The organism is Thalassospira sp. MBR-102 (assembly GCF_040549275.1).
Taxonomy (GTDB): domain Bacteria; phylum Pseudomonadota; class Alphaproteobacteria; order Rhodospirillales; family Thalassospiraceae; genus Thalassospira; species Thalassospira xiamenensis.
Genome location: NZ_JBEPTC010000018.1, coordinates 1 through 56,090, shown reverse-complemented (window position 1 = coordinate 56,090; position 56,090 = coordinate 1). Strand labels below are relative to the sequence as shown.

At 55.1% G+C, this 56,090-nt stretch carries 61 protein-coding genes and 3 pseudogenes; 49 read left to right on the top strand and 15 right to left on the bottom strand.

The window, feature by feature from the left end; all coding sequences use genetic code 11:
- Positions 1-157 precede the first annotated feature (157 nt).
- From ABIE64_RS21965 to rlxS, 6 genes are all read left to right on the top strand, one after another.
- Positions 158-496, top strand: a complete 339-nt coding sequence (locus tag ABIE64_RS21965) for a DUF736 domain-containing protein (protein WP_007092084.1) — start codon at positions 158-160, stop codon at positions 494-496.
- A 319-nt stretch (positions 497-815) separates the two neighbouring features.
- Positions 816-989, top strand: coding sequence for a hypothetical protein (locus tag ABIE64_RS21960; protein WP_354378626.1), 174 nt, complete (start codon positions 816-818; stop codon positions 987-989).
- 178 nt (positions 990-1,167) lie between these two features.
- Complete coding sequence (locus tag ABIE64_RS21955) at positions 1,168-1,407, top strand: helix-turn-helix transcriptional regulator (protein WP_354378625.1); 240 nt, start codon at positions 1,168-1,170, stop codon at positions 1,405-1,407.
- 26 nt (positions 1,408-1,433) lie between these two features.
- The gene (traF, locus tag ABIE64_RS21950; RefSeq protein ID WP_354378624.1) at positions 1,434-1,952 is read left to right on the top strand and encodes a conjugative transfer signal peptidase TraF; all 519 of its coding nucleotides are present in this window, start codon (positions 1,434-1,436) and stop codon (positions 1,950-1,952) included.
- Entirely contained in the window at positions 1,940-2,497 is a 558-nt protein-coding gene (locus tag ABIE64_RS21945; protein ID WP_354378623.1) for a lytic transglycosylase domain-containing protein, read from the top strand. Before traF ends, ABIE64_RS21945 begins: the two co-directional genes overlap by 13 nt.
- Before the next feature lie 252 nt (positions 2,498-2,749).
- Complete coding sequence (gene rlxS / locus ABIE64_RS21940; protein WP_354378622.1) at positions 2,750-4,723, top strand: relaxase/mobilization nuclease RlxS; 1,974 nt, start codon at positions 2,750-2,752, stop codon at positions 4,721-4,723.
- 108 nt (positions 4,724-4,831) lie between these two features.
- On the opposite strand, the gene ABIE64_RS21935 is transcribed toward rlxS, so the two are convergent.
- The 7 genes and pseudogenes from ABIE64_RS21935 to ABIE64_RS21905 all read right to left on the bottom strand — a co-directional run bounded on the left by ABIE64_RS21935 (position 4,832) and on the right by ABIE64_RS21905 (position 10,154).
- Entirely contained in the window at positions 4,832-5,635 is an 804-nt protein-coding gene (locus ABIE64_RS21935) for a nucleoside phosphorylase (protein WP_354378621.1), read from the bottom strand.
- Positions 5,616-6,377, bottom strand: a complete 762-nt coding sequence (locus tag ABIE64_RS21930; protein WP_354378620.1) for a class I SAM-dependent methyltransferase — start codon at positions 6,375-6,377, stop codon at positions 5,616-5,618. The genes ABIE64_RS21935 and ABIE64_RS21930 overlap by 20 nt, the downstream gene beginning before the upstream one ends.
- Positions 6,374-7,516 (bottom strand): annotated as a pseudogene (locus ABIE64_RS21925) (cysteine desulfurase family protein). The gene ABIE64_RS21930 and the pseudogene ABIE64_RS21925 overlap by 4 nt, the downstream one beginning before the upstream one ends.
- Before the next feature lie 3 nt (positions 7,517-7,519).
- The gene (locus tag ABIE64_RS21920; RefSeq protein ID WP_354378619.1) at positions 7,520-7,870 is read right to left on the bottom strand and encodes a DsrE/DsrF/TusD sulfur relay family protein; all 351 of its coding nucleotides are present in this window, start codon (positions 7,868-7,870) and stop codon (positions 7,520-7,522) included.
- Between the two features lie 31 nt (positions 7,871-7,901).
- Complete coding sequence (locus ABIE64_RS21915; RefSeq protein WP_354378618.1) at positions 7,902-8,255, bottom strand: SHOCT domain-containing protein; 354 nt, start codon at positions 8,253-8,255, stop codon at positions 7,902-7,904.
- Between the two features lie 55 nt (positions 8,256-8,310).
- Positions 8,311-9,309 carry a VTT domain-containing protein gene (locus tag ABIE64_RS21910; protein ID WP_354378617.1) on the bottom strand — a complete coding sequence of 333 codons (999 nt, stop codon included), beginning with the start codon at positions 9,307-9,309 and terminating at the stop codon, positions 8,311-8,313.
- Entirely contained in the window at positions 9,306-10,154 is an 849-nt protein-coding gene (locus ABIE64_RS21905; RefSeq protein WP_354378616.1) for a sterol desaturase family protein, read from the bottom strand. The genes ABIE64_RS21910 and ABIE64_RS21905 overlap by 4 nt, the downstream gene beginning before the upstream one ends.
- A gap of 84 nt (positions 10,155-10,238) precedes the next feature.
- On the opposite strand from ABIE64_RS21905, the gene ABIE64_RS21900 reads away from it, so the two are divergent.
- The 17 genes and pseudogenes from ABIE64_RS21900 (at position 10,239) to ABIE64_RS21820 (ending at position 21,854) form a co-directional block, all read left to right on the top strand.
- On the top strand, positions 10,239-10,898 hold the full coding sequence (locus ABIE64_RS21900) for an ArsR/SmtB family transcription factor (RefSeq protein ID WP_354378615.1): 660 nt from the start codon (positions 10,239-10,241) through the stop codon (positions 10,896-10,898).
- A 212-nt stretch (positions 10,899-11,110) separates the two neighbouring features.
- Positions 11,111-13,144, top strand: coding sequence for a conjugal transfer protein TraG (locus ABIE64_RS21895; protein ID WP_354378614.1), 2,034 nt, complete (start codon positions 11,111-11,113; stop codon positions 13,142-13,144).
- A 298-nt stretch (positions 13,145-13,442) separates the two neighbouring features.
- Positions 13,443-13,778: a hypothetical protein gene (locus tag ABIE64_RS21890; protein ID WP_354378613.1), complete on the top strand. Its 336-nt coding sequence runs from the start codon at positions 13,443-13,445 to the stop codon at positions 13,776-13,778.
- Between the two features lie 359 nt (positions 13,779-14,137).
- Complete coding sequence (locus tag ABIE64_RS21885) at positions 14,138-15,079, top strand: WD40/YVTN/BNR-like repeat-containing protein (RefSeq protein WP_354378612.1); 942 nt, start codon at positions 14,138-14,140, stop codon at positions 15,077-15,079.
- Positions 15,080-15,093: 14 nt separating this feature from the next.
- Positions 15,094-15,582, top strand: coding sequence for a DUF411 domain-containing protein (locus ABIE64_RS21880; protein ID WP_354378611.1), 489 nt, complete (start codon positions 15,094-15,096; stop codon positions 15,580-15,582).
- A gap of 28 nt (positions 15,583-15,610) precedes the next feature.
- Complete coding sequence (locus ABIE64_RS21875; protein ID WP_354378610.1) at positions 15,611-15,733, top strand: hypothetical protein; 123 nt, start codon at positions 15,611-15,613, stop codon at positions 15,731-15,733.
- Positions 15,730-16,215: a c-type cytochrome gene (locus tag ABIE64_RS21870; protein WP_354378609.1), complete on the top strand. Its 486-nt coding sequence runs from the start codon at positions 15,730-15,732 to the stop codon at positions 16,213-16,215. Before ABIE64_RS21875 ends, ABIE64_RS21870 begins: the two co-directional genes overlap by 4 nt.
- On the top strand, positions 16,212-16,817 hold the full coding sequence (locus tag ABIE64_RS21865) for a DsbE family thiol:disulfide interchange protein (protein WP_354378608.1): 606 nt from the start codon (positions 16,212-16,214) through the stop codon (positions 16,815-16,817). Before ABIE64_RS21870 ends, ABIE64_RS21865 begins: the two co-directional genes overlap by 4 nt.
- A gap of 17 nt (positions 16,818-16,834) precedes the next feature.
- The gene (locus ABIE64_RS21860; protein WP_354378607.1) at positions 16,835-17,416 is read left to right on the top strand and encodes a TlpA family protein disulfide reductase; all 582 of its coding nucleotides are present in this window, start codon (positions 16,835-16,837) and stop codon (positions 17,414-17,416) included.
- A gap of 13 nt (positions 17,417-17,429) precedes the next feature.
- Positions 17,430-17,846 (top strand): hypothetical protein, encoded by a 417-nt coding sequence (locus ABIE64_RS21855; protein ID WP_354378606.1) that lies wholly within the window; start codon positions 17,430-17,432, stop codon positions 17,844-17,846.
- Complete coding sequence (locus ABIE64_RS21850; RefSeq protein ID WP_354378605.1) at positions 17,839-18,099, top strand: hypothetical protein; 261 nt, start codon at positions 17,839-17,841, stop codon at positions 18,097-18,099. The genes ABIE64_RS21855 and ABIE64_RS21850 overlap by 8 nt, the downstream gene beginning before the upstream one ends.
- Before the next feature lie 62 nt (positions 18,100-18,161).
- Positions 18,162-18,812: an SCO family protein gene (locus ABIE64_RS21845; RefSeq protein WP_354378604.1), complete on the top strand. Its 651-nt coding sequence runs from the start codon at positions 18,162-18,164 to the stop codon at positions 18,810-18,812.
- On the top strand, positions 18,809-19,258 hold the full coding sequence (locus ABIE64_RS21840) for a copper chaperone PCu(A)C (RefSeq protein ID WP_354378603.1): 450 nt from the start codon (positions 18,809-18,811) through the stop codon (positions 19,256-19,258). Before ABIE64_RS21845 ends, ABIE64_RS21840 begins: the two co-directional genes overlap by 4 nt.
- The gene (locus ABIE64_RS21835) at positions 19,255-19,860 is read left to right on the top strand and encodes a thioredoxin domain-containing protein (protein ID WP_354378602.1); all 606 of its coding nucleotides are present in this window, start codon (positions 19,255-19,257) and stop codon (positions 19,858-19,860) included. The genes ABIE64_RS21840 and ABIE64_RS21835 overlap by 4 nt, the downstream gene beginning before the upstream one ends.
- Positions 19,861-19,906: 46 nt before the next feature.
- Positions 19,907-20,679, top strand: a pseudogene (locus ABIE64_RS21830) (IS5 family transposase).
- A 142-nt stretch (positions 20,680-20,821) separates the two neighbouring features.
- The gene (locus tag ABIE64_RS21825; RefSeq protein ID WP_354378600.1) at positions 20,822-21,562 is read left to right on the top strand and encodes a cytochrome c biogenesis CcdA family protein; all 741 of its coding nucleotides are present in this window, start codon (positions 20,822-20,824) and stop codon (positions 21,560-21,562) included.
- Positions 21,563-21,647: 85 nt separating this feature from the next.
- Positions 21,648-21,854, top strand: a complete 207-nt coding sequence (locus tag ABIE64_RS21820) for a hypothetical protein (protein WP_354378599.1) — start codon at positions 21,648-21,650, stop codon at positions 21,852-21,854.
- A 35-nt stretch (positions 21,855-21,889) separates the two neighbouring features.
- On the opposite strand, the gene ABIE64_RS21815 is transcribed toward ABIE64_RS21820, so the two are convergent.
- Complete coding sequence (locus tag ABIE64_RS21815; protein WP_503012857.1) at positions 21,890-22,294, bottom strand: MerR family transcriptional regulator; 405 nt, start codon at positions 22,292-22,294, stop codon at positions 21,890-21,892.
- A gap of 102 nt (positions 22,295-22,396) precedes the next feature.
- On the opposite strand from ABIE64_RS21815, the gene ABIE64_RS21810 reads away from it, so the two are divergent.
- The 6 genes from ABIE64_RS21810 (at position 22,397) to ABIE64_RS21785 (ending at position 27,378) form a co-directional block, all read left to right on the top strand.
- Positions 22,397-22,786 carry a mercuric transporter MerT family protein gene (locus ABIE64_RS21810; protein WP_354378597.1) on the top strand — a complete coding sequence of 130 codons (390 nt, stop codon included), beginning with the start codon at positions 22,397-22,399 and terminating at the stop codon, positions 22,784-22,786.
- An 11-nt stretch (positions 22,787-22,797) separates the two neighbouring features.
- Positions 22,798-23,127 (top strand): heavy-metal-associated domain-containing protein, encoded by a 330-nt coding sequence (locus ABIE64_RS21805; protein WP_354378596.1) that lies wholly within the window; start codon positions 22,798-22,800, stop codon positions 23,125-23,127.
- A 3-nt stretch (positions 23,128-23,130) separates the two neighbouring features.
- Positions 23,131-23,406, top strand: a complete 276-nt coding sequence (gene merF / locus ABIE64_RS21800) for a mercury resistance system transport protein MerF (protein WP_354378595.1) — start codon at positions 23,131-23,133, stop codon at positions 23,404-23,406.
- Positions 23,399-24,826 (top strand): mercury(II) reductase, encoded by a 1,428-nt coding sequence (merA, locus tag ABIE64_RS21795; RefSeq protein WP_354378594.1) that lies wholly within the window; start codon positions 23,399-23,401, stop codon positions 24,824-24,826. The genes merF and merA overlap by 8 nt, the downstream gene beginning before the upstream one ends.
- A 17-nt stretch (positions 24,827-24,843) precedes the next feature.
- Complete coding sequence (locus tag ABIE64_RS21790; RefSeq protein WP_354378593.1) at positions 24,844-25,596, top strand: urease accessory protein UreH domain-containing protein; 753 nt, start codon at positions 24,844-24,846, stop codon at positions 25,594-25,596.
- A 126-nt stretch (positions 25,597-25,722) separates the two neighbouring features.
- Positions 25,723-27,378, top strand: coding sequence for an EAL domain-containing protein (locus ABIE64_RS21785; RefSeq protein ID WP_354378592.1), 1,656 nt, complete (start codon positions 25,723-25,725; stop codon positions 27,376-27,378).
- A 214-nt stretch (positions 27,379-27,592) separates the two neighbouring features.
- Here ABIE64_RS21785 and ABIE64_RS21780 read toward each other — a convergent pair whose 3' ends face one another.
- The 3 genes from ABIE64_RS21780 to ABIE64_RS21770 form a co-directional block, all read right to left on the bottom strand.
- Positions 27,593-29,758, bottom strand: coding sequence for a methyl-accepting chemotaxis protein (locus ABIE64_RS21780; RefSeq protein ID WP_354378591.1), 2,166 nt, complete (start codon positions 29,756-29,758; stop codon positions 27,593-27,595).
- A gap of 995 nt (positions 29,759-30,753) precedes the next feature.
- The gene (locus ABIE64_RS21775; RefSeq protein ID WP_354378590.1) at positions 30,754-31,260 is read right to left on the bottom strand and encodes a cytochrome P460 family protein; all 507 of its coding nucleotides are present in this window, start codon (positions 31,258-31,260) and stop codon (positions 30,754-30,756) included.
- A 507-nt stretch (positions 31,261-31,767) separates the two neighbouring features.
- The gene (locus ABIE64_RS21770) at positions 31,768-32,166 is read right to left on the bottom strand and encodes a c-type cytochrome (protein ID WP_354378589.1); all 399 of its coding nucleotides are present in this window, start codon (positions 32,164-32,166) and stop codon (positions 31,768-31,770) included.
- A gap of 167 nt (positions 32,167-32,333) precedes the next feature.
- Between ABIE64_RS21770 and ABIE64_RS21765 the strand changes: the two are divergent.
- Positions 32,334-33,036: pseudogene (locus tag ABIE64_RS21765) on the top strand (IS5 family transposase).
- Between the two features lie 95 nt (positions 33,037-33,131).
- Here the strand turns inward: ABIE64_RS21765 and ABIE64_RS21760 are convergent.
- Positions 33,132-33,857 carry a winged helix-turn-helix domain-containing protein gene (locus tag ABIE64_RS21760; RefSeq protein WP_354378588.1) on the bottom strand — a complete coding sequence of 242 codons (726 nt, stop codon included), beginning with the start codon at positions 33,855-33,857 and terminating at the stop codon, positions 33,132-33,134.
- A 30-nt stretch (positions 33,858-33,887) separates the two neighbouring features.
- The gene (locus ABIE64_RS21755) at positions 33,888-34,484 is read right to left on the bottom strand and encodes a TlpA disulfide reductase family protein (RefSeq protein ID WP_354378587.1); all 597 of its coding nucleotides are present in this window, start codon (positions 34,482-34,484) and stop codon (positions 33,888-33,890) included.
- A gap of 45 nt (positions 34,485-34,529) precedes the next feature.
- On the opposite strand from ABIE64_RS21755, the gene ABIE64_RS21750 reads away from it, so the two are divergent.
- Complete coding sequence (locus ABIE64_RS21750; protein WP_354378586.1) at positions 34,530-34,712, top strand: hypothetical protein; 183 nt, start codon at positions 34,530-34,532, stop codon at positions 34,710-34,712.
- Between the two features lie 10 nt (positions 34,713-34,722).
- Here ABIE64_RS21750 and ABIE64_RS21745 read toward each other — a convergent pair whose 3' ends face one another.
- The gene (locus ABIE64_RS21745) at positions 34,723-35,193 is read right to left on the bottom strand and encodes a DUF6789 family protein (RefSeq protein WP_354378585.1); all 471 of its coding nucleotides are present in this window, start codon (positions 35,191-35,193) and stop codon (positions 34,723-34,725) included.
- 69 nt (positions 35,194-35,262) lie between these two features.
- Entirely contained in the window at positions 35,263-35,772 is a 510-nt protein-coding gene (locus ABIE64_RS21740) for an RNA polymerase sigma factor (protein ID WP_354378584.1), read from the bottom strand.
- Between the two features lie 331 nt (positions 35,773-36,103).
- On the opposite strand from ABIE64_RS21740, the gene ABIE64_RS21735 reads away from it, so the two are divergent.
- The 18 genes from ABIE64_RS21735 (at position 36,104) to ABIE64_RS21650 (ending at position 55,976) form a co-directional block, all read left to right on the top strand.
- Positions 36,104-36,505: a ribbon-helix-helix domain-containing protein gene (locus tag ABIE64_RS21735; RefSeq protein ID WP_097052534.1), complete on the top strand. Its 402-nt coding sequence runs from the start codon at positions 36,104-36,106 to the stop codon at positions 36,503-36,505.
- Positions 36,502-37,482 (top strand): P-type conjugative transfer ATPase TrbB, encoded by a 981-nt coding sequence (trbB, locus tag ABIE64_RS21730; protein WP_354378583.1) that lies wholly within the window; start codon positions 36,502-36,504, stop codon positions 37,480-37,482. Before ABIE64_RS21735 ends, trbB begins: the two co-directional genes overlap by 4 nt.
- Positions 37,483-37,495: 13 nt before the next feature.
- On the top strand, positions 37,496-37,831 hold the full coding sequence (locus ABIE64_RS21725) for a TrbC/VirB2 family type IV secretion system protein (protein WP_354378582.1): 336 nt from the start codon (positions 37,496-37,498) through the stop codon (positions 37,829-37,831).
- Positions 37,831-38,100, top strand: coding sequence for a VirB3 family type IV secretion system protein (locus tag ABIE64_RS21720; RefSeq protein WP_354378581.1), 270 nt, complete (start codon positions 37,831-37,833; stop codon positions 38,098-38,100). The genes ABIE64_RS21725 and ABIE64_RS21720 overlap by 1 nt, the downstream gene beginning before the upstream one ends.
- Complete coding sequence (gene trbE, locus ABIE64_RS21715; protein WP_354378580.1) at positions 38,094-40,544, top strand: conjugal transfer protein TrbE; 2,451 nt, start codon at positions 38,094-38,096, stop codon at positions 40,542-40,544. Before ABIE64_RS21720 ends, trbE begins: the two co-directional genes overlap by 7 nt.
- A complete protein-coding gene (trbJ, locus tag ABIE64_RS21710; protein WP_354378579.1) occupies positions 40,541-41,251 on the top strand; it encodes a P-type conjugative transfer protein TrbJ in 711 nt (236 codons plus the stop codon). The genes trbE and trbJ overlap by 4 nt, the downstream gene beginning before the upstream one ends.
- 17 nt (positions 41,252-41,268) lie before the next feature.
- The gene (gene trbL / locus ABIE64_RS21705) at positions 41,269-42,603 is read left to right on the top strand and encodes a P-type conjugative transfer protein TrbL (protein WP_354378578.1); all 1,335 of its coding nucleotides are present in this window, start codon (positions 41,269-41,271) and stop codon (positions 42,601-42,603) included.
- Positions 42,604-43,311, top strand: a complete 708-nt coding sequence (gene trbF / locus ABIE64_RS21700) for a conjugal transfer protein TrbF (protein ID WP_354378577.1) — start codon at positions 42,604-42,606, stop codon at positions 43,309-43,311.
- A gap of 5 nt (positions 43,312-43,316) precedes the next feature.
- Positions 43,317-44,306, top strand: coding sequence for a P-type conjugative transfer protein TrbG (gene trbG / locus ABIE64_RS21695; RefSeq protein WP_354378576.1), 990 nt, complete (start codon positions 43,317-43,319; stop codon positions 44,304-44,306).
- A complete protein-coding gene (locus tag ABIE64_RS21690; protein ID WP_354378575.1) occupies positions 44,296-45,483 on the top strand; it encodes a TraB/TrbI/VirB10 family type IV secretion system protein in 1,188 nt (395 codons plus the stop codon). Before trbG ends, ABIE64_RS21690 begins: the two co-directional genes overlap by 11 nt.
- A complete protein-coding gene (locus ABIE64_RS21685; RefSeq protein WP_354378574.1) occupies positions 45,480-45,731 on the top strand; it encodes a DUF2274 domain-containing protein in 252 nt (83 codons plus the stop codon). Before ABIE64_RS21690 ends, ABIE64_RS21685 begins: the two co-directional genes overlap by 4 nt.
- 186 nt (positions 45,732-45,917) lie before the next feature.
- Positions 45,918-46,820, top strand: a complete 903-nt coding sequence (locus ABIE64_RS21680) for a type IV toxin-antitoxin system AbiEi family antitoxin domain-containing protein (RefSeq protein ID WP_354378573.1) — start codon at positions 45,918-45,920, stop codon at positions 46,818-46,820.
- Positions 46,813-47,727 carry a nucleotidyl transferase AbiEii/AbiGii toxin family protein gene (locus ABIE64_RS21675; protein ID WP_354378572.1) on the top strand — a complete coding sequence of 305 codons (915 nt, stop codon included), beginning with the start codon at positions 46,813-46,815 and terminating at the stop codon, positions 47,725-47,727. The genes ABIE64_RS21680 and ABIE64_RS21675 overlap by 8 nt, the downstream gene beginning before the upstream one ends.
- Positions 47,728-48,083: 356 nt before the next feature.
- Entirely contained in the window at positions 48,084-50,474 is a 2,391-nt protein-coding gene (locus tag ABIE64_RS21670; RefSeq protein WP_354378571.1) for a TerB N-terminal domain-containing protein, read from the top strand.
- Entirely contained in the window at positions 50,452-51,759 is a 1,308-nt protein-coding gene (locus ABIE64_RS21665) for an ATP-binding protein (protein WP_354378570.1), read from the top strand. The genes ABIE64_RS21670 and ABIE64_RS21665 overlap by 23 nt, the downstream gene beginning before the upstream one ends.
- Before the next feature lie 7 nt (positions 51,760-51,766).
- Positions 51,767-53,941: a DEAD/DEAH box helicase gene (locus tag ABIE64_RS21660; protein WP_354378569.1), complete on the top strand. Its 2,175-nt coding sequence runs from the start codon at positions 51,767-51,769 to the stop codon at positions 53,939-53,941.
- Between the two features lie 121 nt (positions 53,942-54,062).
- Positions 54,063-54,296 (top strand): hypothetical protein, encoded by a 234-nt coding sequence (locus tag ABIE64_RS21655; RefSeq protein ID WP_354378568.1) that lies wholly within the window; start codon positions 54,063-54,065, stop codon positions 54,294-54,296.
- Positions 54,297-54,326: 30 nt separating this feature from the next.
- Positions 54,327-55,976 carry a recombinase family protein gene (locus ABIE64_RS21650; RefSeq protein WP_354378567.1) on the top strand — a complete coding sequence of 550 codons (1,650 nt, stop codon included), beginning with the start codon at positions 54,327-54,329 and terminating at the stop codon, positions 55,974-55,976.
- The last annotated feature ends 114 nt before the right edge of the window (positions 55,977-56,090 follow it).

Sequence of the window (56,090 nt, the reverse complement as noted above, 5' to 3'; positions counted from 1 at the left end):
CCGTCCTGCGTCCGGCTTCCTCGCGCACCAAATTTTACGCTCAGGCGGGTGCTTCGCTACGCTACGCTCCTTCGGATGAACGGCCCCGGCTATGCGGTCTTTTCGCTGGCGACATCGCAGGGATGATCCCGCGATAAAACAGCAAATGGAGACTATCATGGCTATCACCCTTGGCACTTTCACCAAACAGAATGACGGCAGCTTCACCGGCCTTCTCAAAACCCTGAACATCAACGCCAACCTGGTTATCGTTCCGACCGAAAAAATCGCCGAAAACGCTCCTGACTATCGCGTCTATGCCGGCAACGGAAACCGATACGAGGTCGGTGCGGGCTGGAGCCAGATCGCCAAAACCAGCGGTGAAACCTATATCAACCTCAAGATCGCCGCCCCCGAATTCGGTCCCAACTGGGTCCGGGCCCGCCTCGTCAAACTCGAAACACCGACCGAGGATGGCGTCTCGCATCTGGCCCTCTGGGAACCGCGCGAACGCTGAAAAATATCCTTCTCACTTGGCCCTGCCGGGATATCCCGGTGGGGCTTTTCTTATGCTCCTGCATCACAATCAGGGCGCTTTGTGGGGCAGGGGGAAGAGAGTTTATCGTCTCGAATGTGCCATTTTGCCACCCGGCTTTCTGCATCCGTCAAGGATCGCGGGCCCCGCCAAAATGCGCCATTCCGCTTCGCTTCATTCTGCATTTCGGTTCCTCCCACGCCCGCTTCGCGGCGGCTAAAGCCGTCCCTGACCGATGCAACGCGGATGCCTTCGGATCGCTGTTCTCAATGACAGAACGGTTCAATCGAAGGAGCACATCATGTCACATCGCATTGCATATAAAGGCCATTTTTACAGTGAAGACGAACTGCGCGAGGCCATCTGGTTGGTGCAAATTGAACTACGGAACGGCCTGCCGGAAGACGAGAAACGGGAAGCTGAACAGCAGATTACTGAACTACATGCTCTGCTGAAATCCCTGCGCAATCCATAACCGAAGGGCATGTTCCAGACTGCAAAAGACGGTTGGCAGGACCTCCATTCTTGCTGGAAATCCCGTCATCAACAGGGGGATCGTTTTTGACAGGGGGCTGTTTTCGAGCGTCCCCAGACCCGTCCTGTCGCGCCACACTCCGATCGCTTTTGACGATGTTCGACGAAAGGATCGCGTGATGACTGATTACAACACACGGGCGATGGAAGCGCGCAAGGGCAGCCCTTTCCTCTCCACCCAGCAGGCAGCTTTCTATCTTTCCCTGTCAGCCAGAACCCTCGAAAAGATGCGCTTTAACGGCAAGGGGCCACGCTATCGCAAACATGGCCGTTATGTCCGCTACCATATCGACGATCTCGATGCCTGGTCGGAAGGGCGTGAACCCGGCACGCGCTCCGATGACGGAGAGCGCTCATGAGGTGCCGTCATTTATCGCGCCATTTGATGCCCCGGAAGGATGTCCGGCACGCCCTCGGTGCCTGTCTTTGGGGTGTTCTCGGGATTGGTTTGATCGGTTTTTCTGCTGCTTATAACGACACCCCTTGGTTGATCTGGAATGCATCACCCAGCGCACCTGTCGGGCTCTATCGGATGATTTCCGGCGCGCCCAAAAAGGGTGATTTCGTTCTGGTCCGTACCCCGAAACCGATGTCGCAACTGGCAAGCTCACGCCACTACATCCCGGTTAATGTACCGCTTGTCAAACGTATTGCCGCGATTGCCGGGGACCATGTTTGTGCGGCCCGCCGCGTCATTCTGATCAACGGTCATGCGGTTGCCCGACAGCTTGGTCGCGACAGTTACGGGCGCAAACTACCACTGTGGCAGGGCTGCCGGTTGTTGCATGAGGACGAATATTTCTTGCTGATGACAGAAGCATCAACGTCTTTTGATAGCCGATATTTCGGGCCTGTGATACGTGAAAACCTAATCGGGAGGCTCGTGCCGCTATGGGTAAACTGAGCCTTCTGGTCCTCGTTTTTTGTTGGATATTCACCAGTAATATTCATGCTCAACCAATAGCAAATTGGGACCGTGAAATCGTAACCGCATCACAAAGTTTTGCCATTCCTTCAGCATGGATCCGTGCCGTCATCAAGGTGGAAAGTAGCGGTAAACAGGACGCGGTTTCATCGGTGGGCGCAATGGGGTTGATGCAATTGATGCCAGCGACCTGGGGTGAATTGCGAGAGCGTTATGGCTTTGGCAATGATCCCTTCAATCCGCGTGACAACATTCTCGCGGGTACCGCTTATCTACGCGAGATGTATGACCGGTTTGGCTATCCCGGCCTGTTCGCGGCTTATCATGCGGGTCCCGGACGGTATGAAGCTCATCTGCGTTCCGGAAAGCTCTTGCCGGTGGAAACGGAGCGCTATGTCCAAAAGCTTGAAGAGCTTTTGTCAACGCGAGAGCACGATAATACAGGTGGGACCGGAGATTTCTCCGGCTCCGCCCTGTTCTTCCCGCTTTCCAGTCACAGCAATGGTTCGGAAGTGTTCCCGTGAGTTTTTCGCAGGCTTGAAGCCTCGTGAGAACTGGTATGCGGTTGCAGGCAGAAGAGCAGGGCGGCGTAAGGCAAGATAAAACAATGGCACCATCGCGTTGCTTCGATGCCCTCAAGTCTTTGTCTGCACATCTTTTTTCAGGATCAGGGATAGTGCCAAGGCGGTGCAGGATAGTGCCTTTATCGTCGCTAGCCATTGGAAATCCTTGCTTTCATTGGTGCCAATTGTTGCGGGCGGATCGTGGAGAACGCAATGGCTGACGATGTCTTCAAACCCAAGCTTGGCAAGATCCGCTCACGTGGCGGGAAGGGCGGACGCAAGTTTCTGCATCGGGTGCTTGCAGCGACCAATCAGGCAGGGGGATATCGGCGTTTGGGCCGGTCCCGCTTTACCGGCAGCCGACTGGGGCGTGCGAGCGGGGCTGGGCAGGTGCTCGCAAATCGTGATCATTATGCTGCCTTCCGACAGCGCCGGGTGATCATCAAATCACGGATTGTCCGGCTGGCGGGAAAAGGCATGCAGGGCGCGCGGGCGCATCTGCGCTATATCCAGCGCGACGGAGTCACAAGAGAAGGGTTGCCAGGTGAGCTTTACAATGCCGATCAGGATCGGGCGGATGGTAAAGAATTCCTCGAACGGGCCGATGGTGACCGGCATCAGTTCCGCTTTATCGTCTCGGCCGAGGACGGCGCAGAATATGCCGATCTCAAACCCGTCACCCGACGGCTGATGAGGCAGATGGAAGTTGATCTTGGTACGAGCCTCGACTGGGTCGCGGTCGATCATTTCAATACCGGCCATCCTCATAGCCATATTCTTGTGCGGGGTAAGGATGAGCAGGGGCGCGATCTGGTTATTGCCCGCAACTACATGGCACGCGGCATGCGGGAACGGGCGGCAGAGATTGTCAGCCTCGATCTCGGACCGCGCACCGATCTGGAAATTGAAAACCGGTTGCGGCGTGAAATCGATCAGGATCGCTTGACCAGTATTGACCGTAACCTACTGCGTCAGATGGGCGAGGACCGGATTGTCAGTGCAGCAGACAAAGATGTCTTTCGACAGAGCCTGCGGACGGGACGTTTGCAGAAGCTCAGGCGTCTTGGACTGGCCGAGGAGATAACTCCCGGTCTATGGCGACTTGAGGAAGGTCTGGAAGCAACATTATCCCGGATGGGCGAACGCGATGACATCATCAAGACCCTGCACCGAGAAATGAAACGCCGGGAGATTACCCGTAGCCCCGCCGATTTTGTGATTGATGCCAAACATGAACTGGGCAAACAGCCCATCATCGGTCGTGTTGTCACACGCGGCCTGTCGGATGAGCTGAACGACCGCCATTACCTGATCGTCGACGGGGTGGATGGCAAGACCCGCTATGTCGAGATCGGCAAAGGGGAGGCGACCGAGTTGGTTCCGGAAGACAGCATCGTTCAGATATCTTCAAGGAATATCCAGTCCAGGAAGGTTGATCGTACGGTGGCCGAGATCGCCCGCGAGAATGAGGGGCGATACAGCATCGACGTGCATCTGGAGCATGATCCGACGGCGACGGAGGAATATGCCAGAGCCCATGTTCGGCGGCTGGAAGCCATGCGTCGGTTAACTCAAGGTGTCCAACGTGAACCGGATGGTACATGGATCATCGCACCTGATCATCTCGACCGGGCAATTGAATATGAACGGGAGGGTGGCAAATCCTCGCCGGTGATCATCCGGCAACTATCCCATCTGTCGCTTGAGCAGCAATTGGAAAGTGACGGGGCAACCTGGCTGGATCGTGAACTGGTGGCTTCAGACTCATTATCTGTTCGGGATGCCGGTTTTGGTCGGGAGGTGCGCGACGGGCAGGCCAAACGGCGACAATGGCTAATTGCCCAAGGACTGGCGCGTCAGGAACAAGACCGGATCATTTATCGTTCCGACCTGATCGATATATTGCAAAAGCGGGAGCTGGCGCGCATCGCCCGGCAGCTTTCGAGAGAACTCGGTTTGACTTATGTCGAGGCAGGCACAGGCAAGCGCGTGGAGGGAACATTACGGCACTCGGTCGAACTTGCCAGCGGGAAATATGCGCTCATCGAAAAGAGCCGGGAGTTTACGCTCGTTCCGTGGCGGGCTGTGTTGGAGCGCCATATTGGTCAGCACGTCGTCGGCATCATGCGCGGTGACGGCATTTCCTGGAACTTTGGACGGCAGAGGGGTGGGCCAAGCATTTCGTGAGATTCCTTAAGCCTGATCCTCTCGCTGACGGTATCACGATCCGATCGGAGATTGCTGCTAATCGGGGTGCTCGTGAGGCAAAGAGCAAACGATCAGGCTTACCGGCGGTCAGCCTGGCCGAAATCGGTGCGCGACACGGGACGCCACAACAAGGGCGTCAGTGGCGCCGTTCGCTGCGCCCTTCTCAAAGTCGCCGTCGACCTGGCCCATCTGGTTTGTCACATGCGCGAAGCACAGGACGTTTCGCTTGCGGACTCTTGCGAAGGCATAGAGAGCTGCTGCCTCCATTTCGACAGCAAGGATGCCGCGCTCCTTCATTGCTTCGATAGCTTGCGCGGTCTCGCGGAAGGGCGCATCCGTCGTCCATGTCGGACCCTGAATCACGGGAACGCCGCCGTCGTCGAAGGCTGTGCCCAGACGGGCGACGAGGTCAGTGGAGGCCTCGCTCCATTCCGACGGCGGCAGATAATGGTAGCTTGTCCCCTCGTCTCGGAGAGCGCGATCAATCAGGATAAAATAGGGCGGTTGTTGTGCGGGAGTGATCTGGCCTGCCGACGTAATGCTGATTAGAAGTTCGCAGCCGCAGGTAAAGAGCTCCTCAGCCACCAGAACGGCGAACGGGGCGCCCACGGCGCATCCGACCACACCCATGTTCAGGCCGTTCTCCTCGAAGACGTAGAGGTCGGTATGATAGCAAACCCAACCACCGTGCAGCTTTGCCCGCCCCGCCGCCTTCAACTGGCGAACGATATCCCCGTCCGGGTCGAGCAGACAGACCTTGGGGACAGGAAGGAGCGGCACCCCCTTTTGTCGCCGTGCCTCGCGCAGCAGGCTGTCCGGCGTAAAGACCGATGCCGAATGGAAGTGCTTGTGCGCCAGGATTGGCGGTTGGTCATTGTCTGACGTGGTCAAATCCAACTCCATTGTCCGATTGTGATGCCCGGGGCTTCGTTGCTGTGAGGGCAAGGAAAGCCGCACCCGCCGTGGTAAGGGCACCGATCTTGGGGTCGATGGGGCCGAGCAGTCGTGCGGCGAGTCCGCTCGGCGGATAGAAGACGGCGCCCTTCACCGAGAGACCGACCAAACCGGCACTGGCGGCGAGGCTTCCGAGTTCGGCGGCGCTTCGGAATCTGGCGCGACGCCAGACGGGAGAGCCGAGCCATGCCTTCATACGTCGGGCAAAAGCCCAACTGCTGTATCGACCGAGTTCGCCGACGATCAAGCGGCCGCCCGGCTTGAGGACGCGAATCATCTCGCGGAGGGCGCCGGCGGTATCCTCGACGAAGCACAGCACCGTGACGGCGATAACCATATCGAACATGTCGGTTGCAAAGGGTAATTTTTCTGCCTTTCCGAGTTCCAACGAGACTTCACGCCCGTGGCGTTCCGCCCGTCGCCGGGCGGCGGCGATCATTTCGGGAGAAGCGTCAACGCCGGTGACGTGCGCTGTGCTCCCGGCAAGCTCCACGGCGAGAACGCCATCGCCGCATCCCACATCGAGAATACGCAGGCCCGCCGGAGGGCCGATCAGATCCAGGATCAGATCCTGTTCAAGGACGTCGGTAACCTGGCCGAGTGTGCTCGCGCGCCATGCTGCATAGGCAGCGGGCAACCTCTCAAGGTCGTCGCGTTCGCTCGTGTCCTCCGCCGTCAAAATCTTGACTCGTGACCCGTTGGGGTAAGTGCCTTTTTCAATCCTGAAATGACCGCATCCACATCGTCCCTACTTGTTCCCCGTCCCAGGCTGAAGCGGATCGCACCCATGCCCACTTCCGGGGCCACGCCCATGGCTTCAAGCACCGGTGACAGCTCGATCCGGCCGGAATGGCAGGCGGAACCTGTGGACGCGGCGATCCCGGGCACCGCGGCGAGAATCTCCGCGCCGACCCGTCCGGCGAAAGAGACGCTGAACGTGTTCGGCAGCCGGTGTTCCGGATGTCCGTTGAGCACGACGCCATTCCCGAAACGCTCTTTAAGCATGGCCCAGAAGTGATCGCGCAAGGCCGTGACCTCCCGCATCGACGACAGGTCGCGCGCGAGAATGCAGGCCTGCCCGAGGGCCGCGCAGAGCAGGGCGCTCTCCGTGCCCGCGCGCCGGCCGCTTTCGTGGGCCGCCCCATGGATCAGCGGTTCGAGCTCGATGCCGTTGCGGATGTAGAGTGCGCCCACGCCCTTGGGTGCGTAGAGCTTGTGTCCGGCAATCGTCAGGAGGTCGACGCGAAGATCGTCCACGCGCGTCGGGATCTTGCCAACCGACTGCGCGGCATCGGTGAGAAACGGGATGCCATGTTCGCGGGCGATCGCTGCACATTCGTCAATGGGCTGGATCGTCCCCACCTCATTGTTCGCATGCATGATGCTGATCAGGATCGTGTCGGATGTGATTGCCCGGCGCAGGTCGTCCGGGTCGATCCGCCCTGTGCCGTCGACCGGCAGTCACGTCACCGTCGCGCCCAGGCGTTCCAGGAAACGGAGCGGCTCCACGATTGCCGGATGCTCGACGCGGGTTGTGATGAAGTGGGGGCGTGGCCGTTTGCTGCTGAAGAACATGCCCTTCAGGGCTAAGTTATTTGCCTCGCTTCCGCCGCTGGTGAACACCACCTCCTGCGGTGCGCAGCCGAGCAACTCGGCCACCTGTCGGCGGGCTTTCCCGACCATCTGTCGCGCAGGCGATCCTGCCCAGTGGCCGCTCGACGGGTTTCCATACGCGTCCTCCATAGCATCGCGCATGACGGCGGCGACTTCGGGCGCAATCGGTGTGCTGGCGTTGTGGTCGAGGTAGATTTTCCGCATGGCTCAGAACACCAGAACCTTGCCGGCGGCGAGCGTCGCATCCCCGAGTTCGTCCATGGTGCTGCGCCTCGCGCCGTCCATGACATCGTCGTCGGTCATGCCGCGCGCGTCCATGCAGGTGCCGCAGAGCAACACGGCGCCCTTTGCGAGCACGCGCTTCAGCATGCGTTCCATATTGTAGTATCCGTCCGGTGTTTTCTGGCCCTTGCGTGCGGCGACCACGGCGTCGGCCATCAGGAACACGGTAACTTCTGCGTCCGGCTCCTTCCTCAGCAGTGTGTGAGCAAGACGAAGCGCATTATAGCAGCGCTCGGTGCCGTAGGGCGGGTCGTTGAGGATGAACAGGGTCTTCATGCGTGTTGCCTCCGGATTTGGGTGTAAGGGTTCATTCGCCAAGAATGCGGCGACGTTCCTCGAACTCTTCCTTGTCGATTTCGCCGCGGGCGAAGCGTTCTTTCAGAATGTCGAGCGGCGTGCGCGCGGGCGGGTGATGCGGTGTGGCGGTTAGCGATGATCCGCCGAGCCAGCGCACGAGGAGAACCGCGACCGCGATCACCAGGGCAAGAACAAGGATCATGAAGATCGGACCGAAGATCATGCCGTACCATCCACCGCCCCATCCCATCATGTGCGGTCCCCAGCCATAGCGGTCAGGATCGGTGGTTTGCGCCAAGGCCGCGCCCGGCAGAAGAGCGATTGTGGTGCCAATTGCGGCTATCGATAGCGGAATTCTTGTCATTGTCGTGTTCCTTTTTGATCTGTGTCGAGGGGCGCGGGGGCGTCAGCCGGCAGCGTCAAACCCGGCCTGAAGTGCCGTTGCCAGCCACTGTCAAACCGTCTCGTTTCCACCGTTCCATGCCGCCGCGAAGCACACGGACATCGCTAAACCCGCCAGCGCTCAGCAATACCGCGGCAGACGCGGAGCGTTTGTCAGTCTTGCAAACAACAATAACGGGCTTGTTCTTGTGCGCCCTGATCTCGGTCAAACGATCGGGCAATTCGCTGAGCGGGATGTTCAGCGCCGTCTCAATATGACCGAGGGGATCGGTGAATTCGTCGGGCGAGCGGACGTCGATGATGGTGGCGCCGCCACTGCCAAGTCCGGTTGCCAGCTCGTCTGTTTCGATCCAACGGGGTGCTACGCTCCGGCGCAGCCGCTTGACTAGCCGCGGAAGAAAGGCGATGGCCGCGAGCAGTCCAAGCGCCAGCAGGCCATAGCGGATGGCGGAGGTATCGCCCGCCAGCGCCTCACGCCCGGCATACCCGAGCCAAGTATAGGCGATCGCCCCCGGTGCCATGCAGATGAAAGAGGTCATGACGTAGGGAACGAACCTGATCCGCGTCAGGCCGAGCGCGTAGTTGGTGAGGTTGAAGGGGAACAGCGGCACGAGGCGCACGAAGGCGATGAAACGCCAGCCCTCCGCCTCGACGCCTTCGACCAGCCGCTTTAACCTGCCGCCGGTCCGGGCCGCCACCCAGTCACCCGCGAGATAGCGGGCGATGAGAAAGGCAAGGCTGGCACCGATCGTTGCACCAACCAGATTAAGCAGCGAACCCCATACCGGTCCGAACAGGGCGCCACCGGCCAACGCGAACAGCGCCCCCGGCAGGAAGGCGATCGTTCCGACGGCATAGAGACCGAGATAGGCGAGCGGCGCCAGGAGCCCGAACCCGGAGAGCCAGGCATCGAGTGCTTCGAGGTCCAGCCGGTCGCGGTTGAGCGCCGCCCAGAGGATAGCCGCCGCGACGCCAACGAGAAGCAGAAGGCGGGGCAGAAGTTGCCGGGCGTTCACTGCTCCTTCTCCGAATTCTCGCGATTGATCGGGTAGCCGCTGGCCGGACCGCGTGCCGGCTGAATCAACATACGATCAAGCCATAGGTCGCGGCGGGTACGGAACTGCTCGATACCGATGGTCATGGCTTCGTGGCCGTCGCGCGGTTGTGGCCGGTAGGTGCCTAGCAGGCGGTCCCACCAGGGCAGGTTGAAGCCGAAATTGGAATTGGTCTCGCTCGGGTGAATCGAATGGTGAACCCGGTGCATGTCCGGGGTTACCACGAACAGCCGCAGGACCCGGTCAATTGCCGACGGAATTCGGATATTGGAATGGTTGAACATCGCTGTGGCATTGAGCAGTACCTCGAAGACGAGCACGGCGGCGACCGGCGGTCCAAGTGCGGCGACCACGGCGAGCTTGATGCCCATCGACAGCAGGATCTCGATGGGATGGAACCTGAGACCGGTGGTCACGTCGAACTCAAGATCGGCATGGTGCATGCGATGGAGACGCCAGAGCGCCGGCACCGCATGAAACATCACATGCTGGAGATAGATGGCGAGATCCAGCGCCAGTATTGAGACGACGAAGGAGACCCACGCCGGCACGTCGAAGACGTTGAACAGGCCCCAGCCGCGTTCTTGCGCCACCAGCGCCAGCCCGACCGCGACGATCGGAAAGGTCAGCCGCACCAGCAGCGTATCGATGATGACGACGCCGAGATTGTTGCTCCAGCGGAGAAGCCGCGGGATTTCCCGCCGCCGACGCGGGGCCGCCACTTCCCAGAGCGCCATGGCCAGGAGAATGCCGAGAAAGACGGCCATGCGGATCAGTGGTTCGTTTGCCAGAATAAGGTCGGTCATTCGATGTCAGAAGCCTTGCCAAGCCCGTTCGGGCGGATTATATTCAATTAATCACTTGAATGTTATAGTATCGGACATATGGAAATGTCAATCGGTCCCAAACAAGCGCTCTATGCCGAGTTCGCCTCTGTCGCCCGCGCGCTCGGGTCACCGCACCGTCTTGAGATGCTCGAACATCTGGCCCAGGGCGAGCGCGGCGTTGAGGCGCTTGCAGATCGTGTCGGCTTGTCAATTGCCAACGCCTCGCAGCACCTGCAGCAGCTCAGACGCGCTGGGCTGGTCGCGTCGCGCCGGAAGGGCAAGTTCGTGCTCTACCGGCTTGCCGACGATACCGTGCTTGGAGTGATAGCGGCGCTTTCTGGCGTTGCGGAACGTAATCTCGCCGAGGTCGACCGCATCCGGCGGGCCTACTTCGATGATCGCGACAGCATGGAGCCAGTCTCGCGCGAGGAACTCTTGCACAGAACGCGCGACAATCTGGTCACCGTGCTCGATGTACGTCCAGCGGACGAGTTTGAGGTCGGGCACATCCCTGGCGCCATCAATATTCCGTTGAGCGAACTGGAAGCGCGTCTCGCCGAACTCGATCCGGATCACAAGATCGTCGCCTATTGCCGGGGAGCATGGTGCGTACTGTCCTTTGAGGCCGTGGCTGCGCTGAGGGCACGTGGCTTCAAAGTGCGCCGTCTGGAGGACGGCCTGCCCGAGTGGCGGGCGGCAGGACTACGGGTCGAAAGCGCCTGACTATGGGATCAAAGGTCGGCAATCGGCCTCGCCGTTTCCCGACACACCTTCGAGTGAGGACGACCAGTACACTCCTCCACGCGAGCACGATGAGGATCAGCAAAAGGAGTCGCCAGCGATTGGACGTATTTCGGCGTACCTAAAGGCCATAAGCGTTTCCGCCGTTTCGGGTGATCATTGCACCGTTTACCTTACTGAACGGAGCCCTCGCCATGACCCCCACCAAACTTCTCATCGGCCAGATCGCCGTTGTGTTCGCCATCGTGGTCCTCGGCGTGTGGGCGGCGACGCAATGGTGTGCGGACATGCTGAGCTATCAAGTGCAGTTAGGCAACCCATGGTTCGTGCTGCTCGGCTGGCCGGTTTATGAGCCATGGAAGCTGTTTCAATGGTGGTATTTCTTTGAAGGCTATGCGCCAGAGGTGTTCGATAAGGCCGGAATGCTGGCGGCTGGAAGCGGCTTCATGGGGTGTGCTGCCGCAGTAGCTGGTTCGTTATGGCGCGCCCGTCATAGCCGGTTGGTTACGACCTATGGCTCCTCGCGCTGGGCACTCCCGGGTGAAATCTCGAAAGCCGGGTTGTTTCGTTCCAAAGGCGTGTTGCTCGGTAAATATCAGGGCAAGTATCTTAGGCATGACGGGCCGGAGCATGTGATGGCCTTTGCGCCAACGCGTTCGGGCAAAGGTGTCGGACTGGTCATCCCGACACTTCTGTCCTGGGTCGGTTCGGCGGTGATTCACGATATCAAGGGTGAGAACTGGCAACTGACGGCGGGCTGGCGCTCCAAATTCTCCCATTGTTTGTTGTTCAATCCGACCGATCCCCGGTCGTCGCGTTACAATCCCTTGCTTGAAGTGCGTAAAGGGCCGGATGAGGTCCGGGATGTGCAGAACATTGCCGATATTCTGGTTGATCCGGAGGGCGCACTGGAGCGGCGTAATCATTGGGAGAAAACCAGCCATGCCCTTTTGGTCGGTACCATTCTGCATGTGCTTTATGCCGAGGAAGAAAAGACCCTAGCGCGTGTGGCAACATTTCTGTCCGACCCGCGCCGTTCTTTTCCGACCACCTTGCGTCGGATGATGGCAACCAATCATTTGGGGACACAGGATGATCCAAAGGTCCATCCGGTTGTTGCATCTGCGGCGCGGGAAGTGCTCAACAAATCCGAGAATGAGCGATCCGGCGTTCTGTCGACGGCGATGTCATTTCTCGGGTTGTATCGCGATCCGACGGTGGCGATGACGACCGCTGCGTGCGATTGGCGGATCGCCGATCTGATGGATGCCGACAAGCCGGTTTCGCTCTATCTGGTCATCCCGCCTTCCGATATCTCCCGAACCAAACCTTTGGTGCGGCTGGTGCTTAACCAGATCGGCCGTCGGTTGACTGAACGTCTTGAAGGTGATCCCGCCAAGGCGCACAAGCATCTGCTATTGATGATGCTCGACGAATTTCCGGCTCTTGGGCGGTTGGAATTCTTCGAGACGGCACTGGCCTTTATGGCCGGGTACGGCATCCGGGCTTATCTGATTGCACAATCGCTCAATCAAATCTCGAAGGCTTATGGCGAGAACAACGCCATTCTCGATAACTGCCATGTCCGGATTGCGTTCTCGTCAAATGATGAACGCACCGCTAAACGGATCTCCGATGCGCTTGGCATGGCAACGGAACAGCGGGCGATGCGCAATTATGCTGGTCACCGGTTGGCACCTTGGCTCAGCCATGTCATGGTCTCACGCCAAGAGACGGCGCGCCCTCTTCTGACAGCAGGTGAGGTGATGCAATTACCGCCCAAGGATGAACTGGTCCTGATTTCCGGGCTTTCACCGATCCGGGCCAAGAAGCTGCGCTACTACGAGGACCGGAATTTTACGTCCCGTATTTTGCGAGTTCCGGTTCTTTCAGACGTAGAATATCCGGACAAACCGAACGCACGCAAAGACGACTGGTCAGGACAGGTGCGTAAAATTGATGAACGTCTGTCCGGTGCAGATCGTGATCCTTCCGTTTCCGGGGATACCGATGAGGGAGGAATGCAGCAGCAAAGACATCCTTCATTGCCTGAAGAGCAGAAGAGGGTGGAACCGGGCCTGACACAAGCTGATTTACCCGGATTGCTTGATGAAGATAGCGAGGTCGTTGCGGATAAACGGGTGATTGACCGGTTGGCGAAGCCTACACGCGTTTACGGCTTGAACGAGGCTTTGGGTCCAGACAGGGACCTACTTGATGGTTTCTAATAAGATTGGGGCCTATATCGTTGTTGAGGATTGTAATCACCGACGTACTAACCTGCACTTATCGCACTCGCCAAACTCACATTAAGTGCAACTAAAACCGCATTAATTACCACTGACAATCATAGCGGCTGTCCGCCCTGTCGTATCATCTGCCAAAATGCAGACCGACATTTTCATTTAAGACCCAGTCAACCGGCTATATTTCATATCTCCCATCTTCTATGGGACATCTTTCTAGATGACAGCGGCATGGTCACAAGAATTTTGTGTCGACAGATTTCCACCCTTGGGATAGAAGTTGACCATGCTCAATTGCATCAGGCTTCTGACCTTACTTTTGATAGTAGCTTTTACCATCGGGACAAGCTTCCAGACGGTCAACGCTGCTGTTATGGATGTCGGGATGCCGATGGCGGACATGGCAATGGACAATTGCCAGGATTGTTCTGGCAGCGGCGACAGCATGCCTGATTGTGATATTGCGTGTCCTCAAGTATCGACTATCGCAATTGCGCCTGTACAAGTTGCAATACCTGCGCTCGCCTCAGTCGAGCATTTCGGGCCGACAGGCAGCCTTACCGGCCGCTCAAACTCTCCCGATCCATTCCCTCCCAGAACCAACATTCTGAACTGATATCTCCTTAACCCGTTTTGGTTTGAGAATATCAGTGTCATGAGGCATCACCGCGATTTCTCATGACGTGCTTCGTGCCCGCAATTTTTATTGTGGGCTTGAGAGCTTCTTCAGACAGGGTTGGAAATCATGTTTTCCGATCTACGGGCCCAAAATATCGGCCTTGGCCGGTATTTTCTGGCGCAATCGCAATATGCGCGAAAGCACGGCGTCACTCAACGAACAGGCGGCAATCCGCCCCGGCCTTGAGCGACCCGCTTTTACTGGTGCCCGGTCACTGAAGATCAAACCATATAGGATCATTGCGCGCAGGCTCCGTATCACGGTCTGATAGCTCCAACTCCTTGAGAAACATGCATATGAAGAGAAACACCATAGTAGTTGACTCCGTTTCCAGACGTGCGCTGCTTCGCGGTCTCATGGCGGGTGCCGGCCTCTGCCTGTTGCCAGCCACGGCCTTTGCCGCGATTAGCAAAAGCACAAGCAGCGCAATCGCTTTTGACGGTAATGCGCTGATCGTGGCACGCGGTTCAGCGCTTCTTTATCGCGATAAGGGCCAAAACTGGATAGCGCTGCCGAAGGTGGCGGCAGGCACCATTCTCTCTTTTACAACACATCCGGATAGGCCGGGCCGCATTATTGGCGGTCTGGATACCGGCGGCGTTGTTCTGTCTGTCGATGGCGGGAAAAGTTGGGACGTACGTGGGCAAGGACTGCCAGAAGCGGCCGTCACTGCAATCACAACGGCGGTGACAAACCCCGATACCTTATATGCCGCCATTCGTGGTGACGGCTTATGGCAAAGCGATGATGTCGGCCTGTCATGGACGTTTGTCATGGATCGGCCATGGCTGGCGAATACCGAGCGAGATCTGACGGCACTGTCTTCGGTCGATCTGGCAACCGGAATGGGCGGGATCTGGCTGTATGCCGGAACCGATATCGCTGTGACGCGTGTACCGGATTGTTTTTGCCGTTGGCAAGATGTTCAGCCGGGCGATGCCATGGATGCTCTTGCCTCCGGAAAGCCCGCACCTTCCAAAGCACCACTACCTGAGAGTGAACCCGTGAATGCACTGGTCAGTGCGGCATCGCAACCGGCCACACTTTATGCCGCACTGCCATCTGGAATTTGGCATTCGCAGGATGCGGGGGTCACCTGGTTACGACGATCCACCGTTAGCGCAACAGCTATTGCGGTTCATCCGATCCGCGCCGATGACCTCGCGATTGTGAATGATGACGGGGTTTTACAAAGCCGCGACGGTGGCAGGACATGGACCGCCATCTCGAACATATGATGATGGAGAAACAGATGAGAAAATTTGTGATTTTGACGGGTGTTGCGGTCCTGGCTGTTGCCGGAAGTGCTGCACTTACAATGTTCCCTCCGGGAAAAGGAGAGGCGCAAACGAACGTGACGGTATCTGGTGAGAGAAGCAAATCGATCACAATTTATCGGGATCCGAACTGCGGATGCTGTGATGCTTACGCCGAATATCTTGAGACCAATGGATATCAGGTTACCCGTGTCGATGATCGCGATTTCGACAAGCGATCCGTTGCCGCCGGTGTCCCGGAGCAAGGGCTGGGCTGCCATCTGGCCGAGATTGACGGATATGTCGTCAGCGGACTGGTTCCCGCCGAGATCATTGAGCGGATGCTTGATGAACGCCCGGACATAACGGGTATTACGCTGCCCGGCATGCCACCGAACGCGCCGGGCATGGCACGTGAAAAAACCGGGACGCTGAAGACCTATGCCTTCGGAGAGGGCGGCATTGCCGTTTACGCCAATGAATGAGTGTTTTGGACAGATGATGGATAGCTCGATGATGGGTAGCCCGATGATGATGCTGATGATGGCAGGAGGCGGTCTTGTGTTCCTTCTGATCCTTGCGATCCTGATCATGAGCGTTCTCGCGTTGTTTAAATATCTACGGGGCAGGAAATGAGTGCGGTATCGCCCGGATCATTGGTCACCGGATTAATGGCTGGTGTCGGCATGGCTTTGCTGTCCGGGGTAGCGGATGCTGGATCAATGCCCGAGAATCTGACTTTTCTGGAAAAGCCGGTCACTTCGGAACAGATTGCACTGGGCAACGATGTTTATGCTGAATTTTGCGCATCGTGCCATGGCACAAATCTTGAGGGGCAGGAAAACTGGAGGCGCCGCCTTGATACCGGGCGGATGCCGGCCCCGCCACACGATGCCAGTGGCCACACCTGGCGCCATAGTGACCGGGAACTGTTTGCGATGACCCGGTTCGGGGTTGGTGCTGTCGTGCCGGGGTATGAGAGCGACATGCCAGCATTCGAGGATGTGCTGAGTGATGAGGAGATCATAGCGGTACTTGGCTATATCAAGAGTGTCTGGCCGGACGAGGAACGTGCATTCCAGCACAATCTGAATCCTAAAGACGGGATGGCGAAATGAGTGCAGTCCCCAAAGAACATCGCCAGCAAAAGCGATTCAACCGGCTGATCTATTTTCTACCGCTTGCCATCGCCTTGATATTGGGTGTGGCCCTGGGGAAAGGATTGACACTTGATCCCAACACACTCCCCTCGGCCCTGTTGGGCAAACAGGTCCCGGAATTTGACCTTCCGCCGGTAAAAGGCCGGATGCAAGGTCTGTCGAGTACGGATATCAGAGGCGAAGTGTCGCTGGTCAGTGTTTTTGCCTCCTGGTGTGTCGCGTGCCGTGAAGAACACCCCGTGTTCATGAAACTGGCCCGCGACGGCACCGTGCCACTGCATGGCCTGAACTATAAGGATCAACCTGACGACGCGGCAGAATGGCTCGATAGCCTTGGCGACCCCTATACAAGAACAGGTGCGGACATTAACGGGCGTGTGGCAATTGACTGGGGCGTCTATGGCGCCCCTGAGACCTTCGTTGTCGATGCAAAAGGGAACATTGCTTACAAGCATGTCGGGCCGGTAACGGAAAAAGTGTTGGCCGAGACCATTCTGCCAAGGGTCGAGAGATTGCGTAAGGAGGCACCAATCGCCGAAACTGCGGAGGGGCCTCAATGAAGAACCTCTTGGCGCATATGAACCTGAAACTGGCGCTTGCGGCTGTCATCATACTGGTGGCTGTCGCAGCTCTGACCATGGTGCTTTTCCGCAGCGAAAATAATACCTCCTATTCGGGGACGAACAATGTAACGCAGACTCAACACCGCTCGTTTGTCATGCATGACGTTCCCCGGCCTCTTCCCGGGTTTGGGTTTGAGGACGCCGAAGGTCGGTCCATGACACTGAGTGATTTTGAGGGAGCGGTCGTCTTGCTGAATGTCTGGGCGACATGGTGTGTTCCATGCCGCGAGGAAATGCCGACCCTGGATGCCTTGCAGGCCGAACTCGGCAATTCGGTATTCAAAGTTATCGCTTTGTCGATCGACCGGGCCGGAGCGGATGTCGTGCAGGATTTCTATAGCGAAATCGGCATCCGGCATCTGGACCTCTTCATCGATCCAACCATGAAAACCACGACGGCTCTGGGTATCCCCGGTTTACCGACGACGCTTCTGATTGACAGGAACGGCCGCGAGCTTGGTCGACTTGTCGGACCGACCGAATGGGCGACAGCAGAGATGATAAAATTTCTTGAAACCCACATCTACACCGATTGAGGAAGGATCCCCTATGACCGAGATACAACAAGCCAAATCCGGTAATACCTCGCTTGGGCATGACGTGGTTCATGCCGTTCGATATTACCTGAAGGGACGTCGCGGTTTGCTTGTACTGGCAGGAACCGCACTTGTCGCGGGGCTTGCATTTAACTGGAACTGGCTGGTTGCCGCCGGCATCGCGCCTTTGCTCCTCTCCGTTCTGCCGTGCGTAGCGATGTGTGCACTGGGTTTGTGCATGAACAAAAAGGCCTGTTCATCGCAAAAGAGCACCGGCGATATCGCCCCTTCCACCGATGAAATCCCGAAAAACAGTCTTCCCGGCAATGAGGCCGGAAGGTCCCCGACGGCATCAGGCGCAAATATAGCGTCTTTAACTCCGCAGTCGGGACATGAGTCCGCAACCGAAAGGAATGTTAAAGATGCGTAAATCAATCAAACTCACCGCGATTGCCACAATGATGGTCGCGGGACTGGCGACAACAGCCCTCTATGCCCAGGAATCCCAAACTCCGGACATGCAATCCCCGATGATGGAGCATGATGGCAATTCCGGCATGGGGGATATGCAGGGCATGATGGGTATGATGAAGATGATGAGCCAGATGGGTCCGATGATGGAGCAGTGTACTGAAATGATGGCTGCAATGACCGATCACATGCCGAAGCCTTCCGACAAATAACATCGTGACATGACACCCGCCCGGGACAAATACCCGGGCGGGATTTTCTACGGGATCGTTTCATGACTTCGAATAATTTCAACCGGTTACGTTTCATCCGTTCCCTATTGTGGGGAATGGTTGTTCTTGCTGCACTACTCTTTGGCGGCGCATATATCTTCCAGGCTTCCGACCGCAAGCAGATGTCGTCAGGTGCCGAAGGGACGGGAGAAGCCGCCATTCACTCTGATTTTTCCTTGACCGATCATCAGGGAAACCGTGTGACCGAAGCAAGCTTCCCGGGGCGTTGGCAGCTTGTCTTTTTTGGTTTCACACACTGCCCTGATGTTTGTCCGACCACACTTGCCTATATGGCAGATGCGCTTGACCAAATGGGGCGTGAAGCCGACCGCGTTGCACCGATATTCATTACAATTGATCCGGCACGCGATACGCCTGACGTCATGGCGGAATATGTCGGGGCCTTTCATCCGGCCCTGATCGGATTGACCGGCAGTGAAGAGGATGTTGCCGCAGCCGTCGAAGCCTTCCGGGTCTATTCCGAAAAGCTGGATCAGGACACCGCACCGGACGGCTATTTGATGGCCCATTCCGGGCATATTTATCTGATGGCACCGGATGGCCGTTACCAGACTGTCTTTCGTGAAGGAGACCAGCCAGCAGAAGACATGGCAATCCGGATTCTTGCGATCATGAACGGGAATACAATATGAAAAAAGCCGCCATCGCCCTCGTCATGACCTTGCTGACAGCATTACCGGTTTCTGCCGAAAGCCTTGTCGAAATATCTGACGCCTGGGCACGTGCCACGATCCTGACATCCCGTCCGGGTGTGGCATATCTTACGATCACAAGTGCTGCGACCGACCGCCTTCTGGAAATCACCACAGCTGTGGCCGACCATGTGATGATACATGATGTCGTCACGGTCGATGATGTTCGCCGGATGCGACATGTCATAGCTCTGGATGTTCCGGCCAACCGCCCGGTCACTCTGGCGCCGGGGGCAATGCATCTCATGTTGACGGGATTGCATGAAAAACTCGGTGAAGGAGAGAAGTTTCCCATGACATTGCGCTTTGAAACCGCAGGCGAGATCACCATTGACGTCACCATTCTTGGCATAGCTGCCAAGGGACCGCAGGGGGAAACGGAATGATCCGGTTGTTGTTTTTGATCCTGACATTGATTGCCCCGCCTGCTTTCGCCCACCATCCCGGTGAACGCCTTGACGAGGTCATGGCGGAAAAGGAACCACATTTCGAGATAACGGATACCGGATCGGTTCCAGAAATTGAGCTTTTCGATAAAACCGGGGGGCGTTTTGATCTGGGCGAACTTGATGATCAGATACTTATTTTGAGCTTCGTGACTGAGAATTGTGGTGCTGCCTGTACAGAGCAGCAGATCCTGCTGGCCGCCATTCAGGATCAACTGAATATTAGTCCGATGCGGGAAATGGTCACGTTCATTACCGTTCATTCCGAAGGTTTTTCAGGAACTCCCTCTTGGGATCCGGACAACTGGCGGCCTGCAACGCCGTCTTCGGATATCGGCACTGCAATCGTTGCCGATGATTTCGCCGAGTTGAGCCAGCGGAGCGGATCTGCGCCGATGGTCCATATTATCGACCGGAATACCCGCCATGCCGGTATTTTTCATGGCACGGGGTTCAAACAGATCAACCTGATCCTTTATGTGAACGGATTGACAAACGCTGTCCACACCCTAGGCGGTGTTTACATTCAGGATTCCCATTAAGCCGAGAATATGATTTAAGATTCGGGCTGTATGGAGGTCAGCATGAATGGATCGACAGGAACTAAGTGATGCGCTTTGGGATCGGATGGCTCCACTGTTGCCGGGCAAAGCAACAGACCCCGGACGCACGGGGCAGGATAACCGCCTGTTCGTGGAGGCGGTCCTGTGGCTGGCGCGCTCAGGAGCACATTGGCGAGTTCTGCCCAAGGAGTTTGGCCGCTGGCACACGGTCTACCAGCGTTTCAATCGCTGGTGTCGCAAAGGGGTTTGGGAGAACCTTTTCAAAGCGTTGAGCGATGATGCCGACTTTGAGTATATCTTGGTCGACAGTACCATCATGCGCGCCCATCAGCACAGTGCAGGTGCCCCAAAAAAAGCGATCAATCCGAAGATCGGTTTGAAGCTCACGCACTGGGACGGTCCAAAGGTGGACTGAGCACCAAAGTCCATGCAGCCACCGATGCCTTGGGCAATCCAGTACGTTTCATCCTGACGGGTGGTGAGCGCAACGACATCACCCAAATCGAAGGTCTTCTCGAAGGTTTGAAGGCAAATTATGTGCTGGCGGACAAAGGTTATGACGGTCAACGCGCCATGAACGCTATCGCCACGACCGGAGCAAAACCTGTCGTACCCCGTCGAACCACAACAGCACAATGGAGGCCTTTCGACCGAGAACTCTACAAAGAGCGCAATATGATTGAACGTTTCTTCAGCAAAATCAAAAACTTCAGGCGCATTGCAACCCGTTATGACAAACTTGCCAGAAACTATCTGGGGTTCCTGAACCTCGTTGCCGCGCTCAAATGTTGTCAATGAATGTAAACACCGCCTAAAGCCGCCTGTTGAAAAGGGGTGGCTGGATCGGTTGACAGACTGGTTCTCGAAAGCGCGAGAAGAGCCTTGAACCAAGGTGGATGTAAGACTGTTTGGCTAATAGATTTTTACGGAATACAGATGAATGCCTGAGCTTTCCAATATCGGCATAATAAGCGCGTTCGCCGCAGGCCTTATCTCGTTTCTCTCACCATGCGTGCTGCCTCTGGTTCCCGGATATATCTCCTATATCGCGGGTGGTTTCTCTCTTTCGACCAGAACGCAGGCAATCCGCGTTGATCGTTTGGCATCTCTTGGTTTCAGCCTGTGTTTCGTTTTGGGCTTCACCACGGTTTTCGTCCTTCTGGGCGCCAGTGCAACGGTGCTTGGTCAAGTCCTGCTCGGGTACCGGTTCGAGATGAATCTGATTGGTGGCGGTATTGTCATTCTGTTCGGGCTTTTCATGCTGGGAACGCTCCGTCCGGCGTGGATGATGCGGGAAGCGCGCTTTCATCTTGATCTGCCTGGTGGGCGTGTGGTTTCGGCATATATTCTTGGACTTGCTTTTGCGTTCGGCTGGACGCCCTGCATCGGTCCTGTTCTCGGCGCCATTCTGACCGTCAGCGCCGCGTCGGCAACGGTCAGCGATGGTATTGCATTACTGACCATATATTCCGTGGGGCTAGGTGTACCGTTTCTCCTGGCGGCACTGTTTACCGAGAGTCTGTCTGCCAGATTGAAATCCATAGGGCGTTTCGGGCGGTTCCTTCGTGCCGCGGCGGCCTTGATCATGATTGTCATGGGCGTGGCCATGGTGACCGGTTATATGTCCGCCTTTGCGTTCTGGCTGCTGGAAACATTTCCTGTTCTGTCGTCTATCGGCTGATCCCGCCTGTCCGGAAGAATTCTGATGACCTTCCTTTTGCTGGATAGCGTAGCCTTTAACCTCGATATGAAGGAGGTGCAGAATAATGTCTTCCGAAACCGACCCATTGGAGCATGTCATTTTACATGCTTTCAGATATGCTTGCCGCTGCGAAAGGCTTGATATTGCCGAATTCATGTTGGCAGCACTTGAAAAGCTTGATCAGGAACGTGCCGACCATGTCTCTACGGAACGCCCTTTGATGGATGCATACCGTGAGGTGACGTCAGGCCTACAGCATCGCAAGAATTGATAACTTGCTTCTCTCAGCTTCCGGCATTGCCGACATCAAATGCTGTTGTCCGAAGTGCATGACAATGCCTCCAGCACAGGACATTCCGGCACGTCTTCTCCCGAACATCGTGCAGCCGTCTCCGCCAGGACCTGTTCGATCCGTTCCAGGTCGGCGATTTTTACGCGCACGTCAGCAAGATGGCTTTCCGTACGCTGTTTGACCTCCGAGCATGTTTGCAGTTCACCATCCATGAGATCAAGCAACCCCCGGATATCTGCAATCGAAAACCCCAGTTCGCGGGCGCGCAGAATGAACCGCAACCGGGAAACATCTGTATTGTCATACAGCCTGTAACCCGCTTTGCTGCGCGGCGGGTCGGGCATCATGCCGGTCTTTTCATAATAGCGGATCGTTTCAAGGTGACAGCCCGTCACCTTCGCCATCTCGGCACGTTTCAATCGCCTCCCGGAATTGTGATCGTCCATAAGGTCAAAACCCTCTTGAGCCTGTAGCAACTACAGACTGTAGCTTGGATCAGGAACGAGCTTGAGGCAAATCACATGAACGACATAAAACCGGATCATCTATCGCCCGATGACGGGAAACAGGCAAAAAGAGGTCTGCTTGCGGCTGGGGGTGTGACCGGGGCCATCCTTGCGTCGGCCTGCTGTGTGGCACCTCTCCTGCTTCTGATGCTAGGCGTATCAGGGGCCTGGATCGGCAATCTGACGGCCCTTGAACCTTACAAACCCCTCTTCGCGACGGTGGCGCTGATATTCATCGGGCTGGGGTTCTGGCAGGTCTATTTCAAGACAAAACCGGCGTGCGACGACGGATCTTATTGCGCCAGCCCCGAATCCGCCCTGATCACCAAATCCTCCCTGTGGTTCTCAACCGTGCTGGTGGGGCTGGCCCTGACAATCAACTGGTGGGCACCGCTGTTCTATTAGGAGTAACAGATATGAAGCGAACAGGCATTATCATGGTCGGGGCATTTGTTCTGGGCCTGACCGTCATGCCTCCGGGAGGTCTTCTTCCGACTGCCGCACTTGCTGCCGGTCCCGTATCTCAGGCCGAACAAACAACCGTTTTCGACATCGAAAACATGACCTGCGCCCTGTGTCCCGTGACCGTAAAAACCGCGATGGAAGCTGTCACCGGCGTGGAGGCCGTAGACATCAACTTCGATGCCAAAACCGCAACCGTCATCTTCGATCCATCCGTTGCCAGTGGCGAAGTCATTGGGGCCGCTTCGACAAATGCCGGTTATCCGGCAAAGGCGCGAGATTAGATAATGCGTGGCAACACCATTTTCAAAGCGGGGATCGTCGGAACGATTTCTACCGCGATCTGCTGTTTCACACCGATCCTCGTTATCGCGTTCGGAACTTTCGGTCTCTCGGCATGGCTGGGCTGGATCGACTATGTCCTCATACCCGGCTTGATGCTGTTCATCGCCCTGACGCTTTACGGCTACCGGCAACGCAACCGGGTACGCACCTGCTGCGACGCCGATACGCAACCGGTCTCGTACAAACCAGACTCCCGGAAAGGGGAACGACATGAATGATTGCTGCACGACCCGCAAACAGGATCAGGACTATGATCTTGCTGTCATCGGTGCCGGTTCAGCCGGTTTTTCGGCGGCGATTACGGCCGCTGAACAGGGCGCCAGGGTGGCCCTTATCGGCAAGGGGATGATTGGCGGCACATGCGTCAATGTCGGATGCGTGCCCTCCAAAACCATGATCCGGGCCGCAGAGGCCGTGCGTGGAGCCGGAGCCGCAGCGCGGTTTCCCGGCCTTGCCGGAAATGCCCATGTTGCCGACTGGCGGGCGCTGATCAAGGCCAAGGATGAACTGGTTTCCAGTTTGCGTCAGAAGAAATATATCGATTTGCTGTCCAACTATGATGGCATCGACTATCTGGAAGGTAACGCCACGTTTGATGACAGCCGCCTGTTGCTTGACGGCACGGTGCTTGCCACGGGGAAGGTTATCATTGCGACCGGCACATCACCGGCCTTTCCCGATATTCCCGGTATTGATGACGTTCCCTGTCTGACCAGCACGACGGCCCTCGAACTTGATCACTTGCCGCGCTCGCTTCTTGTGATTGGCGGGGGATATATCGGGTGTGAATTGGCCCAGATGTTCGCACGGCTCGGCAGCACGGTTACGCTGGTGACACGGTCACGGCTCCTTCCCGAAGCCGAACCGGAAATTGCCGAAGCCCTCACCCGGATCTTGCGGGATGAGGGGATCACCGTGCGTACCAATCTCACCTATTCCCGAATTGACCAAAAGAACGGCAACACGGAACTGACCATTCATGCTGACGGCCAAACGGAAGTTCTTGCTGCCGGGCAGGTTCTGGTCACGACGGGGCGCACCCCCAATATAACCGGCTTGGGATTGGAAGCGGCCGACATTCAACTGAATGCAAACGGCGGGATCGTTGTCGATGACCGGATGCGCACCACACGTCTGGATGTCTATGCGGCGGGCGATGTGACCGGACGCGACCAGTTCGTCTATATGGCAGCTTACGGTGCCAAACTTGCTGCGCAAAATGCCCTTGGCAGGGATGACCGGGCATATGACAATGAAACGATGTCCTGGGTTGTCTTTACCGACCCGCAAGTTGCCGGGGTCGGTCTCTCCGAGGTTCAGGCAAGACATCAGGGCTTTACAGTAAAGACATCTGTCGTCCCGCTTGATCAGGTGCCAAGATCACTTGCCGCCCGTGATACGCGCGGGCTGATCAAGCTCATAGCTGACGCAACAACCGACCGTTTGCTCGGTGCCCAGATTCTGGCCCCCGAGGGATGCGATAGTATTCAGACGGCGGCCCTAGCCATACGATTTGGCATGACGGCCCAGGAGCTTGGCGACACGATCTTTCCGTATCTGACCACAGTCGAGGGACTGAAACTTGCCGCCCAAACATTTAACAGGGACGTGTCAAAACTATCCTGCTGCGCCGGATAGGCCGCAGTCGGCGATCTTTGCAGATTTATCAGAAAGATCGCCAGACTGTCCTGTTGTACCGGGTATTCCCACGCGGCGATGACAAGGAATTTGCAATCGTGACACCGGACCTGTTCAACCTGATCCTTCTTGCGCTGGGCTTGGGATTTTTGGGATTTATCGAACCCTGCACGGTTGGCGCGCATATGCTGTTTCTCAACAGCCAGTGCGACCGTTCAGTGCGCCTGCGGGTTGGGGCTCTGGCTGCATTCATGCTCGCACGCCTGCTGGTCATGGGCGGTTTCGGCGGCGTGATCGTCATGCTGGGGCAACGCATGATCGGGGTTCAGACCGGGGTATGGCTGGTCTTCGGGGCGCTCTATATGGTCATCGGAATTGTCTTTCTGTTCGGTGCAGGGGGACGGTTTCGGCGGCGTATCCGCATCGCACCGGACGGATGGCGGGTCACGAAAAACCCGTGGGTTCAGGGTATTGCGTTCGGCCTGAACATTCCCGCCTGTGCCGCACCGATCCTTTTCGGCCTGATGGGGGCCGCAACCGCAACAGGCTCCGCCACAACCGGGTTCCTCCTGATGACGGTCTTTGCGCTGACGCTGTCACTTCCATTGGTGCCGTTTTCGGTCGTGCCGCAACTTGCCTCGTTTCTGGTTGGCCTTACCGACTGGCTGCGTCCGCGCCGCTGGTTGACCGGTTTTGTTTTCGTCGTCCTTGGGCTGTGGTCGATCTGGTTCGGACTGTTTGTCGATCCGGCAGATTGGGCTGAATCATGAGCTCACCTTTCCCATATACCCGTCAATTCATCAAATCAGGGTTGTAGGATAGCCGCAGATCTAAATTCCTTCCATCAGTGCCCGAGTTGATCTACGTTTGACTCTGATTTGAGAGGTATATGGGAAATGTCAATTCAATCGTCTTCCGTGAACGCGGGAGGGACTGAAAAGGACTACGGATTCCTGGGAGCGGGTTACCGCCGGATTGCAGGTGCGGGGATCGTCGTACTGAGCTCTGTGATTGCGGCTATTACGGCATTGCTGGTGCAAAACGGGTATGTCCAGCAGCGCAATACAGTGCAATTGGAAGAGTTAGGGCGACAGGTCCTCCATCGCGCCGAACTTGCCATTGACTATGCAGTCATATCACTTGGCGATTTCATCGCGCCCACCGGTGATCTGTGTCATCCGCAAGCGTTACGGTCTCTTGGTGAACAGGTTTTCTTTCGCGGTGCGGTCAAAGAAATATCGGTTCTTGGCTCTGACGGCGAATTACTGTGCTCGACCCAAGCGGGTGCCGACGAACACACTGCTGGTCTCTGGGCGGAAATGCCGAAATTCCCGGCCCTCAATCCCTCGATTGTACTTCAGCCCTTACAACCTGAAGCTCGCGGACTTTTTCGCGTGCTTTGGCGCGTCAACGGCTCATATACGGTGTCTGCAACCCTCAATATCGATATGCTTATGTTCGACATCTTTCCTGCGGCACTCCGGGACGATGCGTTTGCGGACGTGGTGATTGGTGGTGACCGTGTGGTCGCACGTTTTGGTACTGTGACTGGTTTATCCTCGAGCACGCCTGCAAGAACATTCGAGATGGTGTCCGCTCGATATCCGATTGCGGCGCGACTAGGTGTGGGCGAACGAGCCTTCTCTGACTGGAACGCCGGATCAGTGGCCACAACGCTGGTTCTCGGTGGGGTGCTTGGTGTCGCTCTCGGCGGACTGATTGCAAGGGCCGTGTTCCGCCCGGTTGGACCGGTCGAGATATTACGGTCCGCTATTCAGGAAAGGGAACTCGTTCCATTCTACCAGCCGATTTTCGCTCTGTCCTCTCAGGAAATTGTCGGCTGTGAAGTCCTCGTCCGATGGATCCGTGCAAACGGAACCATAGTCGTCCCCGACCAATTCATTCCCCTAGCTGAAACGAGTGGTCTCGTCGCACTCATGACGGAGAGCATTATCGGGCAGACGCTCTACCAACTCGGGCCGTTGCTGCGTGAAACCCCGGACTTCAAGGTCGCATTCAATATCTCTCCGAGCCATTTTACAAGTCGTGACTTTCTCGACAAGTTGGATCGGTTGGTCGATCAGTCCGGATGCACCCGGCAGCAAGTTGTGCTCGAATTGACTGAACGGACTTCGTTCGGCGACATGTCGTTTGCAATGTCCGTTGCCGGGGGGGCTCGTGAGCGCGGATATTGCATATCATTGGATGATACGGGCGCAGGGCACAATGGGCTTGGGCACATTCAGGATTTGAGGCCGAGCGTAATAAAAATCGACAAAAAGTTCGTAGATGTCGTTTCGACAGATCCTACTGCCGACGCCATCATCGAAGTCCTGGTTCGACTTGCCGACCGCATTGGTGCCACGCTTGTCGCAGAGGGCGTGGAGCACGAGCATCAAGTTACCGCACTCACCAGATTTGGTGTTCACCAGGGGCAGGGATATCTTGTGTCAAAACCGCTCGATTATGGAGCATTCAAAGCCTTTTTAGCCAACTATGCCCCCCGGGGATGGCGAACTGAGTCTGATAATGTCTTCGAGCGTGGTGTATGAGAGGCCTTGACGCCTGTCTACAGCAGTATGCACCACCAGTTTATTCCGCTGCGATTTGCAGTGTTTCAGTTTACATATCTTGCCGACGGTTTCTAGCGTCATTTACAGGCGGATGACGGCCCCATCAACGTTTTGTTTCAGGATCAGAGCGTAGACCAGCCGGATGGTTCATGCGGAAAGTTAGAGCATTTCCTTTATCAGGTTGTTTTGCTGTTCAGGAGAGTTTGTTGTCGTCATCCTGAATGGTGGAGAGGAACTGGTCGATTTCGCGATTCAGGTTTTCTGCGTGTATGGCAAGTTCCCGTGCGGCTTGTGTTACGTCATGGGTCGCGGTCTGGCTTTTGCCTGCTGCGATGCTTACGCCATTGATGCTTGCAAGGACGTCTTGTGTGTCGTGGGCGGTATCACTTGCGTTCTGTGCGATGTTGTCGGTTGCAAGACCTTGCTGTTCAACCGCATCAAACACCGTGTCCGAGATGGTGTTGATTTCGGTGATGACATCGGAAATGCCCTGCATTGCCGCGACGGCTTCATTTGTTGCATCCTGGATTGCAAGGACCTGATCACTGATTTCGCCGGTTGCCTTGCTGGTTTGGGACGCCAGATTCTTGACCTCGTTGGCCACTACCGCAAAACCCTTGCCGGCATCGCCTGCGCGGGCGGCCTCGATGGTGGCGTTAAGGGCAAGCAGATTGGTTTGAGATGCGATATCGCTGATCAGTGTAACCACTGCCCCGATCCGCGATGTGCTTTCCGACAGGCTTTGAACAAGCCGGTTGCTGTGTTCAGTGCGTTTGACGGCATTGTTTGCAATTTCGCTTGAGGTCCGGACATGACTGCCGATGTCACCAACAGAGGTTGAAAGCTGTGCGGCGGCGCTGGCCACCGAATTGATCCTGTTTGCCGCATGTTCAACGATAACAGTAACCTCGCTCGTCAGCCGGGTTGTGTCGGACACGGCATCAGCCATGCCTTCGGCAGTTCGGCTCATGGAGGTGGATGCTTTGCCAAGGGCATCGACAACCTGGTCAATCCGGCTGCGGAAGGTTTCAATTGCAAGGCCGGTTTGTGTTGCGCGGTCAAGTTTGCGCATATTTTCGGCTTCGCGCTGTCTGGTCAGGCGGTCATTTTCACGCAGACTTTGCTTGAAATTGTCAAGTGCGTGCATGATCCGGCCAATGGCATTGCGGCTTTTTGTTTCGGGAATGTCGGTATCGAGATTGCCTCGTGCAAGTGATTCCATCATGTGAACGGCATCGGTCAGTGGACGGGTGATGCCCCGTCCCATCAACCAGCCGATAATGATCGCGATGATCGCAACAACAATCAGGATCAGAATTGACGCATCACGGATGTTGCGGGTGGGGGTGAAAACTTCGTCGGCCTTGACCGTGGCCAGAAGTGCCAGACGGGTTGTTTCGATCTCAAGCGGGGCAAAGGCCGAAACCACCATTTCCCCATCAAAGTCATCGACCGTCATGGTCCCGGTTTCACCGGCAAGTGCCCGGTCAACCGGCATGGCGCGAATTTCACGGACCAGACTTGTCGGGGTTTCCATCCGCCGTGTGTCGTTGCGCATCAGACCATCCGACCCGACAAGATAGGTATCACCGCTTTGGCCCAGACCATCGCCGCGCTGAAGAATGTCATTGATGCGATCAACCGAAATGCGCAAGGCCATGACGCCGATCAGGCTGTTTGCCCCTGCATCATAAACCGGCGCGGCCATAAAGGCCGATGGTGCACCGTTTGCGGCATCATAATTTGTGAAATCAACAAAACTGACACTGCCCGGCGCACCTTTGAGGGCGGCGGCGAATACCTGACCCAGTCCGGTCTTCTCATAGCTGTTCGCGGTCAGGTTGACTGAAAAATCATCGGTTTTGGACACACTGTAAAGGACACGACCCTGCGCATTTATCAGATAAATATCGGCATAGGACCGTTCGCGACGAAGTTGGCGCATCCAGGGGTGATATTGCAGATGGATATCGGAATAGGTTGAGCCATCAGATGCCTGATCAAGCATGTCGCGCTGTTCGACCGGATGGGGATTGCGTTCGATATAGAGATCATGGAGCGTTTCCATCGCACCATCACCAAGCTCTGACCAGGCAAAGTCAAAAATGGTGACAGACTGGCGTAAGGCCGGGCTTGATGATTGCAGAACCAGATCCTGCTTTATTGAGCGGAAGTAACCGTCAAGTTCGCTCTGGCGGGCGCCGATCAGTGTGGAAAGCTTGTCGGTGGCCCCGGAATTCAAGGCATCGCGTGCGATCAGATAGCTTGAAAGTGCCGTCGCGGCGGCGGCAAAGATTGCCAGAATGGCAATCGTTGTAGGGATCACACGACGCAGGGACATTGAGGCAAGGATATTCAAATGTTTCTCCCAACCTGAGTTATGGAATGAACGTTTGAATATTTCTTAAATGAGAAATCTGCTCCGGCGAATTCACGTGTAAGTGTAAGGAATGTGAAGTTTGATTTCAGGTTAAGAAAAATATCGCGAGAACCAGTCTTGCGGCATTTCTGAAGCAGAAAAGATGTTTTACTAAGATCAGGCGAGGAAGCGCTCGTCATTGATTGGGCCCATCGAACACACATTCCTCATATCTGAGAGTCGCGATAATGGACCTCCAATGATCGACGTGAGTTCGGACGGGTAAAGCTCCTACCGGGAGGGGCTAATTTCCTGCGTGTGATTAGTTGTCTCTAGCCTGAAGTGATCAAGTTCTTTTGTCGAGAGACCTTTTTATACCGTCCTGGCCTTTTCAAAGCCTTGAGGATTCTTGAAAAGTGCTCGGCTGAGATGAAGGTCTACATATGCTTTTGTCGAAGATTTTAGTTCAAACGTATGACCTTTGGATATCCACATAGTGATCAGGTGCACCAGATTAGTTTTTTTCGGTCAAATTGTAACTGGAACAGCCAATAATTTTACGGATCCAGAAAAGGCCCGCCAACAATATGATTGCACAGAATACAAGTTGGTAAACGCCGATGTATCCGTACAAAACAACCCAGATTGCCGACGTAAACAAAGAGGTAATCAGCATTGTTACGATCAATACCTTGCATAGGAATGACAGGATATTTTTCGTTCTCTTTTCCGGTTCACGATTGATCATCTTCAATCTGATTTCTGTCTATCTTCATAGTCTGTAAAACTAGATGTCACGCTATCATAATCGCGATCAGTTGGAAACACGGTTATGGATAGACATAAATTTTTCCTGTTTCAAAAAGTGAATGCAGGATCAGTATAACGGGCTGGACGATGTGTCCAGCCCGTTACTCATCGAAGTTCAAAGGTGTTGGCTATGTTGAGGATAATGACAACCCCGAACGTCTAGGGTTTCATGATCGGTTCAAAAACTATTTCCGGTATTCATCCGGAAGGAAAAACAGATGATCGGTATCGGGTGCGGCCATATGACAGGCAACGCAGAATTCGACATTGGCTGAGCCTTTGCCTTTACTGGTTCCCGAAATACTGCCATTGGGCATAATCATCGTATATTTCCAGTCATTCGCCTCCGCAAAGAATCCGCTCTGCATTTTTTCCATAAGGAAGAGTGGTCCGGCAGCAGCGCGACCGCTGCTGTCAACCGTAAAACTGGGTTTTGCCAGAATGGAGCCTTCCGGCATGGTGCCGACATCCTCATAGGCACCGTATCCTCCTGATCCCGTATCGTTGGCATAATTCATTACATAGCGACTGCCATGTGTCGCGGATGGATACGGGGAGGAGGAGAACGAACGCCAACTATCAAATGACAGGGCCGACGGATTACCGGACTGTCCCCAGGAAGTCCGCATTTCATCGATCAGGCAATCCCACATGGCAATGGCTTCCTCATCGGTGATATCTGCAACATCCATCGCGCCGCAGGGGCTGCATGGATTGGCAGAGCATGGATTGTCCGTTGCGCAAGGATTGGTCGCTCGGGCGGCAGCACATGGGTTCGCTGTGGCGCAGGGATTGGCCGCGCACGGATTGGGGGTGCAAGGATTAGTAGCCGCACATGGATTGTTTTCTTTTGCCGCAGCGAGACGAGGAACGTAACAAGTGCTGGACGCCGGAGACCATCCGGCGCAAGGGTTAGCTGCGCATGGATTGCTTGCTGCGCAGGGGGTCTTGGCAGCACAAGGGTTCGCCGCAGCACAAGGATTCACTGCCGCGCAAGGGTTGGCGGGGGCGCATGAAGCAACTTCTGCGACAGGCTGAGCCAATGATGTTGCCGAGCTTGAAGCCGTTATACCGAAAGATCCGACACCAACGGCAAGAGCAGGCAGTGCTACAGCTGACAAAAGATTGATTTTTGTTCCCATTATTCTGTCCTCCCGACAGGTTTTGTCACTCTTCATGTGTACTCAGAATGACAATTATCAGTTTTGAACCTTGAGGAACTCGATGACATCCAGGATTTCCTGGGTTTCCTTGAGTTTGAAAGGCATTTTGGAACGGGCTTTACGGCCAAGAATCTTCCCGAGTTTGTCACTTGGCCCGGCGAGATATTCTTCCAGAAACGCTTCATTGGTCTGAAAGCCGATATTGCAGGCCGCCTTGTAATCAGCACCGTAGCGGTAGCCTTTCACCGAACCACATTGTCGACCAACTACACCGAACAAGGAAGGTCCTACCTTGTTCTTTCCTGGCTCAAGCGAATGACAAGCCGCACATTTTTTAAAGACTTTTCCGCCGTCAGGCGCATCCGCCAAAGCGACATGTGACATTGTGAGGCTGAAAGCTAAGGTAAGAACCGCTATTCGTAAATTGAAACTCATGCCGTCTCTCCCCGTTTCATGCTCAAAATCTTGAACTGTATTAAGGTGAAGAAGCAAGTCACTCTAGGATCACAATATTGTAAGCTGTGATGATTGATATAAGGTTAGGACTTATTAACATTTAACTGATTCAACACCTTAAATATCCATTTGGGAGGCTTTAAGGTATGGAACGTGGATTTTGGTTGTCGGATGAACAATGGGCATTGATCGAGCCGTACCTTCCGTGTCGTGCCGCCGGACGTAGGTGTGTTGATGATCGACGGAGCATTTCAGGGATCATTCATATTCTTCAATCCGGTTGCCGGTGGCAGGATTGCCCCGCCGAATATGGCCCGCACACGACGGTTTACAATCGCTATAATCGCTGGTCTCAAAAAGGCATCTGGCAGTACATGTTTGCGGAGCTGACCGCGGTGTTGGCCCGGACCCCGGAAGAGATTTCCATCGACAGCACACATGTCAAGGCACACCGTTTTGCGGCTGGTGGGAAAGGCGGGCTTCTGTTCAGGTCATAGGGCACACAAAGGGTAGGCGCAACACCAGGGTTCACGCCATAAGCGATAGTCTCTGCCGACCACTTGTCGTCTGTCTGGCGCCCGCTATCTGCTCGCCGACAAGGGGTGCTATGCGGGCCATTAGCGTGACTGGTTGGTGCGACTCAGCATCCAGCCCGTGATCCCATCCCGAACCTTTCAAACTGCAAAGAACCACATGCCTTTGACGCAAAGCGCTACAAGAACCGCAATATCATCGGGCGCGTTCTGTCGCCTCAAGGACTTTTGCCGTATCGCCACCCGCTACGACAAAAAGGCCGAAAACTTCCTGGTCGGATTATGTCTTGCCACACTCGTCTGCTTCTGGATTTGAATGAGTCTGGAGCCTAACCCCGCACTCAAGAGCAAAACTTTGCGCATGCTGCGGTTGCTTTTCTTTTCGTTATTGGTGTCGTTCTTCATTTCATTTCATTTCATTTCTTCATATTTCTCGGGTTGTTGCCTAATCGGAATGTTAGAAATATTTGGCGTTTGTGATAAAATATATCCTTCCCCTTTCCGTATTAATATTTTTGGGTCTTTATGGTTTCGTTCTATTTTTTTTCTTAATCTGTAAACGCCAGTTTCCACGGCATGTGTGTCTATTTCAGCATGATAACCCCATATGTTTCTCTGTAATTCCCGGACAGTCACCAACCTTCCCTTGTTTCTCACCATATATTTAAGTATCTGGTTCTGGCGGTTCTGAACTTTGATTTTGTCTCCGTTGGAAATGTTCAAAAGCGTATGATGGCTCGAGTCATACAGAAATCTACCGATTTGAATGACATAATGGCTGGTCGCAATCACAGTGCGGAGAGCGGATTTGATTTTCGCGGCCACAACCGGGAATGATTCCTGTGCCGAAATGCAATTGATTGCTCCGGCATTGAGGACATCAATCACCAGGTCATCAGAAATTTTTCCGTGAACAATCACACTCCTTCTTTTGTTTTCGATATCTATTTTCTGAAACAAGGGATAAAATAAATCTTGATCATTGGTTTCCTGGCAGAGAACCAATAAAGTATAGTTTCTTGCAACATCATTTATATGCGACAGGTTGTTTATGCGTATTGCCGTTGAGTAAATTTCGGAAAATTCTGTCAAGTAGTTACTTGCATGGGAGGCATAATCTGTGTCTCCAATAAACAAAACCCTCTCCATATCTGAAGAATACCTTTTTCACTTTTTGATGAAATTCTCGAGAAAATATTTTGCTTTATTTGACTGCCAGTCTACGCTGCCTACAATATACCCAAGGACATAACCATCCTTGTTAATAAAATAGGTAATTGGAAGCCCGTATATTTTTAAACCAAGTCCATTTTTCCTCGTAACAACCGATTCTTTCCTGTTCTCGGGATCAAAATATATTTTCAAATCACCTGCAGAAATATGATTAAGAAAATCTCGGACATGATCGACCCCGGTATGATCAAGAGAAACAGCAACCACCTGTATATTCTGATCGGAGTAGTTGTCTGCCAGTTGTGCCAATGACGGCATTTCTTTAATGCAGGGTGCACACCAAGTGGCCCAAAAATTAAGGATCACATTGCTTCCGCGAAACTTTCGCATGCTGAGCAAGTTTCGGTTTTCATTGTAAAAGAGATAATCATCAACCCTCTCCTGAGGACGAAGTTCTGTGAACTGATCGTTTCCGTTATCCAGAATGGCTAAATCAGATAAATCTTCCGCCTCGCAGGTTGATTGTTGAAATAAAATAGGAAAGATCAGGAAAACAAAAAGCTTCCAATTGGCATTGGACATCAATTTCATGATTGAAAAAAACCTTATCTCTAAAAGTAGAGAGGGGGCTCAGAGATGAAAAAATTTCATCGCAGAATTATTTTATTGAACAATTTCCCAATTCAGTCATGGAACAAGACCGTGGCAGGACTGGGACGGCAAAAGCTGCACGGTCCGTTTCCAGATGAGAATACAGGCCAAGTTATCTTGTTTTCCGCCAAGACAGACCCGAAGGGCATTCCTTCGGGACAGCCCTGACGGTTTGAAGTTATTGATCCGACGTCGCGTTGGCTCTATCGACCGTCAGGGATGACAGTCCGGCAAATATGCCCCCCAGAACCAATCCCCAGATAACGTGCAGGATCAAAGTCATAATCGGTGCCATCATGCCGAGCTTAAGGCCGAACAGACCCGCCCCCGCCATGGGCATTGCCATGATCATCATCAAAAGCCAGGCACCAACAGCGAACATGACGGCTTTGCCGACAGGTGAAGATGTCGGAATTTTGTCGTAGAGGAGGGCATACAACCCTCCCCACAGCACGGTCCCGATCAGGAAGTGGACCATCCATCCAAGCCACATCCCCCCGAAACCGAGCATCTGCTTCGCCATGCCACTCAGCATCGAAATAACATCCAGAGCCGGCATAAGTCCCATCATTGCTTTCATCACCATCAGAACCGACAGAACGGCAGTTGCGGCAAATCCTGCCAGCATGGCTTTTGCATAGATACTCATTTTCTTCTCCTTATCTTAAAAAGCAGGCTGTTTTCGTTTCACAAAGTGAAAACTGAAACCGGCGTAAATTTAATCGTCGAGATACTCGCGGATCATGCGTCTGCCCCGGTGAATTCGGCTTTTTACCGCCGCGCGCGAAAAGCCAAGCTCATTCGCGATCTCCTCGATAGAAAGTTCACGGATGTCACGCAGAACGATGACGGTGCGGTATTTGTCTGGAAGAGAGTGAATGGCAGCAGCCAAATCATTTCTTAGTTCAACTTCCGGTCGAAATGCAAAGAGAGGAGAATCATCAGGGGGGAGTTCCACTTCATTTCTCATTTTTCGCCACAGCCTGTTACATTCGCGCCGAACGATGGAAAACGTCCAGGCCGGAAAGGATGCGATCGTCTGTAAACCTCCAATTCGCCGATACATGATCCACAACGTCTCTTGCGTGGCGTCTTCTGCATCTCCGTTACTCGCACAATGCCATTTTGCGACACGCTGAATGTCCACCCGGCTCACCGCGATGAGATTCTCCAGTGCTTTACGATTGCCTGTCTGCGCAGCGCGGATCAGTTCCGGGTCTGCTTTCATACCTCTTTCCACCCTTTGTTCGAGACAAAGCCCGTACACGCGCCAATCTGAATGCTGAATATGATGCGTGCTCCTGACAACGTAGAGGGTCAATTCTAAACTTTGGTTTCACCTGACCTTGGTCAACTGTTAGTCACAGAATTGTGAGTACAGCGAAAGACACGTAATGGCTCATCACGACATCAACCTAGCGGATAGGCACAGTCGCTAGCAGATCAATAAATCACTTTTACCCTGCGACATCGCAATTCGTCGCAATTAAGAGCCATAAGAGATTCCTCACTCTTGTCCCATCCTACCCTGACTTCTTCCGATAGTCAGGGCAGGGGCGATGAAGCCGCGTCACAACATCTATATCGATGCCGATACCAGTGCGGAGCTTGAAGCACTGGCGGCACGTCCGGGGACCTCCAAATCCGCGATCATCGGCGATGCCCTGCGTCATTATCTCCGCCATCGCGGCGCCAATGCTCTTGAAGAGGCATTGCGTATCCGTCTGGACCGCTTGAGCCGCGAGAGTGCACTGGTGCGCCGGGATATCGACGTCCTGACCGAAAGCCTCGCATTTTTCGTGCGGCTCTATCTCACTTTCAACGCCCATACCCCGGTGCCGGACAAGGCCACCCAGGCGGTGGCCAATGAGCGCTACCAGAAATTCATCGAACAGGTCGGCCGCCAGATTGCGGGTGGACGCAAATCGTTCGAGAGCGATGAGACGGAGGCGGAACAATGAACACCGTCTCCGAGCAACGCCGCCGTGACATGCTACGCTCCGCACTGGGCACCCCGATCTCTGAAGCGCTCAAGGATCCGGCCGTGATCGAGATCATGGTCAACCCGGATGGCAAGCTGTGGCTGGATCGGCTGGGGCAGGGCTGCATCGATACCGGGATGGTTATTCACCCGGCCGAGGCCGAACGGATCATCCGTCTGGTGGCATCGCATATTCGCACAGAAACCCACGCCGATCAGCCGATCGTCAGCGCCGAACTGCCCGCTCAAACCAATGCTGTCGGTGGCGAACGGTTTGAAGGGCTTTTGCCGCCGGTCGTACAGGCCCCCTGTTTTGCCATCCGCAAACCGGCCGAACGCATCTACACACTCGCCGATTATGTCCGTGACCGGATCGCGTTGCCGCTGCAGGCCGAAGCCCTGCGCAAGGCAGTACGTGATCGCAAAAATATCCTGATTGCCGGTGGTACCTCGTCTGGCAAAACCACACTGGCCAATGCGCTGCTCGCCGAGATCGCCGACTGCGAGGATCGCGTGATCCTGATCGAGGATACGCGTGAGCTGCAATGTGCTGCCCGTGATTGCGTGGCCCTACGGACCCGACGCGATGTGGTGTCGCTCTCCGATCTGGTGCGCTCGACCCTGCGTCTTCGACCCGACCGGATTATTGTCGGCGAGGTGCGGGGACCGGAAGCGCTCGACATGCTCAAGGCCTGGAACACGGGTCATCCCGGCGGCCTTGCGACCGTCCATGCCAATTCCGCCCATGCCGCACTCTATCGCATTGAGCAACTGGTGCAGGAAGTGGTTACGGTCGTGCCACGTCACCTGATTGCCGAAGCAATTGATCTGGTGGTGTTCATCTCCGGGCGTGGACCGGCGCGCAGGATCGAGACCATCGCCACGCTCAACGGTCTGGATGGCAATGCCGATTACGCCCTGACCCCGCTCACTCTTCCCCGACTGCAATCGATCTGAATGGAGAAAGTTCATGTCCGCAAGACATTGTGCACCGCCACGCACTCTCCTGTCGGCTTTCTGTCTGGCGGCAGTCACGCTGATCGCTCTCGCACCCGATGCCATGGCTGCCGGGTCGGGCATGCCGTGGGAAGAACCGTTGCAGCGCATTCTGGAATCCGTTCAGGGGCCGGTGGCCAAGATCGTTGCCGTGATCATCATCATCGTCACCGGTCTGACCCTGGCCTTCGGAGAAACCTCCGGCGGGTTCCGGCGCCTGATCCAGATCGTGTTTGGCCTGTCGATCGCCTTTGCGGCCAGTTCCTTCTTCCTGTCCTTCTTCTCGTTTGGCGGTGGGGCGCTGATCTGATGCGTGATGATCGATCCATTGAGGGGTTTGACATTCCGGTTCATCGGGCATTGACCGAGCCGATCTTTCTCGGCGGAGCACCGCGTTCGGTCGCCATCCTCAATGGCACTTTTGCGGCTGCCATCGGGCTAGGGCTGCAGCAATGGGGTGCTGGATTGGGGTTGTTCTTTATCGGTCAGACGCTGGCGGTGTTTGCCGCCAAGCGTGATCCGGATTTTTTACCGGTCCTCGCCCGCCATCTGCGCCAGAGGAGATGGTGGCGATGCTGAACCTTGCCGAATATCGCAACAAGACGGCGTGTCTGGCCGATCTCCTGCCATGGGCGGCTCTGGTCGCACCGGGGATTATCCTGAACAAGGATGGCAGCTTTCAGCGGACATTTCGTTTTCGGGGGCCCGATCTCGAAAGTGCCACCGAGGCCGAACTGATCGGGTTTTGTGCGCGGGTCAATAACGTGCTCAAGCGTCTCGGCTCGGGCTGGGCGCTGTTCTTTGAAGCAAACCGGAGCGAGGCCGAGACCTATCCTGTGTCCCGATTTCCCGATCCGGCCTCGTGGCTGGTCGATGAGGAACGCCGGGCGGCCTTTGCCGAAGCGCGTCAGGGGGCACATTTCGAAAGCCGCTATTACCTGACCTTACTGTTCATGCCGCCGCCTGATCTCCAGTCACGCGGCACAAAGCTGTTTGTGGAAACCGGCCGGAAGGAAGAAGGACGGAACTGGCGGCTGGAACTGGAACGGTTCACCGAGGATACGGAGCGGGTGCTGGACCTGCTCGCAGGCTTCATGCCCGAAGTCGTGCCGCTGGATGACGACGAGACGCTGACGTTTCTGCATGACACCGTCTCGACCAAACACCATCCGGTGCATGCGCCCGAGATTCCGGTCTATCTTGATGCCATCCTGGCCGATACGCCGCTTGTGGGTGGTCTTGAGCCGATGCTGGGCGATTGGCATCTGCGCAGCATCACTCTTCTCGGGTTTCCCGATACCACCCGTCCCGGCGTGCTGGATGCGCTCAATCATCAGGATTTTGCCTATCGCTGGGTGTCGCGTTTCATGCCGTTGGATCGCACAGATGCCAACAGGGTGCTGACCCGCTTGCGTCGGCAATGGTTCGCCAAGCGCAAATCGGTTGCCGCCATCCTGCGTGAGGTGATGACCAATGAGGCATCAGCACTTGTTGATAGCGATGCAGACAACAAGGCGGTGGATGCCGATGCTGCTTTGCAGGCCCTGGGTGGCGATCATGTCGGGTTCGGTTATCTGACCGTGACGGTTACAGTCTTTGATCGCGATCTTCAGGCGGTCGAGGACAAGATCAGAACGGTCGAGCGCATCGTCAATGGGCATGGCTTCACGACTATTCGTGAGACCGTCAATGCGATCGAAGCTTGGCTTGGCAGTCTGCCGGGGCACGTCTATGCCAATGTGCGCCAGCCTCTGATCCACACGCTCAATCTGGCCCATCTGACACCGCTCTCAGCAGTCTGGGCCGGACCGACTGATAACGCCCATCTCTCCGAGGTCACAGGGCAGTTCTGTCCGCCACTATTCTATGCACAAACCTCGGGAACCACACCCTTTCGCTTTTCCACCCATATCGGCGATGTCGGCCATATGCTGATTGTCGGGCCGACCGGGGCGGGCAAGTCGGTTCTGCTCGCCCTGATGGCGATGCAGTTTCGCCGTTACCCCGATGCGCAGATCTATATGTTCGATAAGGGCAACTCGGCCCGCGCCGCAGTACTGGCGATGGGCGGGGAACATTATCCGCTCGGCGCCAGTGAAGGTCTGTCTTTCCAGCCATTACGCGAGATCGACGATCCGGCGATCCGAAGCTGGGCGGCGGACTGGATCGCGATGCTGCTCGATCACGAGAAGGTTCGGGTCACCCCCGAGATCAAGGATATGGTCTGGTCAGCCCTTTCCAGTCTGGCAAGTGCACCGGTTGAGGAACGGACGCTCACCGGACTTGTCATGCTGCTGCAGTCCAATGCGCTCAAGGCAGCGCTTCAGCTCTATACGCTGGAAGGGCCGCTTGGCTATCTGCTTGATGCTGCTGAAGATAGGCTAACACTTTCCGACATTCATTGCTTTGAGACCGAGGAGCTGATGAACCGGGCCGGGGCGGTGCTACCGGTTCTGACCTGGCTGTTTCATCGGCTCGAAGCCCGATTTGATGGCCGCCCCAGCCTGCTCATTCTCGATGAGGCCTGGATCTATCTCGATAACCCGCTGTTTGCCGCGCGCATTCGCGAATGGCTCAAGGTTCTGCGCAAACGCAATGTCTCGGTGATCTTCGCCACCCAGTCACTTGCCGATATCGCGGACTCAACCATTGCACCGGCCATCATCGAAAGCTGTCCACAGCGGATCTTCCTGCCCAATGACCGGGCCATCGAGCCGCAGGCCAGAGAAGCCTATGAGCGGTTCGGTTTGAATAGCCGCCAGATCGACCTGATCGCCCAGGCCACACCCAAGCGTCACTATTACCTGCAATCCAGACAAGGTAACCGGCTGTTTGAACTCGGGCTCGGCCCGATCGCATTGACCCTGTGTGGGGCCTCGGACCCGGCAGCTCAGAAACTTATCGATCAGGTTCTGGCCAATCACGGGCATGCGGATTTTGCCCAACACTTCCTCGCAGCCAGAGGACTGGACTGGGCCGGGGATCTGATCGGTCAGTTTTCCAAGGCAGGAGAGGTCTCATGAAACGCATCATGTTCAAAGCCATTTCAATTGTTTTGCCAGCTTTGTTCTGGACCCATATCGCTCTTGCCGCCTGGCCGGTATTTGATGCCACCAACTTCGCCCAGAACATCCTGCAGGCCAGCCGAGCACTGGAACAGATCAACAATCAGATCCGCTCGCTTCAGAACCAGGCGACGATGTTGCAGAACATGGCGCGCAATCTCGAACGTCTGGATTATTCCTCCGCCAGCCAGATGATGAGCGCGCTTGACCGGATCGATGGCCTGATGATGCAGGCTGACGGGATCGGGTTTGATGTTGCCGAGCTCGATCTGCAACTCGCCCGGCAATATCCCGACAGCTATGAGGAAACCCTCAAGGCCAGTGACGTCGCGACCGCGGCCCGCGAGCGCTGGCAAAATACCATGGACGCCTATCGCAAGAGCCTGCGTTTGCAGGCCGGGATTGCTGGCAATATCCAGCAGGACCGCCCGTTGCTCAATGACCTGGTGGCCCGAAGCCAGGGCGCTCCCGGTGCCTTGGCCGCCCAGCAAACCGCCAATCAGTTGCTGGCGCTTTCGACAAAACAGCAGATGCAGATCCAGTCGATGCTGGTTGCCCAGCAACGGGCGGAAACCCAGGATCGGGCGCGCAAGGCCCAGAGTGAGGAAAGCGGGCGGGCTCTGACCAAACGCTTCCTCGGCACATCCAGTGTCTATGACGAATAATCGGATCGGGTCTGGGTATGGATAATCTTGGCATCATCGATCGCTTCATGGAGGTGTTTGGCCGCTATATCGATAGCGGCTTCGGCCTGCTATCGGGCGATGTCGGGTTTCTGACCTCCATCCTGATCGGGATCGATATCACGCTGGCCGGTCTGTTCTGGGCGCTGGGTGGCGAGGACAATATTCTCGCCCGTCTGATCCGCAAGGTGCTCTATGTCGGGACCTTCGCCCTGATCCTCAATAACTTCCAGACTCTGACCGGGATCATCTATGCCTCGTTTGCCGGGTTGGGGCTGCAAACGGTGCCGGGAAGCCTGACCGCAGACGATCTGTTGCAACCGGGCAAGATTGCCGCAACCGGCTATGAGGCAGCGTGGCCGCTGATCGCGCAGGTCGGCAATCTGGTCGGTATTCCCGATCTCTTCGTCAATGCCCTGACCATCTTCGTGCTGTTGCTGGCCTGGTTCCTGGTGATCATCGCTTTCTTCATCCTCTCGATCCAGCTCTTCATCACGGTGCTCGAGTTCAAGCTGACAGCCCTGGCCGGCTTCGTGCTGGTGCCGTTCGCATTGTGGAACAAGACCGCCTTTCTGGCTGAGCGGGTACTTGGCAATGTCATCTCGTCAGGCGTGAAAGTCATGGTGCTGGCCGTGATTGTCGGGATCGGCTCCACCCTGTTTACAAGTTTCACCGATGCCCTTCAGGGGCAGGAACCCGACATGGCCGCGGCCATGTCGATGGTACTCGGTGCTTTGGCACTTTTGGGGCTGGGTATTTTCGGACCCGGTATTGCGTCGGGTCTGGTCTCAGGTGCGCCGCAACTCGGTGCCGGCGCTGTACTCGGAACGGCTGGTGCCGCTGCCGGGGCGACGCTTTTGGTCGGTGGTGCTGCGCTGAGTGGTGTCGGAGCGGTTGCCGGGGGCGGTCTGGTTGCCCTGCGTGCGGCAACCGCACTTGGTGCCGGTGTGACAACATCCTTTCAGATGGGACGTGCCGCCTCGGGAGCAACAGGTTTGGCCGGAACTGCTGCCGGTATGGGCGGTGTTGCCCGTGCTGCCGGTGGCAAGGCAAGTCAAACCGTGCGCTCGGTGTCGGATCGCGCTGTCAAAACCCTGAAGCTTGAGGCCGAGAAGGGCAGGGCAGCGGCTTGGGCCGCAACCGGTGGTGCTCCAACTGGATCGGCAAGCTTTCATGCAGCCAACAGCAATAGAGCAACAGCACCCGATTGGGCGCGACGTCTGCGTCATGAGCAGAATATGCGGGCTCACCGACACTCGACCACGCAGGCCGTGCGCGATGGTGATCGCCCCGGTTCTGGCGCCAATCCGTCTCTCGACGAAAAGGGGGAATAGATGCCGTTTAAAAGATCCCTGCAGCGTTATGGTACGACGCCCGAACCCGAAACACCCTATCAGAAGGCCGGTCAGGTCTGGGATATGCGTATCGGATCGGCACGTGTTCAGGCCCGGAACTGGCGCTTGATGGCCTTTGGCTGTTTTGCACTGGCCTGTTCGTTATCGGGAGGGTTGATCTGGCAATCCCTGCAAAGCCGGGTGGTGCCCTATATCGTCGAGATCGACCGTTTCGGCGAGGCAAGAGCGATCGCGCCGGTCGCGCCGGACTACCAGCCCACCGATGCACAACTCGCCTGGTATCTGGCCCGCTTCATCAAACTGGTCCGCTCGGTTTCCACCGATCCGGTGCTGGTCCGCCAGAATTGGCTGGCAGCCTATGGTTTTGTCACCGGTCAGGCCGTGCAGTTCCTCAACGATTATGCCAATCGTAATGATCCCTTCGCCGAGATCGGCGAGCGCAGTGTGTCGGTCGAGGTCTCAAGTGTGGTGCGCGCATCCGATCAATCCTTTCAGGTCAAATGGCAGGAGCGCATCTATGAGCGCGGTGCCCTGATGCGCACAAGACGCTGGACCGCCATCCTGACTGTCATCTCGAAATCACCGGCCAATGCCGAAGAACTGCGCAAGAACCCGCTCGGGCTCTATGTCCGGGCAATCGACTGGTCGCGCGAGTTCGACACATCCTCTCCCGGATCGCAGGAGTAATGCTCATGAAACACAATGCGATGATGCTTACCTGTTCTATGATGGTGCTCACTGCCTGCAAGGCGGGGACACCGCCGCCTGCGATCAGCTATGATCGGGCCAGCTTCAAAGAGGCGACCATTAAAGCGGAGCCCGCACGTCCGGTCGAAATCGTTGAGGTTCCCAAACCCTTACCCTTGCCGGGGCAACTGATGCCGCTGCCAGGCCAATCACCGGCAGACAAGCTTTCGCCTGAAGAGCGGGTCGAGACGGCGAATAAGGCAGCACTTCTGGAGCCGTCGAAACACGGCTATATCAATGCCGTGCAGGTCTATCCCTATAGTGAAGGCGCGCTTTATCGTCTCTATGGCGCCCCAGGGCAGGTGACCGATATTGCCCTGCAGGCCGGTGAACAGCTTCGCGCGGTATCGGCCGGGGATACGGTGCGCTGGGTGATTGGCGATACCACCAGCGGATCGGGGAATGAGCAACAGGTTCATATCCTGATCAAACCCTTTGCACCGGCGCTCAAGACCAATCTCATGATCGCCACAGACCGGCGGACCTATCATCTGCAAATGCTCAGCACCGCAGAAACAGCGATGGCGGCGATTTCCTGGAGCTATCCGCAGGATCGGTTGGTGATGTTGCGACGGAACAATGCCGAGGCGATTGCCGCACAACCGGTCGCCCAGAATCTGGCGCTTGAGAAGATCAGTTTTAGCTATGAGATCGAAGGAGACAATCCGTCCTGGCGCCCAATCCGGGTCTTCGACGATGGGCGCAAGGTCTATATCGAATTCCCCGAACGTATCGATCGGGGAGAAGTACCGCCACTGTTCGTGATCGGGGCCAATGGCGACACGCAACTGGTCAATTACCGCAAGCGCGGTACCTACTTTATTGTCGATCAGTTGTTCCGGATCGCCGAACTGCGTATGGGAACCGACCCGCAACAGGTGGTGCGGATCACGCATCTCGACACTTCCGGTGGGAGAGCTCGCGATGACGGATAGGCCTGAAGAGAGTTTTGAGCTGCGCGGTCGACCGGATGCCCGGATTGTCCGCTTCCGGCGCAGTATCGTGATCGGAGTTACCGCACTGGGATCGGGCGCACTTCTCGGGATCGCGATGATGGCCTTGCAAACGCCGTCCTTCAAAAACGCCAATGATAATGACGAGCTCTATCATGCCGGGCAGGAGGCAAGACCCGATCAGTTGGAGAACCTGCCCAAAGACTATTCCGAGATAAAGCAGGATGTGCCAAAGCTAGGGCCACCTTTGCCGGGCGATCTGGGACGTCCGATTGTCGCAGCCCAGCGGGCACAGGGAATGGATGTTGCCTCCGGTGAGCTTTCGCTCGCCGAGCAGCGGCAGGCCCAACAGGCGATTGATGCAAGGGAGTCCGGTGTGTTCTTCTCGCTGGTCAATGCGGTGTCGTCCGAACCACCAAACAGTCAAGCTTCCGAAAATCGAGCCGCGATAAATGGGGATGTTGCCTCAATTGCAACTGATACCGATCCGAATGCGGTTCCGGATGAGCCGCAGCGCAAGCTCGACTTCATGCGCGACTATGACGATGGCGGGATTTACAATCCGCATGTGATGGAAACCCCGGTCTCGCCCTGGCAGGTCATGGCGGGCGGTGTCATTCCGGCCAGCCTGGTTACCGGGATCAATTCTGATCTGCCCGGTCAGATCATCGCCCAGGTGGATACCAATGTGTATGACACTGTCACCGGCATGACCGTGCTGATCCCGCAAGGGGCCCGGCTGATCGGCACCTATGACAGCGTGGTTGCCTTCGGTCAGTCGCGCGCACTGGTGGTCTGGCAGCGCATCCTGATGCCCGATGGAACGTCGATCCGGCTCGATAACATGCCGGCCTCTGATGCCAGCGGCTATGCCGGGCTCGAGGATGAGGTTGATTACCATACATGGCAGTTGCTCAAAGGCATCTCGCTGGCGACCCTGCTCGGGGTCGGAACCGAACTGACACTCGGCAGCGACGAAAGCGATCTGGTGCGCGCCATTCGCGAAAGCACCCAGCAGAATGTTGATCGGGCCGGACGGCAGATCACCGAGAAGCACCTCAACATTCAGCCGACCATCAAGATCCGTCCCGGCTGGCCGGTCCGCGTGATCGTCCAGCGCGACCTTGTGCTTAAACCCTATGGTGGAGAGCAAAAATGATGAAGCTTGCCAAGCTGCCCGATCGCAAACCGGTCAGGCTGACGGTCACCGTCAATGCCGATCTGAACCGGAAACTGCGGGATTATGCGACGCTCTATCGGGAGACCTATGGTGAGAGCGAGGCGGTTGCGGAACTGATTCCGTTCATGCTTGAGGCGTTTCTTGAGAATGATCGGGCCTTTGTGCGGGCGCGGAAGGAGGGGATGACGGGTGCCGTACAGGAGGGGCGGCAAAACAAATCGTCGTGAGTGATGTGGGTCAGGTGTCAGTCTCATATGATGCCGGGGGCGGTGTTGCAAAAGCTCGGCATTTGTGAATGGATGCCGAGGATTTGTAACATCTCGACGTAGGGGTACTGCTCTCAGGGCATTTTACTAAATCCTGATTTTGATGGTTAAAAGCCATCAAAAGCTGAGAAATTAAAAATTCAATTGATGATTTTTTCAAAAAATGCGATTTTGATGGTTATGAGCCATCAAAGAACACCAAGATTGAAACCAATGCTGGAGCGGGTGCCTCCCGGCTTCCTGGTTGATGCGGCATGGCTGAAGCGGTTTGGCGTCGATCCCAAATCGATTCATAACTATGCCGAGCGGGGGTGGCTGGAGCGGGTAGTCCGGGGTGTTTACCGTCGACCATTATCACGTGCAGATCATTCAGCCCGTTTGAACCGGAATTCCGCTCCCGATTGGCAGCTTGTTTTGCTGTCGATCCAGTCGGTCATGGAACATGAGGTCCATCTGGGAGGATTGAGTGCACTGACCTTCCATGGCTTCTCTCATTATCTGTCGCTGGGCAACAAAGAGCGTGTCTATCTCTATGGCGAGGTACCGTCCTGGCTCGCACGATTGCCGGGAGAAACAGAGTTTATTGTCCGCTCGACCAACCTGTTTGCGGATGATCCGGTCGGCATCGAGAACGTGGAACGTCCGCTCGAGAATATGAGCGGCAATACTGGTCCAACCATTAGTCCGTGGCATTGGCCGCTCAAGGTATCCTCACCGGAACGGGCGATCCTTGAAGCACTCGATGAATTGCCATCGCATGCGGGTTTTGACAATCTTGACATGATCTTCCAGGGGCTTGCCAATTTGCGACCGAAACATCTCATGACCCTCTTGCGCGCTTGTCAGAGCATCAAGGTCAAACGGTTGTTTTTCGTTTTTGCCGATCGTCACGCTCACGCCTGGCTGAAATATCTCGACAAATCTGAGATCGATTTGGGATCGGGGCCGCGCGCCTTGATCAAGGAGGGAAAAATACATCCGATCTACCGGATATCAGTCCCCACAGCGTTTATGCCCTCGGAGCAGGGGGAGGGGAGCCATAATGCGTGAGCGTTATGTCGAACAGGTCCGGCTGCTGATGCGCCTTCTGCCGGTGATTGCGCGAGAGGAAGTCTTTGCGCTGAAAGGCGGTTCGGCGATCAATCTTTTTTACCGAGATTTACCTCGCCTGTCTGTTGATATTGACCTGACATATCTACCAATCGAAGATCGGGCGACGTCACTTGCAAATATTGATCAGGCGCTGGACCGGATCATTGCAGCGGCAAGCCGTGAAAACAGGGATGTACGGTTTCAGCGGATCGCTGGTGGCGGAAATCTCGAAACCCGGATCATGGCCACGCAAGGAACGACCAACGTGAAGATTGAGACGTCTCCGGTCATGCGTGGCACGGTTCTGCCACCGGTGTTGTACAAGGTATCGGATGCCGTGGAAGAGGCTTTCGGGTTTGCCGAGATGCATGTCCTTTCATTTGAGGACTTATATGCCGGGAAGCTGCATGCCGCCCTTGATCGCCAGCATCCGCGGGACCTGTTTGACGTCAAGCTGCTATATGAAAATGAAGGGCTGACTGATGATTTGCTGCGGGTTTTCCTGGTCTATGTCAGTACATCGGGACGACCGCCGCATGAGTTGCTGGCACCGGCACTTGTTCCGATTGAGGAACTGCATGATCAGGAATTTGCAGGGATGACGCGAGACGAGGTCAATCCCGTTGATTTGGAAAACGTGCGGTCGCGTTTGATTGCCGATATCCGAAATGCCCTCACAGGGGATTTTGCCCGCTTCCTGTTGTCGCTGCATGATGGAAAGCCGGATTTTAATCTGATAGGTCTGCCTGCAGCAGAACAGCTTCCGGCGGTTCAATGGAAGCTTCTTAATCTGCGCCGTCTTAGGGATGATAACCCGGTGAAGCATATGGAATTAAGGGGGAGGTTGGAGGAGTTACTTTCCTGATATTTGTGACGATCGATCGGTCACCAGAAATCTACCTTGTGCCAAATGTAGAAGTCACTCCGCACTGTTAAAGCTGTCGGAAAATCCAGAGGCAACTTCCGTTGCTGATAGTTTGAGAGCATGTAATATTTAGAAATTTTAGCTGAAAATACATTTGTCTGATTGCGTAGGGCGTTCACCTTTGAGAAGAGCAAAGGGTGTAAGGTGTCGCATTTTCCTTAGGGAAAATCGCTTGGATATCGACGGTTATCATGGTTATGCTTGCAAGCAATTGATATCAACGCAAAGCATTGCATTCCTTCATCTCTTTGCAATGCTGCTGGCGCAGCAAGTGTAATTCGGATGGGGGTCCGATAATGACTGTAATAATAAAATTTTTCCGAATTACACTTTTTCTCGGCTTATACTTCGTTTTGAGTATGGTCGTGGTGAGTACGATGCTCAAAGAATGGCCGGATGGTGGTCAGATGCTGTTCGCCTTTGGTGTTCCGGTCATGCTGATATGGTGGCAGGAAAAAAGGCGATCACGAAAGGCGAATACCAAAGCTCGAGCTAAAGAACGTCCTGCTACCACCAAAACCCAGCGTGCCGCAGTTCTGGAGGAAGCCACCAAAAGAAATCAGGTGAGGAGTGTCTCAACACCGGCGTCATTTCGCTTGCCAAAAAGCGAATGGATTCCATCTGGCGCAAGCGCAACGGTGGCGGGACGCGACATTGGTGGGATGGTATATGTTGGGAAGCCGCCTCTGCTTAACAGCTATGGATATCGCGACAAATGCAGAGCCTATATCGATCCATCGCTTTCCGTTGCGGATATAGGGACGGACAAGACAGGTTATGGAATGCCCTATTGGCCGGGATACTCTGATATCTCTCCGCAATGCCGGGCAACCTATCTGGACTGGTTGGCAAACGGGCGAAATGATGCGTCATATGACCCTGGCTACATGTTTATGTATTTCTACGGGCTTGAACGCCGTTTCTTTGTTGATCAATCGAACGAAGACGCGGCGGATATCGTCGAAGAAGTAAGACGACTGAAATCCCTCTATCCAGATAACCATTCTGTCAGTCGATATCTTAGCGAGTTTATCGATCTTGCAATGGTGGTGGAAACCGACCCTTCTTTGATTAATCCCATTTTCGAACGGCAAGGTTGGGAACTTCCATTTTCATTGAAGTTCGCAATCGGAACAAGAATTATTAAGGGAGAGAACCTCAGTGCCGACTGGGTGCTAAGTTGGTTCATCTGCAATCCCGAAAGCAATTTGCGGACGCCAGCAACCCGCTGCAGAGATGAGTTTTTTGCTCTCTTCCGCATCCGTTTTGACGAGCGATTTCCGGAAGGTCTGAAGGTTAACAAACCCAGAAAATCGCTTGCAGCATCATATCGAGCCGCCTCTGGAGAGTTCGAAGGTACGGCCAATCCGAGAGTTGATGGAAAACCGGTCCCGGATATCTCAAGTTTGCGAAAACCGATAGAGATTGCGCAGGAACTTGCAGATGAGGTGATGAATGATCTCGACAAATTAAGCCGGTTTCTCGGCCGGAACCCCGACGGCCGCGGCAGCGTAGAGGCGCATGCGTTGCTGCCCTCGGACTTGTGGCAGTCATTCCCATCCGAGGAAATGGAGGGCTTGAGAGCTTGGGCGAGCGCCATCGTTAACAATGGCGGATTGGTTCCGCTTGCGGACGTGATTGAACGTCTGGAAGGTGATACCTCGGCGAAGATTGGAAAACGGCAATTGACGGGGGCGGCCGATGCCCTAGCGAGGCTTGGTTTTGGCCTTGCGCCGGATCCGCGATTTGCGCTGCGTTCGCCGAAGCCGGAAGAGCCGGTAGTGCTGTTTACTTTGGGCGAACCCGTTGAAAAGTTGGAGGAGGTGTCTGACGGATATCGAAGCGCTCTGATAGAATTGATGCTCGGTACGTTTGTCGCTCATGCAGATGGCAAGATTTCGGAAGCTGAACGAAAGGCTCTGGAAGGACAAGTCGAGTCAGCAGAAGGATTGGGCGACCCAGAACAGCGACGGCTTCGCGCAAATCTTGAGTGGTTCTTGACGGTGCCACCCGACATTTATCTTCTTCGCCGGAAGCTCAAAGAAGTTAGCGATGATAGTCAAGCTGCCATGCGGGCGGCATTGGTCACCGCTGCACTTGCAGACGGTATTATTCATTCGGATGAAGTGGCTAGCATAGAGAAAATATACAAGGTGCTGGGATTGAACCCCACGCTCGCATACTCCGATTTGCATGCCGGGGAAATCTCCGATGGGCCACGTCAGGTTCGGGCTGCTCAACCTGGGCATCCAGGAGAAACAATTCCGAAAGCTGATAAGACAAGTGGTCCGAGGCTTGATGTATCTCGAATAGCGGCAATCCGATCTGACACGGAACGTGTTTCGTCGGTTCTTGGTCAAATCTTCGACGTCGATGACGATCAGGATATCGAGACCGCATCAATGAACCAAAGCCTCCTGCCTGGACTTGATCCAAAGCACAATGCTTTGGTTCTGGACCTGATCATCCAGGAGCATTGGTCCGAGGATGGCTTTGAACAACTTTGCGAGATGCATGGTTTGATGCCTTCTGGAGCATTGGAGACGGTGAATGAATGGGCTTTCGAAACCCATGACGAAGCTCTGCTCGACGAGTATGAAGGGTATGACGTGTCTCAGGATATCGCGGAGACGGTAAGAAAAAAAATGGTAGCGGAGGACAATAATGTCGAAACTGAAACCGCGTGAGCGTGATGCCATTGTTCAGGCGTTGAGGGCCGGTGTTGTACCCAAGCTCGGCTTGCGACATATCCAGGTTGGTCGCGTTCGGGAGATTGGAGAGCTTGTGAGGGACATCGACCGAATTTCGGACGGTGGTTCCGCTATCCGGTTCATAATCGGTGAATATGGATCAGGCAAAACATTCTTCATGAACTTGATCAGGCTTGTCGCCTTGGAAAAAGGTCTGGTCGTGATGTCTGCAGACTTGGCGCCTGATCGCCGTATTCATGCAACCGGTGGGCAGGCGCGAGGGCTCTATGCGGAGATGGCTCGAAACCTGTCTACGCGAACCAAACCTGACGGTGGGGCGCTGGCCAGTGTTGTCGAGAGGTTCGTCAGCCAAGCTCATCGCGATGCTGAACAGCTGGACTCGCCTACCAGCTCCGTTATTCGTGAGCGCCTTGGCTACTTCGAAGAATTGACCGGAGGTTTTGAGTTTGCAGAGGTCATTCGGCGGTATTGGGAAGGTCATGAGACCGGTGATGACGAACTTAAATCCGCCGCCTTGCGTTGGCTTCGTGGGGAGTTTGCTACTCGCACCGATGCTCGCAAAATGCTCGGCGTTCGCACGATCATCGATGACGCAAGCGTCTATGATCACCTTAAGCTGATGTCGGCATTTGTATGCGAGGCCGGATATAAAGGACTGCTTGTGGGCCTCGATGAGATGGTGAACCTCTACAAGCTCACCTCGTCTCAGGCACGAAATGCGAATTACGAGCAAATCCTCCGTATTCTCAATGATGTGCTGCAGGGCAGTGCAGAAAACCTTGGCTTCCTGATGGGAGGCACTCCGGAATTCTTGTTGAATACCCGTCGAGGACTCTACAGTTATGAAGCGCTTCAATCGAGGTTAGCCGAAAACACCTTTGCGCGTGACGGCTTGGTTGACCTGTCGGGGCCAGTCGTCCGACTGGCAAGCCTGACCCCCGAGGACCTTTTTGTGCTACTTGCCAATGTTCGGCGTGTTATGCAGGATGATACCAATGCATTGCCTGACGAGGCGTTGGAGGCCTTTATGGCGCATTGCTCAGATCGTATCGGCGAGGCCTATTTCCGGACACCAAGGAATACGGTGACTGCTTTTGTGAACCTGCTTTCCGTCCTTGAGCAAAACCCTGGCATTGAGTGGAGCGATTTGGTTGAAAAGATCGAGGTTTCCGAGGACTTGGGAGAAGATATGAGCGAGATTGACGAGACCATTGGGAACCAAACACAAGCCGACGATGATCTAATCAGCTTCAAACTTTGACACATGCATGAGCAGCGCTTTCGAAAAACTGGCGAGACCAATACAGAAATGGATCAGGCAGCAAGGATGGCGCGAGTTACGTGATATTCAGGTGCGGTCCATCAATGCTATTTGCGATAGCCATGCAGATATCGTCATTGCGGCTTCAACTGCAGGCGGGAAAACTGAGGCGGCGTTTCTTCCATTGATTTCTGAGGTGATTGACGAGCCAGTAGAGCTTTCGGGGTTCGACTTACTTTACATCGGGCCGCTTAAAGCGTTGATCACCGATCAGGCCATGCGCCTAGAGGATATCTGCCGAGAAATGTCGCTACCGGTTGTTCCGTGGCATGGAGATATTTCGCAGTCAATTAAAGCACGCGCAATCAAGTCACCCAAAGGGATCCTGTTGATTACGCCTGAATCGCTTGAAGCCCTTTTTATCCATCGCGGTTTGGAAATTACGCGTCTCTTTGCTGCCACACGTACTGTCATTATTGACGAGCTTCACACGGTTCTTGACAGTGAGCGTGGCATTCAAGTGCGATCGCTCTTGACGCGCCTCGAACTTGCTATCAAACGCCCAGTCCGACGTGTTGGTCTGTCAGCAACGCTCGGAGACATGGATTTGGCCAAATCGTACCTTCGGCCTGACAACGTCGACGCTGTCCAATTGATCGAATCTGAAGGAGGAGAGGCAGAACTGATGCTGCAACTCCGCGGCTACCTCTCCGGTGCAGAAGGCGAGAGTAGTCCCTCTGCGATCGATGGAATTACCGCACACCTGTTCAAGTATCTTCGAGGAAGTGACAATTTGATCTTCGCTGGCGCCCGGCAGCAGGTAGAAATATACGCGGATGGATTACGGGACCTTTGTGACAAAGAGCATCTCCCTCTAGAATTCTACCCACACCACGCCAGCCTATCTCGCGAGCACAGAGATTTCGTCGAGCGTCGCCTCAAAAAACCTGGGCAGCCGACTACGGCAGTCTGCACATCAACACTTGAACTCGGAATCGACATTGGCGACGTGAACAGCGTGGCCCAAATCGGAGCCCCTTTCAGCGTCGCGGCACTTCGACAACGTTTAGGTCGCTCAGGTAGACGAGAGGGACAACCCGCCATCCTCAGGCAGTACGTCGTCGAGAGTAAACTGACTGCGGACAGCAGTTTTGTTGATCGGCTCCGCCTCAATTTGGTCAGATCGACTGCAATGATTGACCTGCTTCTAGAGGGGTGGTGTGAGCCGCCGAAACCGGATGCAATCCACCTCTCCACACTCGTACATCAGACCTTGTCGGTGATTGCTCAACTTGGTGGTGCATCTGCGACAACAGTTTACAAGATACTGTGTAAGGAAGGGCCATTTCGACAGGTTACGTCACATATTTTTGCGGATGTTTTGCGAGCGATTGGAGCTCCCGAAATGGGCCTCATTGAGCAATCGAACAGCGGCCTCTTGCTGTTAGGTCCGATGGGCGAGAGATTGGTCGAGCACTACAGCTTTTTTGCAGTATTCCAGACCCCTGAAGAATATCGCCTTGTGACGGATGGTTATGAGCTTGGTACTCTGCCAATTGATAATGTGCTGTTCCTTGGGATGTTGCTTATTTTCTCGGGGCGCCGTTGGCTGGTTCAGCAAATTCACGATCAAGAAAAGATCATTGTCGTTCAACCTGCCAAAGCAGGTGTTCCCCCGACATTTGGTGGTAATCCGGGTGATATTCATGACACGGTGATAGAAAGAATGTTCACCCTTCTCGAAGGAGATAGCAGGCCAGTCTATATGGATGCTGTCTCACTCGGAATGCTAAAGGAAGCACGCTTCACATATGAACAAATGGGGTTCCATTCCAAATCTGTTCTGGGCGTAAGCGAGCATACTTCGATTATTTCGACGCGTGTGGGGACTGTAAAAACTGCCACTCTGGCACTTGCGCTCAAAAGCTTCGGTCTGTCGGTAGAGCAATACGACGGGTTTCTGCTGGTTGAGACAGCAGCTGAAACCCCATCTCTTCAAGCTACTCTGGAAAACATTGCCTCGGGCGACGCCATAGATCTCCTATCTGGTGCAGGAAACCTAATGTCGGAAAAGTTTCACTCCTATCTGTCTACAAATCTTCTGGCACTAGATGCAACGTCTTCCAGACTTGCTCCTCACTTATTATCGGACTTAGCCACCAAGGTGCTTTCTAAAGTGTAGATCAATGGTGACACGGTTAAGTTGGCCAGAACGTATTCTAGGCGTATTTGATGAGGGTATTTTCACATTTTAGGCCATGTCATCATTCAGTGGTACTTGCTAACCACCTGAGGGTGAGAGGATGGCGAAGAAACTTGATGAAAGCAGTTCGTTTACAGCTAACGACAATGATCAACCGAGGGGAAGGCTGAAAATTAAGCCGGACCCTTCTGTTTGTATTATCGCCCGTGCCATAGGCCATCATATCGCTCGGAAACACTATTTGGCATGGGGGAAAAAGCAACGTCGGGCAGCTAACGACAATAGTCCTGCCACATTGGAAGAAGAGATAAAGGGGCATGGCCCCAAAGGGTGAACCTTTTATTTTAAGAGAAAGGAAAGCCTCATGACCCGTGTAGCGCTCTATGCCCGTTACTCCTCTGACAACCAGAGTGAAAACTCTATCGAAGATCAATTCCGTATTTGCCGGGAGCAGGCAAAGCGGGAAAGATGGCGAATTGTCGGCACCTATCAGGATGCGGCCATCTCGGGTGCCAGCATAACGTTGCGACCGGGTGTTCAAAGCTTGTTGCAGGATGCTCAGGCGAAGAAGTTCGATGTGGTGCTGGCAGAGGCATTGGACCGTGTCAGTCGGGATCAGGCAGATGTTGCAACTTTGTTCAAACATCTGAAGTTCGCAGGGGTGCGCATCGTTACATTGGCCGAAGGTGAAATCTCCGAACTGCATGTTGGCCTCAAGGGCACCATGAATGCACTCTTTCTCAAGGATCTTGCCGATAAAACCCGTCGAGGTCTTCGTGGTCGTGTTGAGAACGGTAAATCCGGCGGCGGGGTTTGCTACGGATATGATGTTGTAAAGCGTCTGAACAGCGACGGTGAGCCAGTTACGGGCGAGAGAAAAATCAACGCGGCAGAAGCCGAAATTGTTCGCCGTATTTTCCGTGAATTTTCTGCGGGTAAAAGTCCGAAGGCGATCGCTGCTGACCTCAACCGGGAAGGTATACCCGGGCCGTATGGTCGGGTTTGGGGTGATACGACCATTCGTGGTCATGTTTCCCGAGGGACTGGCATCGTGAATAACGAGCTTTATATCGGCGTGATGGTCTGGAACCGGCTCCATTATGTAAAGAACCCGGCGACCGGAAGGCGGGTTTCACGACCTAACCCGGAAACCGAGTGGGTTCGGACTGAGGTGCCTGGGTTGCGTATCGTTGAAGATGATCTATGGCAGGCCACGCGTTGTCGGCAGGAAGAAATTTCCAGGAAGTATGCAAATGTTACCAAGGGTGTTCGCGCATACCATGCCGCAAAGCTCAATAGCTTGCGCAGACCGGCTTTCCTGTTTTCCGGTCTTATCAAGTGCGGTTGCTGTGGTGGCAACTACGGCATCATCACCCGAGACCGGTACGGTTGTCTGAACCGTTATCGTCGTGGAACCTGTGACAATGGCCGCACAATTGTTCGAGACACAATTGAAGCTCGTGTTCTGGCCGGGCTTACCGAAAAACTGGTTTCTGCAGAGGCGGTGGCAGAAGCGGTTCAGGCCTATGCCGAAGGTCTGAACCAGATGAACCGGGAGCGCCGTGCACAAGCTGTTCTTGATCGGCAGAAACTGGAAAAGGTCGAGCGCGGGATTGCGGGCATTATGTCGGCTATTGAAGATGGCATGTACCAGTCGGCGATGAAGTCCCGAATGGAAGAGCTTGAGCAGGAAAAACAAGAGATCATCGCGCGTATGGATGAGGTTCCTCAAGATGTTCCCGACATCCATCCAAATATTGCGGAGATGTACCGGAAGAAGGTGCAAAACCTAACCGCAGCTCTCGACGATCCACTGATGTATGCGGAGGCGGCAGACGCAATCAGGTCCGTAGTTGGAGAAATAATTGTTACGCCGGGAGATAAGCGCGGTGACTTTCAAATCAGCTTGCGTGGTGAATTGATGGGCATTCTCGACATTGCGACCGAGCGCAAAAGCCAAAGTCCGCCTGAAGTTATAACAAAGGTGGCCTCGGGCCCCCGCAACCAACTTTAAGAAAGCCTGCCCTCGTGGCGGGCTTATACATTGAGAGGCAGAAGGATTTGTTATGATCCTTCTGCCTCTTTTGTTTGAACTGGTGGTGGCCACCACCAGTTCATGGTGCGCAGA

Coding starts and splice junctions, on each gene's coding strand:
- ABIE64_RS21965 (WP_007092084.1), top strand. CDS start 158: ATGGCTATCACCCTTGGCACTTTCACCAAACAGAATGACGGCAGCTTC.
- ABIE64_RS21960 (WP_354378626.1), top strand. CDS start 816: ATGTCACATCGCATTGCATATAAAGGCCATTTTTACAGTGAAGACGAA.
- ABIE64_RS21955 (WP_354378625.1), top strand. CDS start 1,168: ATGACTGATTACAACACACGGGCGATGGAAGCGCGCAAGGGCAGCCCT.
- traF (WP_354378624.1), top strand. CDS start 1,434: ATGCCCCGGAAGGATGTCCGGCACGCCCTCGGTGCCTGTCTTTGGGGT.
- ABIE64_RS21945 (WP_354378623.1), top strand. CDS start 1,940: ATGGGTAAACTGAGCCTTCTGGTCCTCGTTTTTTGTTGGATATTCACC.
- rlxS (WP_354378622.1), top strand. CDS start 2,750: ATGGCTGACGATGTCTTCAAACCCAAGCTTGGCAAGATCCGCTCACGT.
- ABIE64_RS21920 (WP_354378619.1), bottom strand. CDS start 7,870: ATGAAGACCCTGTTCATCCTCAACGACCCGCCCTACGGCACCGAGCGC.
- ABIE64_RS21915 (WP_354378618.1), bottom strand. CDS start 8,255: ATGACAAGAATTCCGCTATCGATAGCCGCAATTGGCACCACAATCGCT.
- ABIE64_RS21905 (WP_354378616.1), bottom strand. CDS start 10,154: ATGACCGACCTTATTCTGGCAAACGAACCACTGATCCGCATGGCCGTC.
- ABIE64_RS21900 (WP_354378615.1), top strand. CDS start 10,239: ATGTCAATCGGTCCCAAACAAGCGCTCTATGCCGAGTTCGCCTCTGTC.
- ABIE64_RS21895 (WP_354378614.1), top strand. CDS start 11,111: ATGACCCCCACCAAACTTCTCATCGGCCAGATCGCCGTTGTGTTCGCC.
- ABIE64_RS21885 (WP_354378612.1), top strand. CDS start 14,138: ATGAAGAGAAACACCATAGTAGTTGACTCCGTTTCCAGACGTGCGCTG.
- ABIE64_RS21880 (WP_354378611.1), top strand. CDS start 15,094: ATGAGAAAATTTGTGATTTTGACGGGTGTTGCGGTCCTGGCTGTTGCC.
- ABIE64_RS21875 (WP_354378610.1), top strand. CDS start 15,611: ATGATGGGTAGCCCGATGATGATGCTGATGATGGCAGGAGGCGGTCTT.
- ABIE64_RS21870 (WP_354378609.1), top strand. CDS start 15,730: ATGAGTGCGGTATCGCCCGGATCATTGGTCACCGGATTAATGGCTGGT.
- ABIE64_RS21865 (WP_354378608.1), top strand. CDS start 16,212: ATGAGTGCAGTCCCCAAAGAACATCGCCAGCAAAAGCGATTCAACCGG.
- ABIE64_RS21860 (WP_354378607.1), top strand. CDS start 16,835: ATGAACCTGAAACTGGCGCTTGCGGCTGTCATCATACTGGTGGCTGTC.
- ABIE64_RS21855 (WP_354378606.1), top strand. CDS start 17,430: ATGACCGAGATACAACAAGCCAAATCCGGTAATACCTCGCTTGGGCAT.
- ABIE64_RS21850 (WP_354378605.1), top strand. CDS start 17,839: ATGCGTAAATCAATCAAACTCACCGCGATTGCCACAATGATGGTCGCG.
- ABIE64_RS21845 (WP_354378604.1), top strand. CDS start 18,162: ATGACTTCGAATAATTTCAACCGGTTACGTTTCATCCGTTCCCTATTG.
- ABIE64_RS21840 (WP_354378603.1), top strand. CDS start 18,809: ATGAAAAAAGCCGCCATCGCCCTCGTCATGACCTTGCTGACAGCATTA.
- ABIE64_RS21835 (WP_354378602.1), top strand. CDS start 19,255: ATGATCCGGTTGTTGTTTTTGATCCTGACATTGATTGCCCCGCCTGCT.
- ABIE64_RS21825 (WP_354378600.1), top strand. CDS start 20,822: ATGCCTGAGCTTTCCAATATCGGCATAATAAGCGCGTTCGCCGCAGGC.
- ABIE64_RS21820 (WP_354378599.1), top strand. CDS start 21,648: ATGTCTTCCGAAACCGACCCATTGGAGCATGTCATTTTACATGCTTTC.
- ABIE64_RS21810 (WP_354378597.1), top strand. CDS start 22,397: ATGAACGACATAAAACCGGATCATCTATCGCCCGATGACGGGAAACAG.
- ABIE64_RS21805 (WP_354378596.1), top strand. CDS start 22,798: ATGAAGCGAACAGGCATTATCATGGTCGGGGCATTTGTTCTGGGCCTG.
- merF (WP_354378595.1), top strand. CDS start 23,131: ATGCGTGGCAACACCATTTTCAAAGCGGGGATCGTCGGAACGATTTCT.
- merA (WP_354378594.1), top strand. CDS start 23,399: ATGAATGATTGCTGCACGACCCGCAAACAGGATCAGGACTATGATCTT.
- ABIE64_RS21785 (WP_354378592.1), top strand. CDS start 25,723: ATGTCAATTCAATCGTCTTCCGTGAACGCGGGAGGGACTGAAAAGGAC.
- ABIE64_RS21775 (WP_354378590.1), bottom strand. CDS start 31,260: ATGGATGTTGCAGATATCACCGATGAGGAAGCCATTGCCATGTGGGAT.
- ABIE64_RS21770 (WP_354378589.1), bottom strand. CDS start 32,166: ATGAGTTTCAATTTACGAATAGCGGTTCTTACCTTAGCTTTCAGCCTC.
- ABIE64_RS21755 (WP_354378587.1), bottom strand. CDS start 34,484: ATGAAATTGATGTCCAATGCCAATTGGAAGCTTTTTGTTTTCCTGATC.
- ABIE64_RS21750 (WP_354378586.1), top strand. CDS start 34,530: ATGAAAAAATTTCATCGCAGAATTATTTTATTGAACAATTTCCCAATT.
- ABIE64_RS21745 (WP_354378585.1), bottom strand. CDS start 35,193: ATGAGTATCTATGCAAAAGCCATGCTGGCAGGATTTGCCGCAACTGCC.
- ABIE64_RS21740 (WP_354378584.1), bottom strand. CDS start 35,772: ATGAAAGCAGACCCGGAACTGATCCGCGCTGCGCAGACAGGCAATCGT.
- ABIE64_RS21735 (WP_097052534.1), top strand. CDS start 36,104: ATGAAGCCGCGTCACAACATCTATATCGATGCCGATACCAGTGCGGAG.
- trbB (WP_354378583.1), top strand. CDS start 36,502: ATGAACACCGTCTCCGAGCAACGCCGCCGTGACATGCTACGCTCCGCA.
- ABIE64_RS21725 (WP_354378582.1), top strand. CDS start 37,496: ATGTCCGCAAGACATTGTGCACCGCCACGCACTCTCCTGTCGGCTTTC.
- ABIE64_RS21720 (WP_354378581.1), top strand. CDS start 37,831: ATGCGTGATGATCGATCCATTGAGGGGTTTGACATTCCGGTTCATCGG.
- trbE (WP_354378580.1), top strand. CDS start 38,094: ATGCTGAACCTTGCCGAATATCGCAACAAGACGGCGTGTCTGGCCGAT.
- trbJ (WP_354378579.1), top strand. CDS start 40,541: ATGAAACGCATCATGTTCAAAGCCATTTCAATTGTTTTGCCAGCTTTG.
- trbL (WP_354378578.1), top strand. CDS start 41,269: ATGGATAATCTTGGCATCATCGATCGCTTCATGGAGGTGTTTGGCCGC.
- trbF (WP_354378577.1), top strand. CDS start 42,604: ATGCCGTTTAAAAGATCCCTGCAGCGTTATGGTACGACGCCCGAACCC.
- trbG (WP_354378576.1), top strand. CDS start 43,317: ATGAAACACAATGCGATGATGCTTACCTGTTCTATGATGGTGCTCACT.
- ABIE64_RS21690 (WP_354378575.1), top strand. CDS start 44,296: ATGACGGATAGGCCTGAAGAGAGTTTTGAGCTGCGCGGTCGACCGGAT.
- ABIE64_RS21685 (WP_354378574.1), top strand. CDS start 45,480: ATGATGAAGCTTGCCAAGCTGCCCGATCGCAAACCGGTCAGGCTGACG.
- ABIE64_RS21680 (WP_354378573.1), top strand. CDS start 45,918: ATGATTTTTTCAAAAAATGCGATTTTGATGGTTATGAGCCATCAAAGA.
- ABIE64_RS21675 (WP_354378572.1), top strand. CDS start 46,813: ATGCGTGAGCGTTATGTCGAACAGGTCCGGCTGCTGATGCGCCTTCTG.
- ABIE64_RS21670 (WP_354378571.1), top strand. CDS start 48,084: ATGACTGTAATAATAAAATTTTTCCGAATTACACTTTTTCTCGGCTTA.
- ABIE64_RS21665 (WP_354378570.1), top strand. CDS start 50,452: ATGTCGAAACTGAAACCGCGTGAGCGTGATGCCATTGTTCAGGCGTTG.
- ABIE64_RS21660 (WP_354378569.1), top strand. CDS start 51,767: ATGAGCAGCGCTTTCGAAAAACTGGCGAGACCAATACAGAAATGGATC.
- ABIE64_RS21655 (WP_354378568.1), top strand. CDS start 54,063: ATGGCGAAGAAACTTGATGAAAGCAGTTCGTTTACAGCTAACGACAAT.
- ABIE64_RS21650 (WP_354378567.1), top strand. CDS start 54,327: ATGACCCGTGTAGCGCTCTATGCCCGTTACTCCTCTGACAACCAGAGT.